General features: G+C 60.2%; 37 protein-coding genes (2 of these 37 cut by a window edge). 24 read left to right on the forward strand and 13 right to left on the reverse strand.

Features of this window, described 5'->3' with window-relative positions; translation table 11 throughout:
• On the reverse strand, positions 1-976 hold the 5' portion of the coding sequence (locus tag AC1DON_RS05945) for a pilus assembly protein TadG-related protein (protein ID WP_476933834.1). The gene continues 254 nt to the left of window position 1, outside the view; the window shows 976 of its 1,230 coding nt (coding positions 1-976); its start codon is at positions 974-976; the stop codon falls past the left edge of the window.
• 230 nt (positions 977-1,206) lie between these two features.
• Here AC1DON_RS05945 and AC1DON_RS05950 point away from each other — a divergent pair, with 230 nt between their 5' ends.
• Entirely contained in the window at positions 1,207-1,863 is a 657-nt protein-coding gene (locus AC1DON_RS05950) for a TetR/AcrR family transcriptional regulator (RefSeq protein WP_476933835.1), read from the forward strand.
• Positions 1,864-1,895: 32 nt separating this feature from the next.
• Here the strand turns inward: AC1DON_RS05950 and AC1DON_RS05955 are convergent, their stop codons facing one another.
• Entirely contained in the window at positions 1,896-2,588 is a 693-nt protein-coding gene (locus AC1DON_RS05955) for a hypothetical protein (RefSeq protein WP_476933836.1), read from the reverse strand.
• A gap of 175 nt (positions 2,589-2,763) precedes the next feature.
• On the opposite strand from AC1DON_RS05955, the gene AC1DON_RS05960 reads away from it, so the two are divergent.
• Positions 2,764-3,027, forward strand: coding sequence for a hypothetical protein (locus tag AC1DON_RS05960; protein ID WP_476933837.1), 264 nt, complete (start codon positions 2,764-2,766; stop codon positions 3,025-3,027).
• 115 nt (positions 3,028-3,142) lie between these two features.
• On the opposite strand, the gene AC1DON_RS05965 is transcribed toward AC1DON_RS05960, so the two are convergent.
• Both AC1DON_RS05965 and AC1DON_RS05970 read right to left on the reverse strand, forming a co-directional pair.
• Positions 3,143-4,408, reverse strand: coding sequence for a DNA cytosine methyltransferase (locus AC1DON_RS05965; protein ID WP_476933838.1), 1,266 nt, complete (start codon positions 4,406-4,408; stop codon positions 3,143-3,145).
• A gap of 175 nt (positions 4,409-4,583) precedes the next feature.
• Positions 4,584-6,713 (reverse strand): ATP-binding protein, encoded by a 2,130-nt coding sequence (locus AC1DON_RS05970; RefSeq protein ID WP_476933839.1) that lies wholly within the window; start codon positions 6,711-6,713, stop codon positions 4,584-4,586.
• Positions 6,714-7,391: 678 nt separating this feature from the next.
• Here AC1DON_RS05970 and AC1DON_RS05975 point away from each other — a divergent pair.
• The 4 genes from AC1DON_RS05975 (at position 7,392) to AC1DON_RS05990 (ending at position 14,858) form a co-directional block, all read left to right on the forward strand.
• Entirely contained in the window at positions 7,392-10,724 is a 3,333-nt protein-coding gene (locus AC1DON_RS05975) for a TonB-dependent receptor (RefSeq protein ID WP_476933840.1), read from the forward strand.
• Between the two features lie 65 nt (positions 10,725-10,789).
• Positions 10,790-12,283, forward strand: a complete 1,494-nt coding sequence (locus tag AC1DON_RS05980; RefSeq protein ID WP_476933841.1) for a tryptophan halogenase family protein — start codon at positions 10,790-10,792, stop codon at positions 12,281-12,283.
• Entirely contained in the window at positions 12,283-13,755 is a 1,473-nt protein-coding gene (locus AC1DON_RS05985) for a tryptophan 7-halogenase (protein WP_476933842.1), read from the forward strand. Before AC1DON_RS05980 ends, AC1DON_RS05985 begins: the two co-directional genes overlap by 1 nt.
• A 68-nt stretch (positions 13,756-13,823) precedes the next feature.
• The gene (locus tag AC1DON_RS05990) at positions 13,824-14,858 is read left to right on the forward strand and encodes a LacI family DNA-binding transcriptional regulator (RefSeq protein ID WP_476933843.1); all 1,035 of its coding nucleotides are present in this window, start codon (positions 13,824-13,826) and stop codon (positions 14,856-14,858) included.
• A 178-nt stretch (positions 14,859-15,036) separates the two neighbouring features.
• Here AC1DON_RS05990 and AC1DON_RS05995 read toward each other — a convergent pair whose 3' ends face one another.
• Complete coding sequence (locus tag AC1DON_RS05995; RefSeq protein WP_476933844.1) at positions 15,037-17,061, reverse strand: glycoside hydrolase family 97 protein; 2,025 nt, start codon at positions 17,059-17,061, stop codon at positions 15,037-15,039.
• A 537-nt stretch (positions 17,062-17,598) separates the two neighbouring features.
• Between AC1DON_RS05995 and AC1DON_RS06000 the strand changes: the two genes are divergently transcribed.
• Together AC1DON_RS06000 and AC1DON_RS06005 are read left to right on the forward strand one after the other, a co-directional pair.
• Positions 17,599-18,606, forward strand: coding sequence for a cupin-like domain-containing protein (locus AC1DON_RS06000; protein ID WP_476933845.1), 1,008 nt, complete (start codon positions 17,599-17,601; stop codon positions 18,604-18,606).
• Positions 18,606-19,277 (forward strand): DUF6445 family protein, encoded by a 672-nt coding sequence (locus tag AC1DON_RS06005; protein WP_476933846.1) that lies wholly within the window; start codon positions 18,606-18,608, stop codon positions 19,275-19,277. The genes AC1DON_RS06000 and AC1DON_RS06005 overlap by 1 nt, the downstream gene beginning before the upstream one ends.
• 50 nt (positions 19,278-19,327) lie before the next feature.
• Here AC1DON_RS06005 and AC1DON_RS06010 read toward each other — a convergent pair whose 3' ends face one another.
• Entirely contained in the window at positions 19,328-19,693 is a 366-nt protein-coding gene (locus AC1DON_RS06010; protein ID WP_476933847.1) for a hypothetical protein, read from the reverse strand.
• 601 nt (positions 19,694-20,294) lie between these two features.
• Here AC1DON_RS06010 and AC1DON_RS06015 point away from each other — a divergent pair.
• Both AC1DON_RS06015 and AC1DON_RS06020 read left to right on the forward strand, forming a co-directional pair.
• Positions 20,295-22,319: an alpha/beta hydrolase family protein gene (locus tag AC1DON_RS06015; RefSeq protein WP_476933848.1), complete on the forward strand. Its 2,025-nt coding sequence runs from the start codon at positions 20,295-20,297 to the stop codon at positions 22,317-22,319.
• A 224-nt stretch (positions 22,320-22,543) separates the two neighbouring features.
• Positions 22,544-25,501: a TonB-dependent receptor domain-containing protein gene (locus AC1DON_RS06020; RefSeq protein ID WP_476933849.1), complete on the forward strand. Its 2,958-nt coding sequence runs from the start codon at positions 22,544-22,546 to the stop codon at positions 25,499-25,501.
• 55 nt (positions 25,502-25,556) lie between these two features.
• Here the strand turns inward: AC1DON_RS06020 and AC1DON_RS06025 are convergent, their stop codons facing one another.
• Positions 25,557-25,886 (reverse strand): hypothetical protein, encoded by a 330-nt coding sequence (locus tag AC1DON_RS06025; RefSeq protein WP_476933850.1) that lies wholly within the window; start codon positions 25,884-25,886, stop codon positions 25,557-25,559.
• Positions 25,887-25,897: 11 nt separating this feature from the next.
• Positions 25,898-26,638: a helix-turn-helix transcriptional regulator gene (locus AC1DON_RS06030; protein ID WP_476933851.1), complete on the reverse strand. Its 741-nt coding sequence runs from the start codon at positions 26,636-26,638 to the stop codon at positions 25,898-25,900.
• Positions 26,639-26,838: 200 nt separating this feature from the next.
• On the opposite strand from AC1DON_RS06030, the gene AC1DON_RS06035 reads away from it, so the two are divergent.
• On the forward strand, positions 26,839-27,609 hold the full coding sequence (locus AC1DON_RS06035) for a response regulator (protein WP_476933852.1): 771 nt from the start codon (positions 26,839-26,841) through the stop codon (positions 27,607-27,609).
• Between the two features lie 38 nt (positions 27,610-27,647).
• Here AC1DON_RS06035 and AC1DON_RS06040 read toward each other — a convergent pair whose 3' ends face one another.
• Positions 27,648-28,595 carry a glucokinase gene (locus AC1DON_RS06040; RefSeq protein ID WP_476933853.1) on the reverse strand — a complete coding sequence of 316 codons (948 nt, stop codon included), beginning with the start codon at positions 28,593-28,595 and terminating at the stop codon, positions 27,648-27,650.
• A gap of 155 nt (positions 28,596-28,750) precedes the next feature.
• Here AC1DON_RS06040 and AC1DON_RS06045 point away from each other — a divergent pair, with 155 nt between their 5' ends.
• Positions 28,751-30,064 carry a hypothetical protein gene (locus AC1DON_RS06045; protein WP_476933854.1) on the forward strand — a complete coding sequence of 438 codons (1,314 nt, stop codon included), beginning with the start codon at positions 28,751-28,753 and terminating at the stop codon, positions 30,062-30,064.
• A gap of 124 nt (positions 30,065-30,188) precedes the next feature.
• Positions 30,189-32,126, forward strand: coding sequence for a TonB-dependent receptor (locus tag AC1DON_RS06050; protein WP_476933855.1), 1,938 nt, complete (start codon positions 30,189-30,191; stop codon positions 32,124-32,126).
• 4 nt (positions 32,127-32,130) lie between these two features.
• Here AC1DON_RS06050 and AC1DON_RS06055 read toward each other — a convergent pair whose 3' ends face one another.
• A complete protein-coding gene (locus tag AC1DON_RS06055) occupies positions 32,131-34,239 on the reverse strand; it encodes a winged helix-turn-helix domain-containing protein (protein ID WP_476933856.1) in 2,109 nt (702 codons plus the stop codon).
• 600 nt (positions 34,240-34,839) lie between these two features.
• Here AC1DON_RS06055 and AC1DON_RS06060 point away from each other — a divergent pair.
• The 11 genes from AC1DON_RS06060 (at position 34,840) to AC1DON_RS06110 (ending at position 54,592) form a co-directional block, all read left to right on the forward strand.
• Entirely contained in the window at positions 34,840-35,301 is a 462-nt protein-coding gene (locus AC1DON_RS06060) for an RNA polymerase sigma factor (protein ID WP_476933857.1), read from the forward strand.
• Positions 35,295-36,275, forward strand: coding sequence for a FecR family protein (locus AC1DON_RS06065; RefSeq protein ID WP_476933858.1), 981 nt, complete (start codon positions 35,295-35,297; stop codon positions 36,273-36,275). The genes AC1DON_RS06060 and AC1DON_RS06065 overlap by 7 nt, the downstream gene beginning before the upstream one ends.
• A gap of 156 nt (positions 36,276-36,431) precedes the next feature.
• Positions 36,432-39,563, forward strand: a complete 3,132-nt coding sequence (locus AC1DON_RS06070) for a TonB-dependent receptor (RefSeq protein WP_476933859.1) — start codon at positions 36,432-36,434, stop codon at positions 39,561-39,563.
• Between the two features lie 500 nt (positions 39,564-40,063).
• Positions 40,064-43,414: a TonB-dependent receptor domain-containing protein gene (locus AC1DON_RS06075; protein WP_476933860.1), complete on the forward strand. Its 3,351-nt coding sequence runs from the start codon at positions 40,064-40,066 to the stop codon at positions 43,412-43,414.
• Positions 43,415-43,570: 156 nt separating this feature from the next.
• Entirely contained in the window at positions 43,571-44,863 is a 1,293-nt protein-coding gene (locus AC1DON_RS06080; RefSeq protein ID WP_476933861.1) for a pectate lyase family protein, read from the forward strand.
• Between the two features lie 15 nt (positions 44,864-44,878).
• The gene (locus AC1DON_RS06085; RefSeq protein ID WP_476933862.1) at positions 44,879-46,516 is read left to right on the forward strand and encodes a family 43 glycosylhydrolase; all 1,638 of its coding nucleotides are present in this window, start codon (positions 44,879-44,881) and stop codon (positions 46,514-46,516) included.
• Position 46,517: 1 nt separating this feature from the next.
• Complete coding sequence (locus AC1DON_RS06090; RefSeq protein ID WP_476933863.1) at positions 46,518-47,492, forward strand: pectinesterase family protein; 975 nt, start codon at positions 46,518-46,520, stop codon at positions 47,490-47,492.
• Positions 47,489-50,557, forward strand: a complete 3,069-nt coding sequence (locus AC1DON_RS06095; protein WP_476933864.1) for a twin-arginine translocation signal domain-containing protein — start codon at positions 47,489-47,491, stop codon at positions 50,555-50,557. Before AC1DON_RS06090 ends, AC1DON_RS06095 begins: the two co-directional genes overlap by 4 nt.
• A 6-nt stretch (positions 50,558-50,563) precedes the next feature.
• Positions 50,564-51,487 (forward strand): rhamnogalacturonan acetylesterase, encoded by a 924-nt coding sequence (locus AC1DON_RS06100; protein ID WP_476933865.1) that lies wholly within the window; start codon positions 50,564-50,566, stop codon positions 51,485-51,487.
• Between the two features lie 73 nt (positions 51,488-51,560).
• Complete coding sequence (gene glpK / locus AC1DON_RS06105) at positions 51,561-53,051, forward strand: glycerol kinase GlpK (RefSeq protein ID WP_476933866.1); 1,491 nt, start codon at positions 51,561-51,563, stop codon at positions 53,049-53,051.
• Complete coding sequence (locus AC1DON_RS06110) at positions 53,048-54,592, forward strand: glycerol-3-phosphate dehydrogenase/oxidase (protein WP_476933867.1); 1,545 nt, start codon at positions 53,048-53,050, stop codon at positions 54,590-54,592. The genes glpK and AC1DON_RS06110 overlap by 4 nt, the downstream gene beginning before the upstream one ends.
• Here AC1DON_RS06110 and AC1DON_RS06115 read toward each other — a convergent pair.
• The 3 genes in view from AC1DON_RS06115 to AC1DON_RS06125 are tightly spaced (at most 2 nt apart) and all read right to left on the reverse strand, a layout consistent with a single transcriptional unit that may run on beyond the window.
• The gene (locus AC1DON_RS06115; protein ID WP_476933868.1) at positions 54,589-56,316 is read right to left on the reverse strand and encodes an ATP-binding protein; all 1,728 of its coding nucleotides are present in this window, start codon (positions 56,314-56,316) and stop codon (positions 54,589-54,591) included. The two genes, AC1DON_RS06110 and AC1DON_RS06115, sit on opposite strands and share 4 nt — an antisense overlap.
• Positions 56,313-56,864, reverse strand: coding sequence for a TOL_0243 family YfiR-like periplasmic protein (locus AC1DON_RS06120; RefSeq protein ID WP_476933869.1), 552 nt, complete (start codon positions 56,862-56,864; stop codon positions 56,313-56,315). The genes AC1DON_RS06115 and AC1DON_RS06120 overlap by 4 nt, the downstream gene beginning before the upstream one ends.
• Before the next feature lie 2 nt (positions 56,865-56,866).
• Positions 56,867-57,671: the end of a TOL_0244 family TonB-dependent receptor gene (locus tag AC1DON_RS06125; RefSeq protein ID WP_476933870.1), read on the reverse strand. Its footprint extends 1,097 nt past the window's final position; the window shows 805 of its 1,902 coding nt (coding positions 1,098-1,902); its start codon lies off the right edge, out of view; its stop codon occupies positions 56,867-56,869.

The raw sequence follows: 57,671 nt of genomic DNA on the forward strand, positions 1-57,671 counted from the left end.
AAAGCATGCCGGAATAGGTCCCGCTGGTGGGCGGAGACAGGTTGAGCGTCGCATTGCCGTTGAAGGCGATCTGCGCATTGTTCTTGAGCACGAAGGTCACGCCTGAGCCGGTCAGCGCCGCATTGCCGTTGGCCTTGAAGGTGCCGCCTTCGATAATGTAGGTGCCTGGCTTGAAGGTGACATTGCCGTTGATGCTCAGCCCGTTGCAGTAGCGGCCGGGTTGCAGCGTATTGCCGTTGGAATTGTTGCAGTTGCCGGTACTGGCCGGCTCCGGGACATTGCGGTAGGGATCGGCGACCGGCGGCAACTGCGTCATCGCCGCCGCGCACGCCGTCAGGTTGACCGTGGCGTTGAGCGCCGCATTGCCCGCCGCCATCAGGCACGGCACGGTCAGGGTCATGGCGCCCTGGGTGTAGATCGACTGGCTGGAGATTGAGTTCGACATGACATTGCAGCCGACCAGCTTGACGGTCGAACTGCCCGAGAAATAGGCGGCCTGGGCGGCGCTGGGATCGAGTGCGATGATGCAGGCATTGGACGCCGTTGTATAGCTGGCCACCGCCCGCGCCTTGACGACGACCGGCGTGCTGTCGAACAGCTGCGAAAAATAGCGGGTCTCAGTCCGCGTCACCAGGATTTCGGCGGAGTGGTCGTTCATATGCGTGCCCGACGTCGGCGGGCTGTTGAGAACCAGGCTGTCGCGGCCGCTCTGGAAGCCGTTCTCATTGGCGACGGTCCGGGCGGCTGCCAGCATGACGGTGCTGTCCTTGCCGGCGCGCTGCTCGATCCCGGCGGCAAAGGCGGCGGTGTCGGCGATCTGCTGAAGCCGCATGTCGTCGTAATACCAGACGCCGACCTCTACGCCGAACGCCGCGCCGGCGACGACCAGCGGCAGGCAAAAGGCGAACAGCGTCGAGACGCTGCCCGAAGCGCTGTGCGCAAAAGATCGAGAAGCTCCGTGTCCGGAACGAAACATGATTGACCCCAGCCCTAGGTGTCCTAACGTCATCCATTAATAAGCCGTTGAAATTTCCCAATCGTGAAAGGACCTTGTTAATAAATAAGGCCGTCCGCTTAACCATGCAGAGCGCATGGCGGCGGAAAGGAAGTGTTATTTTACCGTGCCTTATTCCGTGAGGTCAGCGGTGGACGTTTGCGCGCAACTGGCTTAGTCTCGTTAACAGGAAGATCATCCAGGACCCTCGTTTGCGCTACGATTCGGACCATAAGCAGCGGACCCGCGTCCGCCTCCTGACGGAGGCCGCGATGCTTTTGCGCGAAAACGGCCCGGACGGCCTGTCGGTTGCGACGCTGATGAAGCGCCAGGGCCTGACGCACGGCGGCTTCTATGCCCACTTCGAGTCCAAAGAGGATCTGATCGAGCAGGCCATCGAGGTCATGTTCGACAAGACGTGCGAGCGCTTTGCCATCCGCACGCGCGGCCTGAGCCCGCATCAGGGCCTGCTGGCCTATATCGAACACTATCTGTCGCCGACGCATGTCAACCGCGCAGCGCAAGGCTGTCCGGTGCCCGCGTGCGCAGGCGATGTGGCGCGATTGGGGGCCTCCGCGCGCCGCCGGTTCGAGGCGGGGCTTGGCCGGTTGCAGAATCTGATCGGCGCGCAGTTCGAAATGATGGGCTTCGCGCCCAGTGAGGCCTTTACGCAGGCCGTTGTGCTTTTAAGCGAACTGGCCGGCGCCGTCGTTATGGCCCGCGCGGTCAAATCCTCCGAAGCGCAGAAGCACATCACCGAAAACGCCCGCCAAACGATCATCGCGCGCCTTGAGCGGTCGGTGACAACGAGCGCGGAGGATGTTGAGGCGCGTCATGCGACGACGGAAGCGCCGAGTCGTATGATTTAGAGGCCGCGAGGTGAAGGCCGGCAAAATCGATATTACCAATCCTTTATCGGCAGCATATCGCCACCTTCATCTAGAGCTTCACGAACTCCCCGAATTCTAGCGTCATACTGATCAATGAGGTTTTTTAAATTCACGTGTACGCAAACAATATCTGCTATTAGTTGGCCGCTCGGTACAGCATCATTCTTCACAGCATCATTAATGCTTTCCAAGCTTTCTGATAAGAAACCCACCAAAACTCTCGCATTACATATCGTCGTTAGCACGGCGGCGTGTATATGATCTACTCGAGTTGACATGGCTTCTAAAGTCATCACCGCTAAAGCGGTACGCTGCCTCCAAGTCTTGATTGTAAATTCGTCGAAACCGTCGTCGGAAGTCAGTTCTGCAGCGATAATCTGAGCGTCGAATTGTGCCTGGACTATTACAAATCGCGCTTGCCAGGCAGCTTCTTCTCCTTGACGCCTGCGGCTTCGAACAGCTTCTCTCGCCTCAGATCGAGCTATCCATGCAGCCCCAGCAATTGCCACAATGGAACCTACAGCTTGCGCCCATGCAGCTGCATCCGCAGTCCACCCTTTTTGAAGAACATTTATAACGGCTGCAAATCCAGTGATTGAGATCATAAGGATAATGCTCACCGTCAGGATGACTTTGGCAATCCACTTGGCCCCATTTCTTTGAGCCCATTTGAAGTACGATTTGACTTTTCCACCCTGACTCAATGATCTTCCCTTCTTGCTTAATTAAGCGACGGTCGCAATGTGCGTATGGCTTGCGCCCGAATACAATACAGTAGGCATGTAAGAGTGCAAAACTGCTAGTAATTCATGCCGGAAAACAGAAATTTGCGTGACATACCCTCATTCTAACGCTAGGATTCAGATAAGGAGCACACAAATGCCGATCATCGTTGACATCGCCGACCGCCTTTTCGACTATACAGATGAAGAGAAAGCTGCGGAGGCAATCGCTGAATTTCAAGCCGAGACTGGCTTAAATGATGGTGCCGTCATCGCTCTTTGGGCTGACGAAAGGAATCCTACTCGCGCTGAGCTCGAGCGTCGCATATTTGACGCGGTAGAAGCGAACGGTACCGTGAAGCGCGCCGAGGAAACTATTCCAAACGGGGTGTGTTTGTCGATCGAAGCCACAGCGGCCTGAGGCCTAGAACCAAGTGGAAAATGCAGGTGGGCTTTGGCTGAGATCGCCAGGGCTCACGGAGAGCTATGCGAGCACATGGCCTAGCTTGAGTAACCACATCGCAGAGGTCTTAAATTTAGCTTATAGGCAGTGTCGTTTTATGCGCGACAGGCGACTGAGATGGTGCATTTTCCAAGCGGAACGCAAAGGCTACATTTTTAACTGCCGTTTTTTTTCGAGAAGTCGGCTTTCTCTTTCTGCTGGATGCTTTAGCTAATGGTTCTAAGACAGAATTCGCGAGAAAGCGGACCAGCGGTACCACAACGCCGTCTCCCAGTACCTTGAAAGCACGGCTATATGCTTCCGGTAAAATATAAGACTCGTCCAGCCCCATTAACCGAGCCGCCTCTCGTGGCGTGACCAGTCGGGTCCGCACCTGATCGCCGACGACGTAAATGATCCTCGGTCGCGAGGCTCCACCTTTCGGGGTACGCAAGCAACCTAGTACAGGTCCGAAAGCGATCTCCGTTCGCTGAACGTTTTTGCCATGTTCTTTGCGCATACGTAGATAGAGGCTTCCGATCTGTGGCTTCCCGCTCTTCTTAGCCGCCTCAAGACGTTCAACATGGCTTGGTGCCATCATGCTGAGCAATCTGTCAATTTCTTCTTGTCTGTCCCACAAGGCGTCTTCAAGGACGAGTGCTTCCATGAGTGTATTTTCAGGGAGTAAAGGGGGGGCGGTCATCCGCCACCAAATCCAATTTGCTTTGATTGCCTCGTCCATTGCGTCGTACACGCGCATCAACGTTGGCGTATGTCCAAAAGTCGAGCCATCTGTGCGCGTCAGGGTTCGTGGAATACTAACGTCATCTCTTACCGCAATAACAAAAACCCGAGACCTGGATTGTGGGACGAAATGCCGAGCATCAAGAACGACCGCACCAGCTTTGTAGCCTAGCAGCATGAGTTGCGACATAATAAGCGAAAAATCTTTGCCGCCATTTATCGACAACAAGCCGACCACGTTCTCCAGCACTATCACGGCGGGCTGAGCATTTTTCGCTTTTAGCTGGCGAAGAATGTTCAAAAAAGGCCAAAGAGCACCTGACCTTGTAGCGTTGTCGATCTCACCATTGCCAATACCCAATCCATTACCAGCAACCGATAGGTCCTGGCAGGGGAAAGATGCCCATGCAAGATCAACGCTCTCCGCAAGGTCCTCTACGGAAACGTCCCATATGTCGTTATTGTCGAAGTGATCGTCGCCGAAATTTTCTTCATAGACCGCACCTTTGAGGGGGTCCATATCATTGGCGAAACGGCATTGCCATTTATCGCCCAACCCAAGCCTAGCCATCCCGCCGCCCGCGAAAAATTCATAAAATGAGAATCTACGCGTCATGAGTTCAGCCCCTTGCGATCGCAGCGGTGCCGCTCGCTACGTTTTGCTTATACTTCCTTGCCGCAGATTGCATTAATAGAAGGTTGTTATCCACAGCCCAAGGCCTTGAGACACTTAAGGTGTCGCTTGTAATCGCTAAACTTCGATTCTCGCCGGAACGGCCAAGGCGGCCCCATTAAGTGGTGTCGGCTAATTGTGCGAGGCTGGCGTTGGTGCCCAGCATTTGCGCGTCAAACTGCTGAAAAAGATATTTAAGGCTCTCATCCGTTTCCGAAAGCTTTCGCAATAGGTCCCATGTGTCCGCACCGCCTATATCTTTGATGACCTCTATTCGAGTGTCATCACCGGCCACGTCGGAGATCTCGAGCATACTAGCCAGCAAATCAACGTACACTGCTCTGCATTCGAGAAAAACTTCACTCCACGATTTCAAAACCACGCGGCGGTCATTCGGCGTATAGCTGGCTTTATTTCCGACAAGCATTCCGCTCAAGGTGGCGTCAGAACGCTGTGCCGCGACAAAGTCTAGGTAAGCTACAAGCTGGCGCTCTTGCTCAGTGCCTAGCGGAAGGTCGGGCTTCTTCACTTCGACAATCTTGATAGTTTTTTCATCGGGCGAAGTGAGAAATACAAAATCGGCGCGTTGAGAGGGTTCCATTCCCTTTATTAGCACACCAGGATCGTATCGATTGTCGTCGCCTAACTTATCGGCGGCGGTATCGATCGTTGTTTTCAGCCATTTGTCAGCAGTCAGCAAATCACCTCTAGGCTGCAAGATCCACGGAAACTCGGTCACCAATTTTTGCAAATCGGTTTCTGAGCGCTGATGTACCAATTGGTATAGGACCGAAAGCGCAAATGCGCGTTGCGAAAAAGTCAAAGCTAGTCCCATCTTTTCCGGGATCGAGTGCTGGGAAAGCTCCTCAACCACGTTGGCTAGCTGGTCAGGGGTGGCGTTGGTCTCCAACAGCCGCTTCCACAACTGACCGAGGAAAATTCGTGTCGGTTGATTGATCCAGGCTTTCGATACTGCGATCAGCAATTCTTCCCGTGTTTTTTCAGCTTCCTTTGTTTTACCGATTTCTCGTGTTGCATCAGACACCAAGGCGACGATCTGCTCGTTCTCCGCCTTGGAGTACGTGTTGACCTTTTTATCGGCGCGCAGGCTTGCGGCTTGTTCCGCGACCTTCTTGTCCTGCTTAACTTTTCGGAAGTTTTCATAGGCGGTTATCCACGTACCGACTTTCTTGTTCCCCCAGTCATGAAACTCCGTCATTTTCTCGGAGCTCCAATCGATTGAGGTACGATCAGTAGATATCAGATCTTCCTCTTCCTCATCTATCCAATCGGCTTCAACGATGCCATACAGATATCGCTGAAATACTTCCTTGCCCTTACGATTGAAAAAATAGGGCCGTGTTTGCGCAATTTTGCCATGTGCAAAAATACCAACGCCAGCTTCATCTGCAGGCCATTCAGCTGTTCCCACGAATCCAACCCAGAAGCTTACAGACTTGCCACCAATAATTTCTGTAGTCTGGCCTACTTCGGGAATGCGATATTCGAACGCTGGCAGCGCCGCCTCGGCGGTGATTGCATTTCCATTAATTGTCACCTTGAAATCGGCACGTAAAAGAATAACGGTGAATCTAGAGCCAAGCTCTTTCGCGATTAACTTCTCATCGGGGAGCTGATTAGAGACGATCCTGCTCATACATATCATCGTGCCCGTTTTTGTATCTTCGAAACGTTGGATTTTTCCGATGAAAGCGTTGACTTTCGCACTTAAGAACTTGTCTTCAGTTAAGATAGGGGTCTCTACATCCCCATCCTTTACGTGAAATACGGGTGGGTAGGACCCGGTGGCACCGACAGCTAAAATCTTGTCTAGGTCCAGCGTGAACCAATTCACCTTGCCACTGTTTACGGTAATTACATCAACGGTTCGGGCAATGCCAAACGGTGCCAGCTTTCCCAAGCCCTTCCGTCCCATTGGCATGCGTTGGCCGGCTGAACGTTCTGTAGCTGATTTTCGCTTCGGTTTTCCGACTTCCAGGTAATGCGAGCGAATAGTTTCGTACGACATGCCGGAGCCATTGTCGTTAATGAATATTCGGCCGTTTTGATCGTCGCCTCCCGACGCATCAACTTCTACGTCCACCCACTTTGCGTCAGCATCCCAGCTGTTCGCGACCAATTCGGCAAGAACATTGCCAGCTTTGTTCCGGTATAATTTTATACCAAGATGTTCAATTACGTTGTGAGAGAACCGCAGCGCGGGCTCAGCCTCAGTGGTCGATGTCAAGTTTAGCTCCCCAATGCCAACATCTAGTTGAACTGTAATTCATCCTTTTTTTTCAATCGATACAAGCACAATTTGAGGACAACTCACGTTAGGCGTGTGAATCATTGTTGAAAGCGGCACCGTAACGGCTTCTGTTTTCTTTAAAATCTGGCTTTCGCCGCCGCTTATGCGGCGAGCTCGCGCGGCACCTGAGCGCACAAAAAACGTGATATTTTTGCAAGCCGATGCAAATTTATAAAAATCCGGAAACATTGGATTTTGCGCTTGCCTCATCATCGCATTATATTATGCATGTCATATAACGAATATGATGATCATCATGTCATTATGTGATCCGATAAAAAACATAATCCATCGGGACTTCAGGGAGACTTCATAATGCATTCGTCCGGCGACTGCCGGACACGCGGGGCAGGCTGTTCAGCCTGGCCAGACACGCCTCAGGCCGGCGCACCGCGGAAGGCCTGTAATAATAACAAAGAGACTTCGCAAGCCACAGTCAAGCCAGACGGCCGTCATCCGTCCTGCGCAGGCCGAACGCTCCATAAAATCACGTGTTGGAAGACCAGAAACCGCACCGGTTCGCCACAGGACACAAGGTCCTGCGGGCTTCGGCGCAACGACAATGATGCCACCAACACCAGCCCGGTCATGACCTGGCTGAACATGGAGAAACATATGACAAACACCCGTTTCATCAGGGGAGGGATGCTGAAAAGCAGCGTGTCCCTCATGGCCCTGGCCGCCCTGACGGTTGCCGGAACCGTCCACGCCCAGGACGCCGCACCGACAGAAGATGACGCCGTGGTCGTGGTCGGCGTCCGCAAGGCGCTCAAGACCGCCCAGGACATCAAGAAGAACGCCGACACCCACGTCGATTCGATCACCGCCACCGATATCGGCGCCTTCCCGGACAAGTCGGTCGCCGAAGCTTTGCAGCGCGTGCCGGGCATCACCGTGTCGCGCTTCCAGTCGTCGGACGACTCGACGCACTTCTCGGCCGAACCGGCCCAGGTGCTGATCCGCGGCCTGACCTTCGTGCGCACCGAACTGAACGGCCGCGACGTGTTTACCGCCGACGGCGGACGCGGGCTGAACTTCAACGACGTGTCGCCCGAACTGATGGCCGGCGTCGACAGCTACAAGAACCTGACGGCGGAAATGATCGAAGGCGGCATCGCCGGCTCGGTCAATCTGCGCACCCGCCTGCCGTTCGACTCGAAAGGCCAGGTCATCGGCGTCTCAACCAAGGCCAACTATGGCGACCGTTCGGAAGCGACGACCTACGAGTTTTCCGGCATCTACACCAACCGCTGGCAGACCGAAGCCGGTGAGTGGGGCGTCATGCTCAACTACGCCCAGGGTCACGTCCTGACGCAGACCGAAGGCGTGGTCGGCCAGCGTATCGGCGCCTTCTGCTCGGCCGGTTTCGGCACGGCAGCCGCCGCCAACGTTAATGCCGACGGCTCCGTCGCCTGTACGGCAAACCCTTATGGCGGCACGGGCTGGGTCTACATGCCGCGCCAGGTCAATTTCAGCCAGGTCGAATACGACCGCGACCGTCGCGGTATCGCGGCCGCGCTGCAATGGCAAAACAATGCCAAGACGGTGCAGTTCTCGCTGCAATATAACGACACCTACTACAAGAACGCCTGGAAGGAGCGCTCGACCAATGTCGGCTTCTTTGACCTGTGGGCGGCGCCGGCCTTCTCGCCGCAAACGACCGCCGTCATCGCGCCGGCCGACGGCACACCGGCCTTTGTCTTCGGCGCCGATGGCATGCTTGATTCCGGCACGCTGACCGCGCCGTCGGGCGGCTGGGGTGGTTCGACCGCTGCGGCGATCGACATCGGTTCGGCCGCACCTAGCCTGCCCTTCGTCAACTACTGCGGTGGTGGCGGCTGTACCTCGACGCGGCAGGGCACCGGCATTTCGAACGAGTCGCGCATCTTCGACCACGAAGAAGGCACGCGCGATATCGCTGCCAACCTGAAGTGGGAAATCACCGAAAAGCTGCGCGCCAATTTCGACGTCCAGTATGTGACGGCCGAGACCAACAACTATGACATCCTGGTCGCCGCCAACACGCTGGCCAACGTCAAATACTCGACCAATGGCGACGGTACGCCGGAGATCGACCTGCTGCCGGGGACCAATGTCAACTACGCGGCGGGCGGCCTGTCCAACCCGCACAACTGGTACATCCCCTTCATCCAGGATCACGTCGAAGACAATGACGCGACGCAAGCGTCGCTGCGCGCGGATGCCGAGTACCGCTTCGAAGAGACGGGCTGGCTGAACTCGCTGAAGGTTGGCGTGCGTTACGCCGAACGTGACCAGAAGGTCCGCTATTCGGCCTATAACTGGTCGCCGGTCATCCAGCCGTGGAATGCCTGCAACGGGCCTGCCTTCAACCTGGATAACACGGCGCCGGCGCCTTACACCTGTAATGCCGGCCAGACCTTCCAGGGCTATGGCAAGGACATGTGGGTGTCGGAACCCTTCCGCGACGGCTTCTACAATGGCGACGTCTTCAATCCCGGCGCCCTACCGTGGCTGTCGAACGAAGTCCTGGCGGACCGTTCGCGCCATATCAATGGCCTGTCGGGCGCCAAGACCAACACGCCTTTGAAGTGGACGCCGATCTGCGATCGTGGCGGTCTCAGCGAAGGCTGCTTCAACGACTCCGAAATGCTGGATGTCAGCGAGCAGACGACGGCGGCCTATGCCATGCTGCGCTTCGGCAACTCTGACACGACGCTGTTCGGCAAGCGCGTCAACGGCAATATTGGCCTGCGCTACGTCCAGACCAAGGTCGAAAGCAATGGCGGCGTCGCTTTCAACAATCCGAACTGGTACGCGACGCTGGCGCCGTGTTCGACGCCGACTGGCCCGAACAATCTGCTGAACGTCTCGTGCTACCTGACCGACGCCATCAAGAACTTCAGCGGCGGCCCGGCAGTCAAGAGCAGCTATGGCGCGTCGCATAGCAACTGGCTGCCCAGCTTCAACATCCGCTTCGAAGTTGCCGACGACCAGTATATCCGCTTCGGGGCCTCGCGCGCCCTGTCGCGTCCGGACTTCGGCCAGCTGCGGAACTATGTGGCTATCCAGGCACCGGCGATCAACACCTCGCCGAACTCGCCGTTCATCGTCTGGAACGATCCGAACGGGCCGAAGACCGCCGCGAACGTGAAGGGCTATAACTTCGTGTTCAACGCCGACTCAGGCAACGCCGCGATCGAGCCGGTGACGGCCGACCAGTTCGACCTGAGTTACGAGAACTACTTCAATGCGACGTCTTCGTTCACCCTGGACTTCTTCTACAAGAAGCTGAACGGCGACATCTCGTACGCCGAACTGGCGCGCGCGGTCACGCTCAACGGCGTTACCCAGAACGTGGTCATCCGCGGTCCGGGCAACGGCAATGGCGGCGGTACGCTCAAGGGCTTCGAAGTGGCCTATCAGACCTTCTTCGACTTCCTGCCGTCGCCGTGGAACGGTCTGGGCATCCAGGCCAACTACACCCGCACCAAGCAGTCGGGCATCAACAACTCCAACCTGGCCAACCAGCCCGGTTACGCGGCCGGCGGCACGATTGCCTTCGGTGGCGGCCTCCAGGTCAACGGCGCGGTCTTCGATTCGCACCGCCTGGCCGGTATCTCGGACGAATCCTACAATATCGTCCTGTTGTTCGAACATGGTCCGATCGCTTCGCGCCTGGCCTACAGCCATCGCTCGGACTTCCTGACCAACAATCTCGACTGCTGTATCGGCCTGCCGATGTACCAGAAGGGCAACGGCTTCCTCGACGCATCGTTCCGCTACAAGCTGAACGACAATGTCGAACTGTCGTTCGATGGTTCAAACCTGCTGGATACGACGACCGTCATCCAGCAGCAGGTCATGGGCGACTCGTCAGCGACGCCGGGTGCAGCCGCGGTCAAGATCGACTCGGCCTGGATCCGCAACGACCGCCGTTACCAGATCGGCGTTCGCTTCAAGTATTAAGCGTTAGGTGTATGGGGCGCGCTGTTTTGCAGCGCGCCCTTTTCTTTTTGCAGGGTCATGTTGCAATGAAGATCGTTATTCTTGGTGGCGGAACCGCAGGCTGGATGTGTGCGGCGTCGCTGAGTGCGCTGGTCGCCACGCGCCGGTTTAGCGTCGAACTGGTCGAATCCGACGAGATCGGAACCGTCGGCGTCGGCGAAGCGACCCTGCCGCATATCAAGGCATTCAATGACAGCCTCGGGATCAATGAGGCCGAGTTCATGCGCCGCACCCAGGCCACGTTCAAGCTGGGGATCGAGTTCGCCGGTTGGGGCCGCGAGAGTTATATCCATCCCTTCGGGACCTTCGGCCAGAACTGGGCCGGGATCGGGTTTCAGCATCACTGGCTGCGCGCTAAGCAGGCCGGGGTGCCGGTGGCGCCGCTTGAGGAATATAGTTTTGCCATTGCGGCGGCGCGGGCCGGGCGTTTTGCCTTTCCCGACACCGATCCGTCGTCGGTCAAGTCGACCTTCGCCTATGCCTACCATTTCGACGCGGCGCTCTATGCCGGTTTCATGCGCGATTTTGCGACCAAACGCGGCGTCAAGCGCACCGAAGGCCGCGTCACCGAGGTGCAGCAAAATGCCGAAAGAGGCAATGTCACGGGTTTACGGCTGGCGTCAGGCGCGGTGGTTACTGGCGACATGTTCCTCGACTGCTCGGGCTTTGTCAGCCTGATCGCCGGCAAGACGCTGAACGGCCCGTGGGAGGACTGGACCACATGGTTGCCGTGCGACCGGGCCTTTGCGGTGCCCACGGCAGGGACCGGCGCGATCACGCCCTATACCCGTGCCACTGCGCGCGAAGCCGGATGGCAATGGCGCATTCCTTTGCAGCATCGCACCGGCAACGGCTATGTCTTTTCCAATGCCTTTACGTCCGAAGACCGGGCGCGCGACGTGCTTCTGGCCAATCTCGACGGCACGCCATTGATGGATCCCAGATTGCTGCGCTTTCGCGCCGGTCGCAGGACACGCTCGTGGTCGCATAACGTGGTCGCGGTCGGCCTGGCGTCGGGTTTTCTGGAGCCGCTGGAATCGACCAGCATCTATCTCGTCCAGGCGGCGATCGAAAACCTGAAGCACTATCTGGGCGGCCGGCCCGACGATCCGCGTTCGCAAGGCGCCTTCAACCGCTCGGTCGACACCCTCTACGACAGCATTCGCGACTTTTTGATATTGCACTATCGGGCTACCGCGCGTGAAGAGCCGCTTTGGCAGCATGTGCGCGACATGGCGCTGCCCGACAGCCTGACGGGTCGCATCGAAATGTTCCGTCATCGCGGCTATATCGAAGCTTATCGCAATGGCCTGTTCTCGCCGCCCTCGTGGCTGGCCGTCTATATGGGCCAGGACGTCTTGCCGACGGGCTACGACCGCATGGCCGATGCCCTGCCGATCGATCTGCTGGCCGAAAAGCTGGAAATGCTGCACACCCGTATCCACGATCAGGTTGCAGCATTACCGACGCATGAAGCGACTCTGGCAAGCTTCGCGCCAGCGCGTATGGAGGTAGCGTAATGGTCTCAAAGGTCGTTACCGTCGGCCGTGATGCGCCGCTGTGGCTGTCGGCTCTGGCGCTATATCGTGCGCTGAAACCTGCCGGGGTAACAGTCGAAGTCGTGGCGCTGCCCGACGCGATGCGGGCGGAGGACATCTATACCTCGCTGCCTGCACTCGAGGCGTTCCACCGCCAACTCGGCCTCGATGAACACGCCTTGCTGCGCCAGACACGCGGCAGCTTTAGCCTTGGCCAAAGCTTCCAGGGTTTCGCGGGAGACGATGGCGCCTTCTTCCACCCCTACGGCAGCCACGGCTTCCCGATCACCACGACGGGCGCGTCCTTCCTGCACTATGTCACGCGGGCGCGGCGGCAGGGTCTTGGGGCGGCGTTCGAGGATTTTTCGCTGACGGCCGCCGCCGCCAAGCAGGGTCGCTTTATCGTCCCGGACGATGAGACCTCGGCCTTTGCCCGTAGCGATTACGGCTATCACCTGCCGGCCAGGGCCTATACCGCCGCTCTGGCTGAGGCCGTGCGCGCCGAGGGGATTACGGTCCACCCGGCCCAGCATGTTGCGGCCGAATTGAGCGATGATGGCGCAATTGCTGCGCTAACTACGGGTGCAGCAAAAATCACCGGCGACCTGTTTGTCGACGTCAGCGGCAGCGAGTCCGTCCTGCTGCGCGGTGTGTTGCAAACGCCATTCCAGTCGTGGCGGCAATGGTTCCCCGCCGACCGCGTGCTGACTGCTTCCGGGCCGCGCCTGCGCATTGTGCCGCCGTATGCGCGGATACAGGCGCTCGACAATGGCACCTTAGGCATGATCGCGGCGCAGGATGCCACGCACGTCACCTATGCCTTCGACAGCCAGCGCGAAGGCGATGATCAGGCCGTGCGGACGGCGGCGACCTCGCGACTGGCACTCGGAAATGCCGTCGTCACCAAGCTGAATCCCGGCCGCTCGCAGCCCTGGGTGCGAAATGTCGTGGCAATCGGTGAGGCAGCCTGCGTCTTCGATCCCATCGACAGTGTCTCGCTGCACGCCGTCCAGGTTGGGCTGGTGCACCTGCTGGGCCTGTTTCCGCGCGATAGCCGCCATATGCCCGAACGCACTGAGTATAACCGCCTGATGGGTATGATGACGCTGCGTGCGCGCGACTTCCAGCTGACGCACTATGCCCTCAGTCGGCGTCAGTCGCCCTTCTGGCAAAAGGCGCGCATGGACATGCCGCGGGAACTGTACGAGCGGCTCGAAGCTTTCTCCGTCGCGGGCCAGGTGCCTTTGTTCGACGAGGACAGCTTCGACACCGACAGCTGGAATGCCGTCCTGCTTGGCCACGGCCTGGCGCCGGAGGCCTATGATCCGTCCGCCGACCTGGCCGGCGACCAGGTTTTGATGGATCATTTCCGCCGTATATTCAGCGGCATCCGTCAACAGGTTGAAAGCGCTCCCAGCCATGACGACTATCTCGGCATCTTCTGTTCGCCCTGACATATTTCTCGTGTTATGGTCGGCGAACAGAGCGCATAAGCGCCGGTGCCAAGCAGGGTAGGAACAGCGTGAAACGACCGACGTCATTGGATATTGCTGCGATTACGGGGGTCTCGCAGGCCACTGTTTCGCGGGCCCTCAGCCATTCGCCACTCGTCAATGACGAGACGCGGGAACGCATACTGAGCGTGGCCAAACAGCTGCATTACAAGGTGGATTCGAACGCCCGCAAATTGCGGTCGAAGAAGATCCACACCATGGCCGTGCTGATCTCGGCCGATCTCGACAATCCGCAAAATCCGATCAATCCCTTCTTCCTGCCGATGATCGGCTCGATACTGCAATATGCCGGAGAGAAGGGCTATGACATCATCACATCCTTGCAGCAGCCGTCGGACGACTGGGGCACGGATTACGGCTTTTCGCGCCGCGCCGATGGCATCATCTTCCTCGGCTGCAAGGATTTCGAGAGCTATACGCACAAGTTCGAATATCTGAACGAGGTCGGGGATCCGTGGGTCGTCTGGGGCGTCAACCGGCCCGACTGCGCGCGCCTGTGCATCGGCAGCGACAACGAGGATGGCGGGTTTAAAGCCACAGCGCACCTGGCGCGTCTGGGCCGCAAGCGCATCGCTTATTTCGGCAAGTCGTCGAAAGAGCATCCCGAGTTCCGGGAGCGCTACGAAGGCTATCGCCGCGCGCTCCAGGCGGCGGGTTTGGAGTACGATCCGAAGCTGCATCGCGATTGTTTCCTCGAGCGCGAAGAGGGCATGAACGAGGTCGGCCGTATGATCGAGGAGGGCGTGGAATTCGACGCTGTCTTTGCGTCGTGCGACCTGCTGGCCATGGGCGTGTTGCAGGGTTTGAATCGGCGCGGTTTCCGCGTGCCGCAGGATGTGTCGGTGGTCGGCTTTGACGATCTGTGGGTATGCAGTTCGCTGTCGCCGTCGCTTTCAACCATGCGCCAGGATACCGAAGCGGCCGCGCGTGTGCTGGTCGATGGGTTGAGCAACCTGATCGAGAACGAGGACGTGCGTGACATCCGCCTGCCCGCGCAACTGGTTGTCCGGGAATCGTGCGGTGGGTTGTCCAGGATGAATTGAGCCACTTCGCCCTCCCCATTTATGGGGAGGGGGGACCGCCGGTAGGCGGTGGGCGGGGCTTTCCTAGACGATCAACAAGCGCTAGGTTTGCGACTTCTTCCGCCACCCCGCCCACCATTTGCTGCGCAAATGGTCCCCCCTCCCCGCAAAGCAGGGAGGGCGAAGAGGGTGTTATCTTTTACTTCTTAGCCACAAACCTTATCGCCGTCCCGCCGCCGGGGGCCATTTTGAGTGACAGCGTATCCTTGGCAGTTACCGTCTTGCTCTCGATCACGATATCAAAGCGCGCCGGGCCTTTCGAATCTGCCTTGTCGCCATCGCGATAGATTTGCGCCGTATAGCTCTTGGCCGGATCGAGGAAACTCAGCGGCACATCCACTGAGCGCCACTGATCATCGCTGATCCCGCCGAGATACCAGTCCTCCGAATGGCGATCCTTGCGTGCGATGACGGCATAGTCGCCGACTTCACCGGCCAGCATGCTGCTTTCGCTCCAGTCGACCGGCACGTCCTTGATAAACTGGAAGGGCTTCGGATATTTGGCGTAGTTCTCGGGCAGGTCGGCTGCCATCTGGATCGGCGAATAGAGCACGACGTAGAGCGCCAGCTGCTTGGCCTGGGTCGACAGGATCTCACGCTTGTTGCCTTCCAGGCTCACCACGCCCGGCGTAAAGTCCATCGGCCCCGACAACATGCGCGTGAAGACCAGATTGGCCTCGTGCTCGGGTGCGTTCACCGGATTGCCCCAGGCGTTATATTCCTGGCCGCGGGCGCCTTCGCGCGACACCCAGTTGGGATAGGTGCGGCGCAGGCCGGTATCCTTGATCGGCTCGTGGCTGTTGATGGCGATCTTGTGCTTCGCCGCCACCTCCAGCACCTTGGTATAGTGACGAGAGCCTTCCTGACTATCGGTAAAGCCGTAGTGCGTTCCGCCGCCGGTGCTCGCGAACTGCGCCGCGCCGCCGTCAGTGACATAGCCGGTCTTGACGCTGTCGACGCCGTTTGCGGCATAGAGCTTGTAGGCGTCGTCCATCTGCGATTCATAAAGCGCGATATTGCCGCCGGTCTCGTGGTGGCCGATCAGGTGCACGCCCTTTTTCAGGCCGTAGGCGGAGGCTGCCTTCAGATCGAAATCGGGGTAGGATTCGACGAAAGAGAAGTCCTTGCCGCTGCCGTACCACTGGCCGTCCCAGCCCTTGTTCCAGCCTTCGACCAGCACGCCGCGGAAGCCGTTCTTTGCGGCGAAATCGATATAGGCCTTGGTGTTGGCGGTGGTGGCGCCGTGCTTCGGGCCTTGCGCCCAGGTCGATTTTTCGAGGTGCATCTCCCACCAGATGCCAACGTACTTGGAGGGCTTGAACCACGACACATCGCCAAGCTTGTTCGGCTCATTCAGGTTAAGGATCAGGTCGGAATTGTACAGTGCCGGTGCATTGTCGGTGATGACCAGGGTGCGCCATGGCGACGGAAACGGCGCCAGGCGTTCGACGCTTGGACCGTTCGATGCCGGTGTCAGGTGCGCCTTCAGCGTCTGGCCCTCGGTCCGCCGCAGCCACATCGAGGCGAAGTCGGTCAGGGCCGCTTCGTGGAAGGAAATATAGACGCCCTTGTCTGTCTTGACGGTCAGCGGCGTGTTGGCCTGGCCGACCTCTTTCAAGGGCGTTTGGTTGTAAGAATATTCGAGATTGTTCCACTCGCCGCCGAGGTTCCACCACGCGGTCGCATTGTCGGCGACGGCAAATTCGGTCTGCTCGTCGACGATGCGGACGTTTTTCAGTTGCGCCTGTTCCGGGAACTCATAGCGGAAGCCGACGCCGTCCTCGAACAGGCGGAAGACGACCGTCATGCGGCGATTGTCAAAGGCCTTTTGCACGACATTGACGCGCATCTCGTTATAACGATTGCGGACAAAGCGGCGCTCGCCCCAAGGCTGCTCCCAGGTGTCGTCGTGCGATGACGTCTCCTGGCTGTCGAGCGTGAACTGGCCGTCCAGTTTCGGGCTGTCGGCCAGGATAAAGCCCAGGCGCGACGGCGCGATGATCGCCTGGCCCTTGCGCTCAATGCCGTAGGCCAGCTTGCCCTCCGGGTTGACATAGACCTTCACGCTCAAGGTGCTGTCGGGCGAGGAGGCCTGCGCGATCACATCGTCGGCCACGGCTGGTGACACCAGGCAGATGGTGAGCAGCGCCGTGGTGACGGACAAGGATCGGGCCAGAAGTTGAGAAAGTGATGACAAGCGCATTGTGGCCGTGGCCCCATGTGTGGCGCCGCTCTGGGCGGTCAGATTAGAAGTTGTTCCTAACGTCTACAGTGTTAGCGTTGTCAGAAAAACCCTGAACTTGAGTATGTATACGTATTCAACTGGTCATGCATAGTTTGCATACGTATTCAGTGTTGCATGCAAAGTTTATGGCGCGTAGCTATAGTGCGTGATTGAATGCCCGCATATAGCTCCGTGCCTGGAGCTAAGGTGGACGTTCGGTGAGGGGGCTGCTTGCATTTGCTTCGTCACTTCCCAAGATTCCGGTTGATTGACGCAGCCGGGATGCCTGAATTACAAGCCCTGGCTTTGTAATTTGTTCTTCCCAACACACTTTTATCCCCTTGCCGTGAGGTAAGGGGATTTCTTTTTGCATTGCGGAAAATACGTATGAATACGTATGCAATGGCTCGCCGTTGCTTTGATTTGCCTGTGGTGGTGTTAGAATAAGGCAATAAATTCAAAAAGGCTGGGAAGCGTATGACCCTGGATGACCTGCCAAAGGTGGCAGTGCGTGATGCGATGGATGTTGCGGCCTTCGGGAGTGAGGTCATGGCTGCGGAACAGCCGGTCGTCATCAAGGGACTGATCGATCACTGGCCGGCGCTTGCGGCCGGGCGGCAGTCGGCGCAAGGTCTGATCTCATATCTGAAGGCCATGGATCGCGGCGCGCCTGCGCCGGTCATGGAGGCGCCGTTTGCGACCGGCGGGCAGTATACCTACGCGCCGGGCCTGAGCGAATTCACCTTCTCGAAACGCCAGAGTGGGATCAGCGAAACGCTCGACCGGATTGCGGCTGCCATGGGTCAGGCGGAGGCGCCGTTTATCGCCATCCAGATGCTGCCGCTTGACAGTCACCTGCCGGATTTTGTGCGCAGCAATTCTGCCCCCTTATTGCCGCCACAGGTCCCGCCGCGGCTGTGGATCGGCGGGCCGCTGAAAACCCAGACGCACAATGACCGCGACCATAACCTGGCCTGCGTCATCGCGGGCCGGCGGCGCTTTGTGTTGTTTCCGCCCGAGCAGGTCGCCAACCTCTATGTCGGGCCGCTGGACGCGCCGCCGCCCTTGTCGCTGGTCGATCCGGAGGCGCCTGACTTCGAACGCTTCCCCAAATTCCGTGAAGCATTGGGCGCAGCATCGGTGGCGTGGCTGGAGCCGGGGGATTGCCTGTTCATGCCGAAATACTGGTGGCACCACGTCACGTCACTGGAACCCTTCAATGCCATGGTCAACTACTGGTGGGGCGATACGGCAGTGGGGCTTGAGCGCGCCAGCGACGCCTTCCTGACGGCGCTTCTGGCCTTCAAGGAATTGCCGCCCGGCCAGCGCCGTTACTGGCAGGCCATGTTCGACGCCTATGTTTTTGGCGAGGGTGCGGCCGACCATATTCCGCCTGTCCGGCGCGGCGTGCTGGGGCCACTGCCGCAGGCCGTGCGGGCGCGCCTCAGGCAGGAACTGAAGATGGCTTATCTGAAGGGCGGATGATGCGGTTCACCTTGCATCCGGACATCCGTTTTCAGCTCCGCCACATCGGCGCAGAGCGCCAGCCCCTGATGGTGGTCGATACTGTGCTGTCGGATCCGCAAGCCCTGATCGATGCTGCTTGCGCCGCAGAGTTTTATGTCCCGGAACATACGCGTTACCCCGGCCTGAATGCGCGCCTGCCTGACGACTATTATCACCTGGTCATCACCGCCTTGCGCGGCCCCTTGCAGGCAGCCTTTGGTCTTTCGCCCTCGGTCTATCTCGATTATTTCGGCTATTTCGGTTTGATGACTGTCGCCGCCGCTGATGCTGAGGCGATTCAGAACATCCCGCACCATGACGGCCCTGATGCGCAGCAACTGGCCATGGTGCATTACCTAAGTCGTGATGCGTTCGGCGGCACCGGCTTTTTCCGCCATAAAGCGACGGGCTTTGAGGCAATCGATTCCGTCCGCCGTGATCTTTATGCCGAAACAGCGAAGGCTGAACTCCGGACCGGGGGCGGTATGGCAAACTACGAACGGGTCGCCGAAGCCGAGCCTGTCTTCAATCGCCTGATCGTCTATCGCGGGCATGTGCTGCATTCGGCCCTGCCAGGGCTAGCACCTCTAAGCCGCAATCCCGCCAAAGGGCGTCTGACCGCGAATGGCTTTGTCACGCCACGCACCTGAGGCATGGGTGTGCGCAGCAATTTCGCCAGAGTTCATGAACGCAGCTGCGTTCACTGCGCGCTCGTCAACCGCGCAATGCATGCGGCTTCCAGAGTTTCATGGGCGGAGGCGTCGATGCCGTCAAGCGCATTGACGGCATCGATAAAGGCCGGATCGTTGGAATAGGCGGCGGCGGTCATTGGACGAAAGGCTGCCGCGCGTGTCTGCCAACTGACCATGGGCGGAACCTTGTCGGCGGCTTGCTGCGCCTTGCCGGTGCGCAGCATGGCCAACAGGGTATAGTGGGTTTCGACCGCGCAAGTGTCAGCTTCGGCGCGCGTTCCGGCGGAGGGAAGCTGTCCGGCCTTCAGGGCGTCAAGGTCAAGATCAACCGGCGCCGCGGCGGTCGCGGCAATCAAGGCGAAGACAGCGAACATGATTGTTTCCCCGGGGTTGATAAATTCGCGTACCACGATATGGGACGCAGAGTAAAGCGCGCCAGACAGCGGAATGCGGGCATCCGGACGACCAAGTCGAGTTTGTTCCGGAGTGGAAATCGTCGTTTGTCGGCTGGAAATCGCGTGTGCTTGCATGCCCTTCGCGCCGCACGGCTCCCTTGCAGGCATGACAGATCAGGCGGTGGCAAATCATCAAGTCTCATTATTGGTCGTAGTCTAACACAAACCTCATTGGATATCAGAAAAAGGCATTTAAGTGCCCGGCTGCCATAGCCGGCTGCAGAAGCGCATCTCCGCACCCCATAACGTAGAAGACGTGCTTCAGGTCCGTTGTCTAAATGTACTTGGAATGTACATAATATCGCATGGCCTGGCGCCAGCGCCATAACGCCAATATCGTCGTTATTTACATTTGTTCTATGTAATCAATTTCTTGATTTGCATGTGTACTTATATGCAAAAAGTGATCACATATTAATTTTTCGTAATAAATTTGATTCAGTCTCGACAAAGGTTTCAGAAGAAATAACTTCCCATTCTTTGAGCGTTCCCTTGACGACTCTGGGTGGAGTAAAAAGCGATGGTGCAAGTGGTGAAGGCCAAGACACGCTGGCGGCATCTGCCGGCCGTTTGCGGCAGTGTCCTGATGCTGGCCGTGGCCGGTGGCGTGCACGCGCAGTCCTACACACCTCCGGCCGCACCATTGGCGATCGACGCCATCGCCAAGTACGAACAGATAACCAGCGTTACGATCTCGCCGGATGGCAAGCATATTGCCGGCCTGATTTCGGTCGCGGGCGAAAAGTGGCCGGTTATTTCGATCTGGGATGCGACGGACCTCAGCAAGAAGCCGATCTGGATTCCGTCGAAGACCAATCGCATCACGGGCGTCGGCTTCTTCTCTTCCGACAAGATCATCTTTCAGATGGAGCAGCCGATCACGGGGTCGGACAGCAAGCCGACCTTTACGCGCAAGATCTATTATTCTGACCTGGAAGGCCGCAAGATCGAGGAGCCGTTCCGCATTACCGGGACGATGAACAAGGATGTCCGCGACTCGTTCGAGCGCGGATCGTCGGTCAACATCTTCAATGACGATCTTTACGACAGCACCAAGAAGCTGATGGCGACGGTCGATCCGGTCTCCTTTGTCCAGAAGATTTTCGAGCTTGATCTCGCGACTGGCAAGACGCGTACCGTGGCGCTGGGCAGCGACGAGTTCGAATACCTTGCAGAAGGCGTGGACCTCGCGACCGGAGAGCCGATGATCAAGGCCAAGGTCGATACGGTCAATAACGACTTCTGGTACATGGTCTATATCAAGGATGCTGCCGGACAGTGGGTATATCACGAGCCGCTGAGCTATATGCTGAAGGCGCGCAAGGCCCTGAACATCCTGGGCTATGACGCCGATCCCTCCAAGCTGATCGTGTCGTCGAACGCCAATTCGGACAAGGCCGCGGTCTATAGCTACGACATCGCCAGCAAGACATTTTCCGCTGAGCCGCTGTTCGCCAATGACAAGTATGACGTCACCGGCGTCGTTTATCGTTATGACCGGCCGGCAAAAAAGACGATCATTGGCGGCGTCAGGCTGGGCGGGCCGGCGCCGACCACCATCTATACCGATGAAAAATGGGCGGGGATCCAAAAGTCGGTCAAGGCTGCCTTCCCGGGCAAGCACGTCGATATCTCCGTCAATGGCGATACCTATGACATCGGCGTGGTGACGGTCGAGGCGCCGGATGCGCCGCCGCAATACTACCTCTTCAAGGACGGCAAGCTGCAGGGCCTGGGCGGCGAGCGGCCGTGGATCGATTCCAAGACCCTTGGCAAACCGGAATTCGTGACCTTCGCGGCGCGCGACGGCCTGGAAATTCCCGCCTTCATTACCTATCCGCCGGGCTGGACCAAGGCGCAGGGACCGGTTCCGCTGATCGTCCTGCCGCATGGCGGCCCGTGGGCGCGCGACTACGCGACCTGGGACGGTTCAGGTTGGCCGCAATTCTTCGCCACCCGCGGCATTGCGGTCATCCAGCCGCAATATCGCGGCTCAGAAGGCTGGGGCTCCAAGCTGTGGCTGGCCGGCGACAAGGAGTGGGGCCAGAAGATGTCGGACGATAATGACGATGCGGCAGCCTACATGGTGTCGCATGGTGTCGCAGATCCGAAGCGTCTGGCGATCATGGGCTATTCCTATGGTGGCTTCGCGGCCATCGCGGCCTCGGTCCGGCCCAACAGCCCGTATAAATGTGCCATTGCCGGCGCCGGGGTCTCAAGCCTCCAGCGCATCGGCAATCTGTGGGGCGACAGCCATCTGCAGCGCGACATCCAGGGTGTGACGGTCGCAGGCATGGACCCGATCCGCAATGTCGACAAGGCCAATATTCCGATCATGCTCTACCACGGCGATCATGACCGTCAGGCCGATACCGAACATTCGCGCATGTTCTTCAGCGCCATGAAGGCCGCTGGAAAGGACATCGAATATCACGAAATCAAAGGTATGTGGCACACCCTGCCGTGGCGGACCGAGTGGCACACCGAAACATTGGGGTTGATGGAGGCCTACCTGAAAAGCCCAAAATGCGGACTGCTGAAGTAAGTTCGCTATAAATATTCAATAGGGAGTTCAAGAGTATAAATTACCCCATGTGCAAATTTGCACATGGGGTAATTGTGTTTGTGTAAATAAAATCAACGACTAATTGCGGCAAAATCGCCACACAATTGACGAACTTGTTGCCTTGCTGAAATAATGTGTTTCCGTCTCATATGTGACGATTTAGTGTCGCTCCTCTGTATATTTGAAATGCACCGGAGTACATCATGTCCAAACCGACAGGACTTTCGCGCCAATGGCTTCTGGCCGGCACCATTCTGACTTCGCTGGTGGGGTTTGCGCCCGCCATGGCCCAGGACACGCCGCCAACCGATACCGCTCCTACTGAAGCACCGAATACGACGTCCGCCGAGTCTGCGGACTCCGGCGAATTCGTCATCACTGGTTCGCGCATCAAGGGCAAGGAGTACACCTCCGCCGCGCCCGTGACTGTCATCACCGCCGAGCGCTCGAGCGCTGCCGGCCTGGTCAGCGCCACCGAAATCCTGCAGAACTCGTCGGTCGCCAACGGTTCGGGCCAGGTCAACTCGACCTTCACCGGCTACGTCATGGACGGCGGCGGCGGCATCAACTCGATCTCGCTGCGCGGCCTCGGCGCCCAGCGTTCGCTGGTCCTGCTCAACGGCCGCCGCATGCCGCCCGCCGGCGTCAGCGGCACGGTTGGGGCCGTCGACCTGAACACCATTCCGGACTCAGCGGTCAACCGCTACGAAATCCTGAAGGACGGCGCGTCGTCGATCTACGGTTCGGACGCCGTCGCCGGCGTCGTCAACGTCATCACGCGCAAGAACTTCGAAGGCCTGGAACTCGACGCCACGACCCGCATCTCGCAGCATGGCGGCGGCGACACCTACAACCTGGCGGGTATCTGGGGCAAGTCGTTCGACAAGGGCCACCTGATGATCTCGGCCAGCGCGTACGAGATGGAAGCCCTGACGCAAGGCCAGCGCGCCAATTTCGACTGCCCGCAGGACTATATCTATAACTCTGACGGCACCCGCGCCGATCTGGTCACCACGCGCGCCGGCGAAAGCGGCTTCAAGTGCTGGGGCAATACGGTCGGCGGTGTGGTCATCAACAACACCTATTTCCGCGAAATCCGCCCCGGTTCGACGGCATCGATCGGCGGCGTCCCGGTCAGCGGCTGGTATGGTCCGGTTCCGTTCGCTGATCGTGAAATGGACCCGACCTCCGACGACGACGTCACCGTCATTTCGCCGGTCAAGCGCTTCACCCTGTTCGCGCAAGGTGAGTATCGTCCGGATTGGGCAAACGGGGCAGAACTCTATTCCGAACTGCTGATCAACCGCCGTGAGTCGGAACAGCACGGCGTCCGCTATATCTTCCCGTACTATGGCCCGAATTCGCCCAACAACCCGTTCGGCACCGGTACGCAGTACGACCAGAACAATGGCGCCGCCGGCGGCGCTTATGTCTATCCGTACTTCCTGACGCCGTCGAACGATCGCCAGGAAATCAACGTCTATCGCGGCGTTATCGGCGCCAAGGGTGACTGGCACAACTGGTCATGGGACGCCTACCTGTCGCACTCGCTCAGCGACGGCAAGTATCTGAACGACGTCGTCCCGCAGGACCGCCTGTTCGCCGGTATCGGCTTCGACGAAAACCAGTTCGTCCACGTCCCGGTCTGTCAGGGCGTTCCGGCGGGCTGCGTGCCGCTCAACCTGTTCACCCAGGACGCGCTGTTCAACGGCAAGCTGACTGACGCCGAGCGCAACTACTTCTTCGTCAAGGAAGAGGGCAAGACGACCTATACCCAGACCATCGCCGAAGCGACCATCACCGGCGATCTGTGGCAGTTGCCGGCTGGCCCGCTGGGCGCCGCCTTCGGCATCAGCTACCGCCGCGACGAGATCAAGGACACGCCGGGCGAATTCTCGCGCACCAGCAACTCGTGGGGGTCTTCGAGCGCGGGCATCACCGAGGGTTCGGACAGCGTTGCCGAAGCCTTCTTCGAACTGGAAGCGCCGATTGTTTCCGGCAAGCCCTTCTTCGAAGACCTGAAGATCAACCTGTCGGGCCGCGTCTCCAACTATGATAGCGTGGGCAGCGCGGGGACCTACAAGGTCGGCTTCAACTGGGCGCTGAACAACACCGTCCGTCTGCGCGGTACGCACGGCACCTCGTTCCGGGCGCCGGCGCTGTACGAAATGTACCTCAACGAACAAACCGGTTTCTACAGCCAGCGTCAGGTTGACCCGTGTATCAACTGGGGCGGTACCAGCGAAGGCGGTACGCCGAACAAGAGCCAGACCGTCCGCGACAACTGCGCCGCCGAGGGCATTCCGGACGATTATGATGGTGTCGGCACCGGCCAGGGCGCGTCCGCCCAGATCTTCTATTCGGGCAGCCGCGACCTGAACCCGGAAGAGTCACAGGCCTCGACGCTGGGCTTCATCCTGACGCCGCCCAACACCGGCTTCAAGATCGCCGTCGACTGGTTCCGCATCAATGTCGAAAATCAGATCCTGAGCACGGGTCCTGGTGTTGTCGGCGCCTGCTACGGCCAGGAAACCTATCCAAACAATGGTTTCTGTGACCTGTTCGAGCGTGACGCGTCCTTCAACATCACGCTGATCGACGCCAGCTATCGCAACATCCCGAGCGAACTGACAAGCGGCTTCGATATCACGGCCTCCTATACCCGTGAGTTCAACCTCGGCACGCTAAGCCTGGACCTGCAGTCGACCTATACCAAGGAGTCCAAGACCCAGCTCTTCCCGGGCGACACGATCATCGACTACAACGGCACGATCGCGGATCCAAAGTGGGTCAGCAACCTGCAGACCCAGTTCAAGCATAAGGACTGGCAGTTCACCTACACCCTGAACTATGTCGGCAAGTCGTCGAACATGGGCTATCGCGAAGAAGATGGCGTCGTGACAACCAGCTATGTTGCGAACAAGATCAACATCAACTCGACCGATGCCTGGATCACGCATGACCTGACGGCGCGCTACAATGCCAAGGACTGGACGATCACCGTCGGTGTCGTCAACCTGATGGACGAAGAACCGCCGATCCTCAGCCTGGGTGACAACACCGGCTCGCCGGCGCGCCTGGGCAACTACGCCTTCTCGAGCCAGTATCAGTCGGGCTATCTTGGCCGTCAGGCCTACTTCCGCGTCTCGAAGAGCTTCTAAGGCTCTAGGCATGCTGCGATGAAACGGCGGTCCCTCTGGGCCGCCGTTTTTGCGTTTATAATTCTGTTTCGTCGCCGGGTTCGGAGTCGTCTTCAGGTTTCAACCGCGTGACGTCCGCAATGGCGCTGACCAGGGACTGAAGGTCGGCTCGCTCTTCAGCGCCTTCATTGCCGCTGACCAGCATGGCGATGGGACCGGCCTGACGTACCCTTTCCCGCAGCCGCTCGAACATGAACTCCGCGAGCTCCTTTTCCCCGTTTTCAAACAGCTGCAGTGCCTTGGCGATGGAATCCCGGGCGTCGGCCTCCAGCGCAGTGAGAGGGTTCTCATCGGCTGTGTCTGGCGCTGGCGCTTCGGATGGCTGGGACTGCGAACTGTCGGTCATGGTGGGTAACTCTAGGGAATCAATTGGCGACGCATGGCCTGGACCACGGCCTGGGTACGGTTATTGGCGCCAAGCTTGCGTGTCGCGGACTTCAGGTAGGTGTTGACGGTTTCCACGGAATAGTCTTCCGCCCGGCCGATCTCCTCGCTGGTCAATCCACCGGAGGCGCGTTCAAGACAGCGCAGTTCGCCGCGCGTCAGCTTAAGGGCGGTATTCAACGCACCCAGCACAGGGGCGGAGATTTCGGCATGCAGCGACAGGGCGAAGTGCTTGAGCAGGGCGCACTGGTCTTCCGACAGGGGCGCATCGCTGATGACGGCGACCGAGCCCAGGGGCTTGCCCGCCTGCGCGACGATGAGGATGGTGCGTTCCACGATATCGTGCCGGCGCAGCAGGTCCAGGACGGCGTGGCCCTTGCGTCGCGCCTCCGGTGTGGCAAAGGCCTCGCTGTCGCGACTGACGGGGCGGCCCTGGCGCAGCATGGCGAACAGGGGATCGACCTCGCCAAGCCGCCGGGCATAATATTCGGCGACGTAGTCGGGCGGAAAATCGCTCAGCAGGTGGGTGCCTGTTCCGGGCCCGTGGCCCTGGATGTCGATTCCGGAAATCAATATATTGCGAAATGGAACGATCCGTTTGATCGCTTCGATGAGCGTAAAGCCGTCATGGGCCGGTGTGAGCCGGATGGCGTCAAGTGCTTCGCGTGTTGCTTCGGCGGACTGGCCGGCGGTGATCCTGGTAAAACTTCCCATATGCGCCCACTCCCAGAATTGGGACTACAGTTGTCCTCGAGGGTTAATTTGAGGTTACAGTGTCCCGCGAAGGTTCAACAATATGTCAGGAGCCGATTGAGGACGTTTGAATATTGTTGATAAGAATTGTGCAAGCGTTTGCATTAACGCTGTTTTCATGGCTGTCCGCGAAGATGTAATAGCTTACCGGGAAAACGCTTATGGAAAAAACCGCCCTCATTCTGGAAGACAGTACGACCCAGGCCCTGATCATCGCCCGGATGATCGAGGCACACGGTTGGTCGACCCAACACTTTTCCGAGGTCCGCGAGGCATCCGAAGCCCTGACCCAGATGCAGGTCCATGCCCTGTTCCTGGACGTTTTCGTCAACCAGCACAACACCTTGCTGCACATTGAACGCTTCCGCAAGCTGGCGCCGAACGCCCCTATCGTTCTAATGACGGCGGGCAGCCGCCACGAAGCGATCGACGATACCCTGCGCAGCGCCCGCAAGACTGGTGCGGAACACGTGTTGCGCAAGCCGTTCACCGATGCGCTGCTCGCCAACATCCTCCAATCTCTGTCTCAAGACGTCGAGGCCGGCAGCGTGCGCAAGCACGTGCTGGTCATCGATGATAGCCGCACGATACGCATGATCGCCACCCGGACGCTGGAGAGTGGCGGATATCGCGTATCGCAGGCGGGATCGATGGAAGAGGCGTTTTCAGACGTCGACATCGCCCACGTCGATCTGGTCCTGTGTGACGTCTTCATGCCTGGAATGGGGGGACTGAAGGGCATGCGAATGATCAAGACGACGTGGCCCCGGGTCGGACTGATCTCGATGTCGGGCGGGCTGGAAGACAAGGTCAGCGACCAGGATGCGCTCAACGCCACACGCAAGTTCGGGGTCGATGCCCAGATCAAGAAGCCCTTCGAGGCGCAGGACCTGCTGGACGTCGCCGAAATGGTACTGAGTAGCGCGGCATAAGCGCTCTCCAAAAAAGCGCGGCATAAAAATTTGGATGCTTAGCCGAAGATCGTGCTCAGGCCTAAGATTTCCGGCTCGGTAGCGGTGATGCGATAGACGGGAATGTCTTTCACATAGCTCGAGACGCGGCCCTTGTCGTAGAAGCGGCGTGCGAAAACGTCGTGGTCGAACAGGGTGTCGAGCAAGGTCAGGTAGCTGCCGGCCAGATAGATGCCGCCGCGCGCACCCATGGTCAGCGCGAAGTTCGATGCCACGCTGGCGAAAAGTTCCGTCTGTATGCGGACAGCTTCCAGGGCGCGGGCATCCTTGCTGTAGGCCAGGGCCAGGATTTCCTCGGGCAGGGGGCTGTTGACCTCATCACCGCCCATGAGACACAGGCAGTCCCACAGCTCGACCAGGCCAACCGATGATACGCCGCGTTCGCACGACACATGGTCGTATTTTTTCATCAGCAGTTTCAGGATTTCGATTTCCTGTTCGGTGCGCGGTGCAAAGTCCGAATGGCCACCTTCACAGTGCGTCACGCTCCAGCCGCCGCGCCCGTCCGGTGACAGGAAGGCGCCACCGAGGCCCGAGGTCGGACCGACGATGCCGACAACGTGTTCGGGTTGCCGGTCCAGGCCGCAGACGTGGACGCGTTCATCGTCCTCCAGTACCGGCACGGCCAGGGCCTTGGCGACGAAGTCGTTGACGACGCTCAGGCGCTGGACGCCCAGCAGATCGGCGATCTGGCGGCGGTGCAGGCTAAAGCCGTAATGGACAAGATCGAGCTGGCCATCCACTTCCCAGCCGGAGGTCGAGAAGGCCGCGCCCGAAATATGAGGCTGGCCGTTGTCGGACAGGAAGCTTGAGACAGCGTCCTCGAAGTCCTCGACGCTGCCGCAGGCATAGATTCCGGTCGCCGTCGGACGATGCCCGGCATCGGCCACAGCCAGCTTCAGGTAGGAGCCGTTGCTCAGGTCGCCGAGCAGCACCTTGGTCGTCATGCCAGTCCTCATTATAGCTAACGCACGGCAGTATGGCCGTCATCGGGTTAAGAGGGCGTTTCATTTACCGACGCGCGCAACTGATTTACGACGCATATGTCAAATTAATGATCACTCAACTATAAGCGGTCATGCTGGGACCGTGGAGGGCAGCAATGTCTGTTGAATTGCCTGGCGACACCGCTCTTGCGGGTGTGACGGCGGATCAGAACGGACGGCAGATCCTGACGCTAGAGCGGGACGACGCCGTCACGATCATCGAAAGACTGCGGGAAACCCATGCGGACGCAATGGGGCGAGCCTACCTGCTGCGTGTCGACCTGTTCGCCGAACGGATGGGCGACAGGTGGGACAGCAAGCGCGATCTGATATTCGATCACCTGAAGACGGCGTTTGAACGCAAGTTTCCGGAACCCGACTGGTGTATCCGCCTCGATGATCAAAGCTTCCTGGCGGTCATTCTGACGCTGGGCGAACACAAGGGCGCATTAAGCGCCGCCGAGTTGTGGTACACGGCCGGTCAGTTCTTTATCGGCGACGTCTCGAAAGAGCGACCGGCCCTGTTCGAAGCCATTGCCGACGATGTCAACCGCCTGCGCATCATCCCCATCGACCTGACCAAGTACTTTGACCGCACCGAAGCGCGTCCGTTTCGAGAGGCGGCGAAGCCTTTGGCATCCGGCGCGGACGACGCCGCTTCTTCCGGACCTTACGCTGTCGGCACCGGCACGGCGATCAAGCGGCCGAGCGGAGCAGGCGGAACCCTGATTACGATCGCCGGCCGGAACCTGCGCATCGCCAGTTCGGCCGAACCGGTATTCGAGATGAAGAAGCTTACGATGATCGGCCATCGCCTGGAGCCAGTCGTGACCGATGCCGTTGGCAATCTTTCGCTCGATGCACGCGCGATCGCCTCACTCGACTGGGGGGATCGCGAACAGGTCGACATCGCCAGTATCGAACAGGGGCTGAAGGTGCTGCTGATGCGGTCGCCGGAGCAGCGCAAGCTGGTCATGATCGTGCCCGCCGCCTTTTCGACCTTTTCGAGCGCGCGGGCGCGGACGCGTATTACCACGGCTGTCAGCCATGCCGCTCAGGAGATGGGGCTGAAGGTACTTTATGAGGTCCGTCACCTCAACGGCGTGCCGACCGGCCGTGTCATGGAAATCGCCGGCATGCTGAAACCCTATTGCATGACGGTCGTCGGCCATGCCGGCGCCGACACCAAGGCCATCAACGCCTTGAAGGGCTGCGGCCTGGCCGGTGCCGCCGTCGACTATGACGGCCAAAGGCGCGACGATAGTGCGCTCGAAATCTATCTGTCGCACCTCAGTACGGCGGCGAAATCGGCTACCGGCGCCTGCATGATCCATGGGTTCGACACTCTGCGCCAGATGGCGACGGCGCGTCTCGCAGGCGTGACTCACGCCAGCGTCAAGTCTTCGGGTCTGGTCACCGCGCGCAAGTAACCGGGCGTCATCGCCGAAAAAGCGCGTCCGCATCGTCAAATCATCGCCGAAACCTTACGCAAACGAGCGCGCCGCCTCGGCCGTCTCCGGCAATTCTCACTGCAGCTTTAGCAGGAGATTGCCGATGTTCCGTACCCTGTCCTTTCGCTTGTGTGTGACCGCAAGCGTCCTGGCCCTTTTGTCTTCGCCCGCTCTGGCTCAGGATGGCGCCACCAAGCCCGAAACGGTGACCCGCCAGGCCGCCGATGCCTTCGGCGAGCAGATAGGCGTCGATCGTGTCGGCCTCTATAATGAAGCTCAGGTGCGCGGCTTCGATCTGCAACAGAGCGCGGCCTATCGCATCGATGATCATTACTTTGTCCGCGCTACAGGTCTGTCGGAGTCGATCATGGGCGGCCTGAGCGTCAAGGTCGGGGCGTCGGCCGCTGGCCTGTCCCTGCCGTCGCCATCGGGTGTCGTTGTCTACCGCTTGCGTGAGCCAGGCAGCAAAAATGGTGTGAAGGTCAATGCCGGCTTCCGCGATTTCGCCACTGTCCACACCGAGGCCGAAGCCACCCTGGTCAGCGGTGACGGCCGGCTGGCCATGGTTGGTACGCTGATCGCCGAGCCTTTCAACAATTCCTCCACCGGCCAGGCCGGCGCAGTCTACGACGCAGGGTCGGTTATTTCCTGGCGGCCGGACAGCCGCTCGCATATCCGTCTGTTCGGCGCCTGGCAGACGCGCGATTACGACGGCAATTTCATTGTCATTCCGTCGGGTGACCGCGAACCGCCGCCGCTGCCGCGTACGACGACCTTCGCGCCCGGCTGGTCGCGGGCGACCTATCGCGACACCAATGCCGGCGTGCTTTACGACGGAGATTTCGGCGACTGGCAGGTATGGGCATCGCTGACCTGGTCGGGCTTCGGTGGTGAACGGACCGACGTCGCCGTCCTGCTTGTCGATGGCGACGGCAATGCCGCGCGCACGACCTATTACGGGCCGCCGCAGGACAGTTACGCGACCGCTGCCGAAGTCAAGCTGACGCGGCGCCTGGTCACCGGAGCGCTTCGCCATGAAGTCAGCGTAGCCGTGCGTGCCCGGCGCTCCGAAACGGATCTCGTGGAGATGACGGCCTTTGATGGTGGACAGTTCAATATCCGCGAACGGCCCGCCGACGGCCCCGATCCCGTCCTGCCCGCAAGCGCCGATATCGGTAGTGACGTTGTCGATCAGACGATGCTCAGCCTGACATACAACCTGGCCTGGGCTGACCGGCTGGATCTGCGTCTGGGCGCGCACCAGTCGCAGTACGACAAGACGACACGTCAGCCGGCCGCCCTACAATCGCAGCAGAAGTCGCAGGACAACCGTCTCTACAATGCCTCGGCCGTAGTGCGGGTCAGTCCGCGCTTGCGCGTCTTCACCAGCTACGTCACGGGACTGGAAGAAAGCGGTGTCGCCCCGGCCTCGGCGGTCAATCGCGGCGAGGTCTTGCCACCGGTTGAGGCCAGACAATGGGAAGCCGGGGCGTCGTATGTTTTGCGCCCGAACGTGACCCTGATTGCCGCCTGGTTCGATATCACCAAACCATTCGCGGGCCTAAGAAGCGACGGCCGTTACGACCTGGTCGGCGATGTTCGTCACTCGGGCTACGAAGTGTCGCTGTCGGGGCGCATAACACCGGCGACCAATGTCGTGCTTGGGGCGGTCCTGCTCAGGCCGCGCCTGTCGGGCCAACTGGTCGAGAGCGGCCAGTCTTTGAACGTCCCGCCGGGCGTGTCCTATACCAATACTACGGTCAATGTGGAGCACCAGTTCGACAATGGCTGGAGCGTCGATGGCCAGCTTCTGTTCGAAGGGCGACGGCGGATGACGCCGGCCAGCCGCACCGAAGTGCCGGGCGTGACCTTCCTGACCCTGGGGGCGCGCTACGATTTCCGGATCGCCGATCGTCCCGTCACCGGCCGGTTCCAGGTCGTCAATGCGTTCGATCAGAAAGGCTATTACGCCACGCCATCGTCGGCGCTGGCGCCCATCTGGTCACGGACCTGGCGGTTGGCTTTTAATACAGCGTTTTAGACTGTTACTGGCGGCGCAGGGTCATAAGGGCAATGTTCGCCTCGTTGCCAGACCGGTCAATCATAATGATGCGGCCGGTGCGTCCGTCGACGTCGATTTCTGCGGGCGCTGGCTGTCCCGCAGGCAGGCGCGCGATCTCATGCTCGCTGCCGTCCCAATTGACCTGGACAATGCGGCCGCCAGACACCTGAACGATTCCGGCGGCGATGACGGCATAAGCACCCGGGGGACGTCGCACAGCCGTTTTTACCGCCAGGACCGCGCCATCGCTCGAGTCAAGCCGGTAGAAGTAAGGATCGCCGATTTTCAATCCGACTGCCTGGCTCTGTCCGGTTGCCAGGCTTTCCCACTGGTCGCCGAGCTGTGTTTGAGGGCGGCCAGGCCTATTTGCGGACAACTCCATGATTTGCCAGCCGGTAGCCGAGCGGCCGAGATAGAGAAGCCGGTCGGTCCCCGTCAGGTAGACGGGGTCGGCCTTGTCGCCGGCATCATGCGTCAGTTGCTCCGGAGGCCGGCCATCTGTTGCGATGGCGAAAATCTGTGGCGTGCGTTCGACGATGGCGACAAAGATGATCTTGTCGCCCGATCGCGCCCAGTTGGGCTCATGCAGATAGCTTGAGGCCAAATGAGTCAGTTGCCGCGTACGGCTTTTTTCGAGCAGCCACAGTTCGGCGCTGCCCGATTCATACGAGACGAAGGCAACCTGGCCGAGCGGCCCGATAGCAGGCGACCAGGTGTCTGCAGTGATGGCGGTTTTAGGTTGATTTCCGTCCAGCCAGCTCAAGTCGCTGCGCGGTTGATAGATTTCTGCCGCCAGACGATTGGTCCCGGCACTGCCGATCTTGGTAATGGCGGCGGTGCCGAGGCTGATGCGGCGCGGCTGACCGCCGCTGGTGGGAACCGACCACAGGCCCCAGTCGCCGCCACGGTTCGAAGTATAGAAGATATCGCGGCCGTCGGATGACCACGCGACGCCGTGCGCTTTCCAGCCGTCGTTCGTCAGGGGACGGATGTTTGCCAGGCTATCCGGGTTCCGTCCGCCCCGCGCGCGCAGATCGCCGATCATCAGGTCATCGACGCCCCATGAGGTGGTGCGGCGGAACAGGACCCGCTTGCCGTCGGGCGATACGATCGGGTCCATGTCGCCGTGCGATCTCGCTGGCGGTGTCGTCAGCGCCGTCTTTTCCCGCGTGTCGAGACTGAACTGATAGATTCGCCGCTGGTCGGCATTGCGCGCCGCGTCGGAATAGACAAGGCTGGAGTGGCCGGCCCACGACACCCGGCCGACGCGGCCGGAATCGCACGGCGTCACCACTGTTTCAGCCATGGTGATCAGGTCCAGGGTGACGATGTCGCAGCGGGTGGTGTCCACCCTGACGAATGCCAGCGCCTCGCCGTCGTCGCGCCAGCTCGGCCACCATTCGTTTGCCGGGGACTGGGTGAGGGCGCGCACACCCGAGCCATCCACCGACTTGATATAGAGGTCCCACGCGCCGTCGCGGCCGGGCTTGGCGTAAGCCAGACGGCGGCCATCCGGCGCCATGGCAGGGAAGCTTTCGACGCCGGGTTCGGAGGTCAGGGGACGGACCTCTGCCCCCTGCCAGTTCGATGGTCGCAGCGACAGGTAGGTGCCGCCGGCGACGATCACAGCCAGCGCGGCTGCCGCCACGGCGACTAGAAGATTAGGTTTGCCGGTAAGGCCGTTGCCAGGCGGTGGTGTGGCCCGGACGGTTTCCGGCTGTGTCGTAGCAGGTGGCGTGACTTCGGCCGGTGCCTTCAGGCAATAGCCGACGCGCGGAATGGTATCGATGGCGATGTCGGGATCGGCGGCCAGGGCGCGTCTTATCTGGGCAACGCAGCGATTGAGCGCGCCATCAGTGACGATCCGCCCGTCCCAGCACCGGTCGATCAGGAGATCGCGGCTGACCGTGCGGCCAATATGTTCGTGGAAGACCACCAGAACCTTCATGCAGCGCGGTTCCAGGGCGATGGTGCCGTCGGGTCCGGAGACCTCGAGCGTGCTGGGTTTGACCGTCAGCTTCCCCAACCGCATCGCCGGCAGGTCGGCGAGGCGAATGCCGCTTTCCAACTGAAGGCGAGAGAGCACGTTCATGGCGCTAATCTATGGGATAATCGCCAAGGTGCCAAGCCGCGCAATTGCAGGTTCCCCTTACCAAAAAGAGCCCCCTGCCGATCCATTGTGGCAGGGGGCCATGAGTTGAGACAGATCGCCCTTCACTGCAAAGCGTGTGAATTGCGAGAACGGGTGCGAGGGAGACGGTCCGCACCCACGACCGGACGAAATGCGGCGCATCCGGATACGCCACGTGGATTTGATACAGGCAAAACCCGGCTGGTTCGCGTCACGCCACAGGATTTTTTCGTGATGGAAACATGATGGCGGCTCGGGTGTGCATCGCCGTGTACATACGCAAAACGCTTGCCGGTAGCGGACTGTAAGCGCTTAGGCACTGTTTTGCGCCGGCGCAGGATTAAACATATTTAATCCGTTCTCGGACACTGTATCGATGCCGGTTAACGTGCTGCCTGCCGATGCCCCGGTTGGCCTGGCCGATACAGTCGGGCATCAGGCGGGCGGAGTTTCAGAAATAAAATTTTCAACTGTGTCCGCTGCAGCCTTGAAATTCGTCTTGGTTCTAGGGACAGTCGACGGACCACATGCGTAGTTTGCCAAATGCCTAGTCTGCAAGACATGCTTGAGAAGGCCCGGCGCGCTATCCTTAGGAAGGGCGTTCTGACCCAGGATGCCGACGATCTCATTCAGGAAGCGTTTCTGCGCGTGCAGGCTTACGAGCAAAGAGAAGTTGTCAATTCGCGCGAAGCGATGCTGGTAACAACGGCTGTCAACCTCTCGCGTGACAAGGCGCGGCGGCGTAAAGCTGCGCCGTTTGTCGACATGGCGTCGGATTTCATGCCGGTGCCTGACGATGCGCCCTCCGCCGAGGAGGCCATGCAGGCTAGGGCAAAACTGCGCCGGGCGGCGGAAGGGCTGGACCGTTTACATCCGCGTACGCGGCGCATGCTGCTCACCCGAAGGCTGGATGGGACGAGTTTTGAAGAGATTGCGCTGGCCGAGGGCATGACGCCTGCCGCCGTGCAAAAGCAGATTATCCGGGCGACCCTGGAATTGAAGAAGTGGATGGATGGATGGTGAGCCCTGAGACGACACGGCGCGACGAGATCGACGCCGAAGCGGCCGCCTGGCTGTTCCGGCTTCAGGACGACGACCGCACGGCGCACACCGATGCGGCATTCCAGACCTGGCTGAAGGCTGACCCGGCGCACGAGACTGCATTCCAGCAGATTACCGACGTGTGGGAAATCCTGCCGGGCGCCGCCGCTATTCAGCGTCAGCCCGCCAATGATGTGCCGCGCCGCGGAGCCCGGCCGCAACGCCGTGGCTTTATGATCGGGATCGCCGCCGCTATCGCCGCTGCGGCGGTCGTGTTCGGTGGCGCGTACCTGTTGTCGGCCCGGACCGAGATCTATGAGACCGGCGTCGGCCAGCAGCATGTCGCGACGCTCAAGGATGGGTCGCAACTGGCGCTCAATACCGACAGCAAGGTGCTGGTCACCTATCATAATGACCGCCGTCACCTGGAACTGGTGCGCGGCGAGGCCATGTTCGATGTTGCGCACAATCCGCAGCGGCCCTTCACTGTCCTGGCAGGCCAGGAGCAGGTCAAGGCGCTGGGTACGTCCTTTGTCGTGCGGCGCGAGCCTAATCATCTGTGGGTCACCCTGGTCCGGGGCAAGGTCGAACTCAGCAACCGCGTGGCGTCAGCCGATGGCGGGTCGGACTTCCGGCCTCAGGTCATCCTGGCGCCCGGTGAACGCGCCACCGTCGATGGCGCCGGCAACCTGCTGGTCGACCGGCCATCGGTGTCGGCCATGGTGGCATGGCGCCAGGGCGAGGTTGTCTTCAAGGACACCACCATCCTGGAAGCCGCCAATGAGCTGAACCGCTATGGGCCGGTGAAGATCTCCGTCACAGACCCCGTCGTGGCGCGGACCCGTGTGTCGGGCCTGTTCAAGATCAACCGGCCGGCGGATTTTGCCACAGCCGTAGCGGAACTGAACGGCGTGCGTGTCCGCAGAGGCGCAGGCACGATCGAATTGACGCGCTAATCTTCTAACCGCTTTCTGTCCGGACACCGCTGTGTCATAGCTGTCGGTGAGGGTTTTCGCATCAATAAACGGACAAATACGTGTCGGTTTGATGTGGGGCCGTCTTATGGGGCGGGCGTCATAACAAGAACAGCGCCTGCCATATCGGGCAGGATAATGAAGTTTCGCGCGCAGCTCTTCGGCGGAAGCATTGCCGTGGCCTCGGCCATGATGGTGGCTGCCCCTGCCTGCGCGCAGACGCGTCTTGCCTTTAATATACCCCCAGGGCCGCTGTCGGAATCGCTCCTGAAGGTTGCACAGGCCGGACAAGCCAATATCGTCTTTTCACCCGAAGCCGTTGCCAGTCTTAGAGCGCCGGCTGTTCGCGGTACGCTTTCGGTCAATGAGGCCCTGCAACGTCTTCTGGCCGGCACCGGTCTGACCTACAGTCAGTCAGGCGGGACCTATATCGTCAGGGCGGTCGTTCGGACCACGTCCCGGCCCTTGCCGCGCATCGTGGCGGCAAGGCCAGCCGAGCCATTGGACCCGCCTGTGGCCGATGCGCCTGTTGTCGTCGTCACTGGTTACCGTGGCAGCCTTGAGATGGCGATCCGGCTGAAGCGCAGTTCGGGCGGGATCACCGACACCATCGTGGCCGAAGACATGGCCAAGTTTCCCGATAACAACATGGCCGAGGCCATACAGCGCGTGTCGGGCGTCGCCATCAGCCGCGATCAGGGCGAAGGGCGGTCAGTCTCGGTGCGTGGGTTGGGCGCCGATTTCACCCGCGTCGAAATCAACGGGGTCGAAGCCCAGGCAGCAACCGATGGCTTGAGCCAGGGCACAAATCGCGGGCGCGGTTTCGATTTCAATGTCTTTCCTTCGGAGATTTTCAATCGCGTCGATGTCCAGAAGACGTCGCGGGCGGACCTGCCCGAAGGCTCACTGGGCGCCACGGTCAGCCTGGCCACGCCGCGGCCTTTCGATCGTAAGGGACCTAAGCGCGCCATGGCCGTCCAGGCCAGCTATAACGATATGAACCAAAGGGTCGGTACCCGCGCCACTGCGATGTTCAGCGATTCATTTGCCGGCGATCGCTTCGGGGTTCTGGTGGCGATGGCCTATGCCGCAACGCCGCTGGAAATCCAGGGTGTCAACAGCGGCAACTGGAACCAGGGTACGGCCAATGGCGGCTTCTGCAAGCCGACGACGGCGACGGGCGGCATATGCGATGTACCGGCCGGGGATCTGGCGGCATCATTGGCGGCCTATGATCAGGCCAACCAGCAGACCGTCTACCATCCACAGTTTTACCGCTATACCCACCTGATCGGCGACCAGACCCGCTTAAGCCTGACCGGCAGCGCGCAATGGCGGGCGTCCGACAGGACGCTGGTCACTGCCGACTGGCTGTATTCACGCTTTCGGACTGTGCGCCACGACCACTTCCTTGAGGCAATCGGCTTCAGCCGGGCCGCGTCCCAGGGCGGCAAGCCCGAGATCGTGCCGCGCCGGGTCGAACTGGATGACAATAATACCTTAACCTATGGCGTGTTCGACAATGTCGATGTCCGCTCGGAGCAGGTGTTTGAGGACTTTTCAACCACCTTTCGCCAGGCTTCAGTATCGGTTCGGCACCAGGTCACGCCGCGTCTGACCGTCGAAGGCATTATTGCCGGCTCAACGTCCCGCTTCGATAACGACAAAGAACTCTTTTCCCAGATCGACCGCTACAATGTTGATGGCTATTCCTACGACATCCGCCAAACCGGGCAGGATAATCCAGTCATCAGCTATAATTTCGACCTCACCGCCCCCAACAATTGGTATTTCGGCCCGCGCGTCACAATTCCCGGGGGCTCGGGCAGCGCCAGCCCTGAAATCCGCTTTCGTCCCAACTATACGCGCTATGGCTATGACACGGCGCGGGTGAAGGCGACCTACAATCTGTCCGACCAGGCCAATCTGACGGCGGGTGTCGAAGCCAAGCGCTACAGTTTTCAAAGCATCGTCTACCTCTTCGACCAGGGGCAGGCGAATTTCCCGGCGCCATCGCGCAGCATGTCCGAATTGACTCAAACCTTCTGTGGTCTTGATGTCATAGCCCCGCCGGCGGCGACGGCCCGTTGCTGGCTTGAGCCCGATCTCGATGCCTTTGTCGAGGAATACGACCTGTTCGCCAACAGAGGCCGCACCGCTCTCTCGACCACCAATGTCACGGCACGCGGCTCAAACATGGCGGTGACCGAAAACGACCTGTCGTTGTTTGCCCAGGTGAATTTTCGCCGGCAGCTGTTCAGTATGCCTTGGCACGGCAATGTCGGCGTGCGCGCGGTGCGGACGCGTCAGCAATCGACCTTCTACACCAACCTGACCGATGCTTCCGAGGAGGTCAGCTACGTCCTGACGACGGCGGACCGGCACTATGACGACATCCTGCCGTCACTGAACATGGCGCTGGAGCCGGATCCACAGACCGTGGTCCGCTTCAGTGCGGCCAAGGTCATGGCGCGTCCGCCTCTGTCCAGCCTGGCGGCGGCGACGAATGTGGCCGTGCGCGGCGCCGGGCGTTTCGTAACGACCGGCAATCCGAACCTGCAGCCGTTTCGCGGCACCAGCTACGATCTGTCCTATGAATGGTACCCGGCGCAGGGGGAGTTCGTGGCACTGGGTGTCTTTTACAAGGACATATCGACCTATATCCAGAACGTGACACGGATTGCGCCCTATTCGACTACGGGTCTGCCGGCCGATCTGCTCGACGGGACAGATACGACGCCGGCGGATGAGTTTTCGATTTCGAGCGTCGTCAACACGCCGGGTGGTCCGTTGACCGGCATCGAGCTCAACTACCAGAAACCTCTGCGCTTCCTGCCCGGCCGCTGGTCCGGCCTGGGAGTCCTGTTCAACTACACCTACGTCAAAAGCCGTGTAAAATACCAGACGACGACAGCTGCCGGTTCCGCGGTGGTCGAGGCCGACCTGACGCATCTGTCGCGCAATTCGTACAATGCCTCGATCTATTACGACAAGGGTCCGGTCCAGGCGCGGCTATCGACCAATTACCGCGACAGCTACCTGACGGCGGTCCCGGGGCTTTATAATGCCGACGCCAGCGGCGTTGACGCTGCCACCTACTGGGACTGTGCGTTCAGCTATAAACTGAAGACTGGCCTGGTTCTGACCTTCGAGGGACTGAACCTCACCAACCAGGCCAATGTAACCTGGGATCATAGCGACCGGCATCTGGTCGGTGATTATCGCTTGAGCGGCCGGAAGTTTTATCTCGGGGTGCGCTACACGTACTGATCCTTCAGGGTTCAAAAAAATTCAAAAATCCTGTCCGCAGGCTCCGGGCTGTTCGTCTTCATAGACGGAGCAGGTTTGTGCCTCGTGCACAAACCTGCTCCGCAACTGACAAGACACCCTAAACGGTGCGGAAAGAAGCAGGATGCGCCAAGTTATTACCCCAGGAAAACGGCTGTAGATCAGTCGCAATTTTATTATCTAAAATTTATATGCATCCACTTTTAAATAAAAGTGGAATGTATTGCGGTATCTGTACTTCAATAACATCTATGTTGCAAATAAACAACATGAATTTTGTTTTGCAATGGTAGCAATAATTGCGCTTATATTCCCTATTGAACTTTGTGAGTATTTGTCGATAGCATTGGAGATCATTGGTGTGTTGTGGTTGTGGTCCGCATATTGACACCGGTGTCCAAAAAATCGGGCCTCAAAATCACGTGGCGTCCGGCAACAGGTTCGGGGCGGTAAACGCTTCTTAGGCAAACAGGGAAGTACACATGAAGACGAATAAAATTCGCGGCGTAACCATGCGGGGAATGCTATTGGCGGGCATCTCGATGGCCGCAATGGTTCAGGGGGCGCAGGCCCAGGACGCGCCTGCGGCCGCCAAGGACGACGAAGTGGTTGTCGTGACCGGCTACCGCGCCTCGCTTCAGACCTCGCTGAATACCAAGCGCAAGGCCGATGTCATGATGGACGCCATCACGGCCGAAGACATCGCCGATTTCCCGGACGCCAACCTGGCGGAATCGCTGCAGCGTATTCCGGGCATCTCGATCGACCGCGACAACGGCGAAGGCCGTCAGATCTCGGTACGCGGCCTGGGTGGTGACTTCACCCGCGTGCGCATCAACAATCTCGAAGCCCTGTCGACCGGCGGCGCCAATGACGCGGGCTCGACACCAAACCGTTCGCGCGCCTTCGACTTCAACACCTTCGCTTCGGAACTTTTCAACTCGCTGAAGGTCCGCAAGACCGCTTCGGCCGAAACCGACGAAGGCTCTCTGGGTGCGACCGTCGACCTGCAAACTGGCCGTCCATTCGACTATAAGAACGGCGCCAGCGCCTTCTCCATCCAGGCCGCGCACAACAGCAATGGCGGCACGATCAGCCCACGCATCACCGGCCTGTTCTCGCGTCGCTGGGCCGATGGCAAGCTCGGTTTCCTGGGCTCGATCGCCTACTCGGAAAAGACGTCCGAGAACGACCAGTACCGCCGTGGCGCGGCGTCTTTCGACTATACCTATCGCGGCTCGACCTGGGCAGGCAACGAAATCCCGGGCCGCGCCGGCTTCTCGGCGCCGGCAGGAACGACCTTTGGCACCCTCATCACCAATCCGGCGGTCGTCGCCGCCCAGACCGGGTCGGACCCGGCCGCCTATGCCATAATGAACCCAAGCTGTCCGCCTCCGGCTACTCCGGCGCCGACAGCGACGACAGGTGGCTGTAACAACTCACTGGTGAAATTCCCTGCGCTCGGTTCGATCGAGCAGCAGGATCTCGAAACCAAGCGTCTGGGCATCACGACTTCCTTCCAGGTCCAGTTGGCCCCGCGCACCCGCCTGACCATCGATGGCCTCTATTCGAAGCTGGAAAACAAGTCGACCATCAATCAGGTGTCGTCGGTCGGTCTGAACCGCAACAATACCAACGCGACCTACAACACCGCTACGGCTTCAACCACGATTGCCAACAAGCGCGGCCTCTATCCCAGCCTGTGTACAGCGCAGGGTGAAACCAACTTCCTCCCGGCGGTTGACTGTGGTGCCAGCCTCTACGGCACGACGCCGGCCTTCACTACGGGGTCCAATGGTGCTGCGGCTGTGCTCGGTACCAATATCTTCTCCGTAAATCCGTACAATCTTGATACGTACGATTACTATAACAACCCGAAGTCGGTCGGTTATGTCTCAAGCCCTGACGGCATCGGCTTCCGCGACAAGTTGATTGGTCGCCCGGCCACCGATGTCCTCGCCGCGCACGTCACAGATGGCAACGCGGACTACCTGCAACTGCGTAACGTCGACTGGCGCTCGGCCGCCGACCGTGGCCAGTACACGACCGAGTTCAGCCAGGCTTCGGTCAATCTGACGCACAGCTTCACCGATAGCTTCCGCGGCGACTTCACCGTCGGGTCGTCGAAGTCGTTTAACCACTATCAGGGCCTGCTGGTAGAGTTCAACTCTATGGACACGCCGGAAACCTTTACCTACGACGAGCGCGAAGGCGGCAATATGCCGGTATTTAATCCCGGCTGGAATATTGCGGATGCATCGCGTTGGGGCATCGTCAAGGGCTTCTCCGGTATGCGCAACTATATCCGCGACACCGAGAACACCTATAGCGGCATGAAGGCCGACTTCACCTGGGACTGGAACGAGCACCTGACGTTCAAATTCGGCGCCGTAGCGCGCGAATTCGGCTTCTCGACCAATCAGTACGAGCGCAACACGGACACCTTGAACCCAACTGAAAAGGAAGCGGGTGTCACGGCGGCTTCGCTGGGTAAGGTATTTGAATTTGGTCAGGGCCTTGAAGTCCCGGCCGGCACGCCGACATCGTTCTTCGCGCCTTCCATCGAGGCCTTCTCGGAGACGTTTGGCTTCGACTGTAACTGTGTCAACAAGTACGGCGACTTCACCATTACCCGTAAGCGCAACCGCCAGGCCAGCTTCACGGTTGCGGAAAAAACCGAAGGTATCTACGGCCAGCTCAATTTCAACTACGACGTCTTTGGCCGCAACATGTTCGGCAATTTCGGTGTCCGTCAGGTGAAGACGACCGTCGAGTCGCAAGGCGAAACGAATTCCGGCGCGCCGATCTATGGCACAAACCAGTACGACGACACCCTGCCGTCTTTCAACCTGGCCTGGGAAGTGGCTGACGATTTCATGATTCGCTTAGGCGCATCCAAGGTCATGGCACGTCCGCAACTGGTCAACCTGTCGCCGGCCATTTCGGCCATCACCATCCCGTCCTTGGGCGAAGTTATCGGCGGCACATTGACCGTCGGCAATCCGAAGCTTCAGCCGTTCCGGGCCACCGCCTACGATATCAGTGCTGAATGGTATTTCGCCAAAAACGGCCTGTTGTCGCTGGCGGCCTTCAAGAAGGACATTGAGTCCTATCCTCAGACGGTCCTTTATTCGGCACCTTTGTCGACCTTCCTTGATCCTTCGGCCATCGCCACCTTGCGGCAGCAATTCACCGATCAGGATCAGCTGAACTATATCGATAACGACTACGATATGCAGGCTCGCCAATACCGCGATGCGCCTGGCGGTTCTCTGCAGGGCTGGGAATTCAGCTACCAGCAGGACTTTACCTTCCTGCCCTGGTACTTCAAGAATACCGGTATTCAGTTCAACATGACGCACATTGACTCAGAGCTGAACTACATCCTCGATCCGGGTGTGGTGAATCCGACGACGGGCGTTGTGACCAAGGCGCCGGTTTATGGCACCGGTCCGTGGCTGAACGCTTCGCCGGACTCGATCAACCTGACGGTCTACTATGAGACCGAAAAGTTCAGCGCCCGTGTTTCGGCCGCCCAGCGCGCCGGTTACTACACCACCTACCCGATTGCGTCGGGTGCCTGCGATCCGGGTCTGCAAGCCAACGGCACGCCGTGCGACGGCCCGCTGATGAACGAATTCGGTGGTTCGGAAGAGACGCTCAACGTCGACTTCTCGATGACCTATTCGCCGACCAAGCAGCTGTCTATTTCGCTGGAAGGTCTCAACATGACCAACCAGACGACGAACCGCTACGCTTACAATGTGCCGGTTGTGACGCAGTACGGCTCGACCGGCCGCGTCATCACCCTGGGTGTTCGCTACAAATACTAGTTTTGTAATAACCGGAACCGTTTTCTCCCAGCGGTTCCGGTCACCTTCTCCCTCTACGGTACCTTCGACTCCCCGTTTCAGGTGCCTGTCTTGGCGAGTCAGGAGATCCCTCCTGACTCGCTCTTTTTATATGAATTCTTTTAGTATCCGCTGATTATGACCCGCTCGTTTTGCCGCCGTACCGTCCTTTTCAGTGCTGCCGCATTCGGCGGTATCGCTGGCTTGCCGGCATTTTCCGCCGCTCCCGATCTTTACACGCGCACCCGGGGCGGCCATGGCGGCCGCATCGTCCCTGTCACCAGCCTCGCCGCTGACGGCGACGGATCGCTGAAGGCGGCACTGGAGCAGCCGGGGCCGCGCACGATCGTCTTCGAGATCGGGGGGATCATTGATCTGGCCAAGACTACGCTTAAGATCAGCGAGCCTTTTGTCACCATCGCCGGCGAAACCGCGCCTGGTCCTGGGATTACGATCATCCGTGGCGGTGTGCAGGTCGCTACGCACGACGTCATCGGCCGTCATCTGGCTATACGTCCCGGCACGGCCGGCATGGCGAAAAAGAGCGGCTTCGAGCCCGACGGCCTGACAACCTGGAAAGCGCATGACGTCATCATCGACCATTGCAGCCTGACCTGGGCGGTCGACGAGGCCCTGTCGGCCTCCGGACCGCGTTTTGAAGGCACGGATCTGGCCGAATGGCGGCGCAATACATCGCACCGCATCACCTTCTCCAACAACCTGATCGCGCAATCCCTCAGGGACGCCAGCCACGCCAAGGGACCGCATTCGATGGGCTCGCTGGTCCACGACAATGTCACCGGTGTGCTGATCCACGGCAATCTCTATGCGCACAACAATGAGCGCCATCCGCTGGTCAAGGGCGGTGGCCAGGCTGCCGTCATCAACAATGTCTTCGTCAATCCCGGCCACACCTGCGCGCAATATACGCTGGTGGCAGATCAGTGGACTGAGCGTGAGACCGTCACCGGCCGGATGATCCTGAGGGGCAACGTCATGCGCGGCGGCCGGAATACACGCAAAGGCCTGGCCATGCTGACTTTTGGCGGTTCGGGCGATCTCGATCTGCACGCCGCCGACAATATCGTCACCTATGCTGATGGTTCGGCCGGTGCCGTCATCGGTTACTATCAGGCGCGTGCCGACGGCTATGACGAAGGCGGGACGTATAAACACCAGGCCTTCATCCGCGCCATGCCGCGTGAAGTCCTGTGGCCTGAGGCTTTGAAAGTCCTGCCTGCCGCTGCCACCGAAGCAGATGTCTATAAGAATTGCGGCGCCCGTCCCTGGGCCCGCGACCCCATCGACGCCCGTATCATCGCCGATGCCCGATCGGGCGCTGGACGGTTGATCGATTCTGAAACCGACGCCGGAGGCTATCCCGAACGCCCCACCGTGCGCCGGACCTATAACCCAAGAACACGTCTGTAAAAGAGGAAATGCCGAATGTCAGCGAACCGCCGCGACGCATTGAAAACCTTCAGTCTGGGAGCGCTGTTATTCGGCGCATCCGCCGCCGAGGCTGCATCCAGGCCCTCAGCGGCAGAGACACCTGTGACCTGGGCCAAAGGCGTGGAAGGCCAGCGCAGGGCTGATCTTGGCAATGGTACCTTCCTTAATCCGATCATGGCCGGCGACCATCCCGATCCGTCGATTCTGAAGGACGGTTCCGACTACTACATGACGTTTTCGACCTTCGACGCCTATCCCGGCCTGATCATCTGGCATTCGAAGGACCTGGTGAACTGGCAACCCATCGGCCCGGCGCTTACGCGCAATATCGGCTCGGTCTGGGCGCCGGAACTCTGCAAGCACAAGGGCCGCTACTTCCTCTATATCCCGACCAAGAAGACCTCTGGGCCGGACTCGAAGACAACGTCGTGGGTGATCTGGGCGGATAATATCAAGGGACCGTGGTCGGATCCGATTGATCTCGATCTGCCCGCCCATATCGATCCAGGCCATGCCGTCGGCGAGGACGGATCGCGCTGGCTCTTCCTGTCGGGCGGAGATCGCGTGCGCCTGTCGGATGACGGCTTGGTGCGCGTCAGTGAGCCTGAACACGTCTACGATCCGTGGCGCTACCCTGACGACTGGGACGTCGAAGGCTTCGCGCCAGAAGGCCCCAAGGTCACCCGCCACGGTGACTACTATTATCTGATCCTGGCTGTCGGCGGCACGGCCGGTCCGCCGACCGGTCACATGGTCATTGCTGCGCGGTCAAAGTCGATCAACGGACCGTGGGAACAGCATCCGCGCAACCCTCTGGTCCGCACAACCTCGCTTGAGGAAAAGTGGTGGTCGCGTGGCCACGCAACGCTGGTCGAAGGGCCTGCCAAAGAATCTGGAGAACCCGACTGGTGGGGCGTCTATCACGGCTATGAAAATGGCTTCTGGACGCTGGGCCGCCAGACGCTGCTGGCGCCGGTCACGTGGAGCAAGGACGGTTGGTTCGACTTTGCCGGCGGTGACCTGTCGATGCCAATCAATAAGCCTAAGGGCGGCAAGCCGCATGGCGGCGCCTTGGCTCACGGTATGGCGCTGTCGGACGACTTCTCGACCGACAAGTACGGCATCCAGTGGAATTTTTTCAATCCGGCCGCCGATGAGGCTGACCGCATCCGCCGCGAGGGCGGAGTCCTGCACCTCAAGGCGACGGGCGAGGCACCGTCGTCGTCGTCAGTGCTGACGACTGTCGTCGGCGACCCGGCCTATGAGATCGAGATGGAGATCGAGATCGACGAAGGCGCGCGCGCCGGCCTGCTGCTTTTCTACGATCAGAAGCTCTATGGTGGCCTTGGCTTCGACAAGGACCGCTTCATCACCCACCAGTACGGCATCGAACGCGGCCGTCCGGCCAATCCATATGGCCAGCGCATGCTTATGCGGTTGCGCAATAATCGCCACATCGTCAGCTTCCATACGTCGAGCGACGGTCAGACCTGGAAACGCTTTGATCGCGGCATGGAGGTTTCCGGCTACCATCACAATGTTCGCGGTGGTTTCCTGATGCTTAAGCCCGCCTTCTATGCTGCGGGCACCGGCGAAGCGCGCTTTAAAAACTTCAAGTACAAGGCGCTGTAGGATGATTACCCGTCGTCTGTTCATTGGGGCGGTGGCCGCCGTGGCCGCCGTCGCGTCCCCGCCGTCGTGGGCGCAATCCCGCCCGTCGGTGCGTGTGCCGTCGCAGTACAAGACTGTGACCGAGGCCCTGGCAGCCCTGCCGGATACCGGCGGGACGGTCGAGATCGCGCCTGGCACCTATCGCGAGAAGTGGTCGCTGTCGAAGACCGACGTCCACCTCATCGGCACCGGCAAAAACCCCGAAGATGTCGTGCTGGTCTGGGGTGACAGCGCCAAGATGGCTGGCGGCACCGGCAAGTCGGCGTCCTTCGCCGTCACAGGCGACGGCTTCCGCGCGCATAACCTGACGATGCAGAACGACTATCATCTCAATAATCCGGAACCGTCGCAGGCGGTCGCGCTCTATCTGACGTCCGATCGTGCCGTGCTGACCAAGGTGCGCCTGCTGGGTGCACAGGATACGCTCTACGCCGCCAGCAAGAAGCCGATCCAACCCAGCCGCCAGTATTATCGCGACTGCTATATCGAAGGTCATGTCGACTTCATTTTCGGCAATGGCCTGGCCTTCTTTGACCGCTGCGCCATCCATATCATCGCCCGCGAAGGCGCCTTTATCACCGCCCATAGCCGCACGGCCGCGATCGAAACCACGGCCTACGTCTTCGATCACTGCACGGTGACGACAGCCGGCGACGGTACCTACTATTTCGGCCGCGCCTGGCGTCCCTATGCCCAGGTTGTCTTTCTCAATACGAAGATCGAAGGCCGCATCCATCCGGAAGGCTGGCGCGAATGGACGCCCGGCAAGACGGAAACCTATGCGACGGCACACTTTGCTGAATACGGTTCGACCGGACCGGGCGCTAACGATAAGGCGCGTGTCTTCTGGGCTGACATGCTGACGGCCGAATCCGCAGCCAAGTGGCGGATTGAGGCCGTCTTCCCGGATCGCAGCTGGATCGGAGATGTAAAATGACCGAACTCAGCAGACGCGGATTTTTAGGCGCAGCGGGCGTAGGGGCTGCGGCAATTGCTGCACCCGTCCAGGCGCAGCAATCTGGGCTCACCGTGCCCGACGAAGGCTGGAACCTGTGGATCGACAAACAGGCGTCGTGGAAGGACGATGTCATCCACCTGCCGTCGCAGGCCGATCTCAAGACCCTACCGGTGAATGGGCCGACCGGCGGCTGGGGGGCTTTAAAGCCTGAAGCCACGGTGACGCTTCCTGCGACCGTCGAGCAGCATTTCTGGGGCTGTTTTGGCCTGCGGCCCTATACGGGCGATGAGTACCGCTATGCCGACGACGACGACGTGCCGCAGTATGGCGCCTATACGGGCGTGTCGTGGTGGTGGCGAAACATAGACATTCCCGCCAGCGCAAAGGGCAAACGCGTCCTGCTGCACATCCGTGGGGCACGGCTCAGGGCCGAGGTGTTTCTGAATGAACAGCTGGTCGGCTATTCGATCATGTCGGAGCTGCCGCTCGACTGCGACCTCACCGACGCCATGAAACCAGGCCAGGCCAACCGGCTGGCGATCCGCATCACCAATCCAGGCGGGCGCTACGACTGGCGCGACTCGACGACCATGATGTGGGGCAAGCTGAAATTGTTTGCTTCGCATGGTTTTGGCGGGCTCGATCGCGGCATGAGCTTGAGCGTCCATCCGCTCGACCACCACATTCGCGACGCCTGGGTGCTGAATACGCCGGATGCCAAGGTCGTCACCGGCCATATGGAAGTCGCGCTCAGCACCGCAAAAAAGAGTGCAACAAAAGCCGTATTGCTTGACGATCAGGGCCGTCCACAGGCGGCCGACATTACCGTCGAGCACCAGTCCATCACCAATGGTGTCGCAACCGTACGCTTCCGCGTCTCGGCGCCGGCGGCGAAGCTGTGGGATATGGAGAGCCGCAACCTTTATCGCCTGCGCTTTACCTGGGGCAAGGACACGAAGGACGTCCGTTTCGGCTTCCGCTGGTTCGCCGTCGATGGTCTCGGCACCAACGCCCTGCTACGGCTGAACGGCAAGCGCATCAAGCTCTATTCCGCCATCTCGTGGGGCTATTGGGGCTACAACGGCATGTGGCCGACGCCAGAGTTGTCCCGTCGCGAAGTCGATGCCGCCAAGGCGCTGGGGCTCAACACGCTGCACGCCCACCGCAATGTCGGCAAGCGCGATGTCTTTACCGCGCAGGACGAGCTTGGCCTGTTGCGTGTCATGGAACCCGGCGGCGGCCGCCATGCTATTGCCAGGGATCTGAAGCCCGGCGAGACCCTGTCCGAGGCCGATATCTTCAGCCGCGCCTTCATGGTCGAAAAGTGCGTCGCCATGGCCAAGGCCTTCCGCTCACACCCGTCCCTGGCGCATTATACGCTGCAAAACGAGATCGGTGCCGACGTGGCCAATCCCGACGTGCAGGCGGTTTTGAAGGCGATCCACGATACCGATCCGTCGCGCACCGTCATTCTCAATGACGGCTTTGTTGCGCGCGGCGCAGCGCAAGCCATGTACCTGCCGTACAGCGATCACTACTATCGCTCGGACGTCGAAGAGTGGGGCGGCTGGTGGGTAAACCATCAGGGCGCCGGCGATCAGTGGTACGACAAGTTCTATCAGGGCAAGGACAACTATATCCACTATCAGCCGGGCAAGCCGTTCATCGTCGAATTCGGCGAAATGCAGGGCTGCGCGGTCGCCGACAATCACGTCAAGATGGTCGCCGATATCCTCAGCCGTGGCGGCAAGTCCTACGACTTGGAAGACCACAAGATCATCGTTGCCAACACTTCGGAATATCTCGATAAATGGAACTTCCGCAAAGCCTTCCCGACAACGGAAAGCCTGTTCCTGTCGGTCGGTCGCAAGGCCTACGACGCCTGGCAGCACTATTGCGAGAATATCCGTATCGGCGACAGCGTGGATATCGCGGCCATCTCCGGCTGGGAAACAACGGCGATCGAAAACCATTCCGGCATTGTCGATAACCTGCGCTATTTCAAGGCCAATCCCGACCTGATCAAGTCAAGCCTGCTGCCCGTCCGCCCGGTCGCCAAGACGCGCAAGCTGGCTTTCGCGGCGGGTGAAACGGCCGAGCTTGATATCTGGCTACTCAACGACACCGACCGCCAGCTTACGGGTACGCTGAAGCTCAGCCTGGTGACGCCGGACGGCAAGTCGGTCGAGATCGCCATCTATCCGGTGCCACATCACGTGCCCGATCAGTTCAGCTACCTGCTGGCCGAAAAGGTCATGACGCCGGCCCTGACACAACCGGGTCTGCACAAGATCCAGTTGGAACTGGTAGGGGCGTGGACCTCGCCGTTCACGCGCGAGATATGGGTGACGGATACGAAGCCGGCGTTCAAGAAGGCCCTACGCATCGCTGTCTCGGGCGTCGCCAAATCTTTCCGCGCCCAGTTGGCGCAGGTAGACGGGGTGGCGTTCGAAGACTTCAAGGCGGGCATAAAATATGACGCCATCATTGCTTCGGGTCTTAAAGCCGAAGAGATCGAGCGTCGTCAGATCGCCGAACAGACCGGCCTGGAAGCCCAGCCGAAGAAGGGCGAAAAGCCCATCATCGTCCCGGGTGAACTGCCGGCCGATCTGCTCAAGGCCATCCAATCCGGCACACCGCTGCTGGCTATGGTGCCGGAAGATGGCCTGGCCGACGGCGTGGCGAAGCAACTGGCCGCTCTGCAACTGTTCCGCTATTCCGGACAGGTCGGAAACCTGCGCGCGCCGTGGATGGGCAACTGGAACTATCTGCGCGCCCACGCCCTGTTCGACGGCATCCCGGCGGATCAGGCAACCAGCGTCCTGCACCAGATCCCGGGCGAGCCGTCCAACGGCCTGCTAATCTCGGGCGACGGCATCGAGGTCATCGCCGCCTACAGCCGCGACCACGATCGCTACAATGGCGCGGCGACTTTCACCGTCGAAAAGGCAGGCACTCGGATCATCGTCCATCGCCTGCCCGACATGGTGGCGCCGCTGCAGAAGCGGTACCTGATCAATGCACTCAACTGGCTGACGAGGTAGAGACCTATGACACGATTTCTTAAAGCCGCTGTATGTGTTGGCGCGTTGGCTGCGCTTGCCTCACCCGCCATGGCACAGACGACACCGGCCACGCCGGTCCTGACCGATGCCGAGGCGCGTGCTCAGGTCAGGAAGATCACCGCCAAGAAAGTCATCCTGGTCGGCGACTCGACCGTGGCCGTCCTCGGTGGCTGGGGGCCAAGCTTCTGCAGCCATCACCTCAGTTCCTTCGTCACCTGCGTGAACCTGGCGCGCGGTGGGCGCTCCAGCTTCAACTATCGCGCTGAAGGCTCGTGGGACATCGCCTTGGCTGAAATGAAGTCCGGCGGCTTTGCCCAGACCTGGGTGCTGATCCAGTTCGGCCATAACGACCAGCCGGGAAAGCCAGGCCGTTCGACAGACCTCGTCACAGAATTTCCGCAAAACCTGAAACGTTATATCGAAGACGTGCGCGCCGCCGGTGCGGTTCCGGTTCTGGTCACGCCTTTGACGCGCCGGGGTTTTGAGAATGGCAAGCTTCAGGACGATCTTGCGCCATGGGCCGAAGCGACGCGTAAGGTGGCAACCGAGATGAATGTGCCGCTGGTCGACCTCTATGCGCGCTCGCAGGAGGCCGTGAAGGCAGCCGGGCCTGTCGGCTCCATGGCCTATGCCCAGAAGCCGCCGTCGCAGCAGGTGCTTGAGGCCGGCAAGACCGGCACGACCATCGCGGCGCAGACAGGTGTCGCGCCGATGCCCAATGCGGCGCCGCTGACCGAAGCGCAAATCCGCGATGCCACCGAGCCAATGGGGCAGGCGAAGCTCAGCTTCGACTACACCCACGTCGGCCGCAATGGCGCCGATGTCTTTGCGGCGCTGGTGACGCGCGAGCTGGCCAAGGTGGCGCCGGACCTGCGTCGCGACCTGATCGCCCAAGGACCTGCTCAGTGAGGGCCTACTCAGTGATTTGACTACGGCCGGCAATCTCTCCAAACTCGCTGGAAGCGTTTAGGGAGGTCTTGCTGTGCCGGAATATATCCTTGCCTTCGATCAGGGCACGACCTCCAGCCGCGCCATTGTCTTCGACCGCGACGGCAATATCTGTCGTGTCGCGCAAAAAGAGTTTCGGCAGATATTCCCGCAACCGGGCTGGGTCGAGCACGACGCGCGCGAAATCTGGAGCACACAGATCGGTGTCGCTGGCGAGGCGCTGGCCGGGGCGGGGCTGAAGGCGTCCGACATCGCGGCCATCGGCGTCACCAACCAGCGTGAGACAACGATCATCTGGGACCGTGCCACAGGTAAGCCGATCCACAACGCCATCGTCTGGCAGGACCGGCGCACGGCGGCCGATTGCGAAGCGTTGCGCGCCGCCGGCCACGAGCCGGTGTTTCAGCAGAAGACCGGCCTGCTGCTCGATTCCTATTTCAGCGGCACCAAGGTGCGCTGGCTGCTCGACAATGTCGAAGGGGCGCGTGCCAAAGCCGAGCGCGGCGAACTGGCCTTTGGCACGATCGATAGTTGGCTGGTGTGGAACCTGACCGGTGGCGAGCTGCACATAACCGATGCCTCGAACGCCAGCCGCACACTGATGTACGACATCCATACCGGCAAATGGGATGATGAGTTGCTCCGTATACTGAATGTACCGAAAAGCCTCTTGCCCGAGGTTCGGCCTAACAGCGAAGTCTATGGCCGCACCGCCGAGGGCTTGCTGGGCGTGCGCATACCCATTGCCGGCATGGCGGGTGATCAGCAGGCGGCGACTTTCGGGCAGATCTGCACCCAGCGCGGCATGGCCAAGAACACCTATGGCACCGGCTGTTTCATGCTGATGAACACCGCCGATGAAGCCGTGCCTAGCCGCAACAAACTTCTGACCACGCTGGCCTGGGAGATGTCGGACAAACGCACCTATGCGCTGGAAGGTTCGGTGTTCATTGCTGGCGCCGCTGTGCAGTGGCTGCGCGATGGCCTGGGTATCATTCGGTCGTCGTCCGAAATCGAGCCTCTGGCAAGATCTGTCGAAACCTCTGACGGCGTCTATTTCGTCCCGGCCTTTGTCGGTCTGGGCACGCCGTACTGGGACCCACACGCCCGCGGCACGCTGCTGGGCCTGACGCGCGGGTCGACCAAGGCGCATATTGCCCGCGCCACGTTAGAGGCCGTCGCTTTTCAGTCCGCCGAGGTGCTGGAGGCCATGCAGGCCGACAGCGGCATCGATCTTCAGGAACTACGCGTTGATGGTGGCGGCAGCGCCAATAACCTGACCATGCAGTTCCAGGCGGATATTCTGGGCGTGCCGGTGGTGCGGCCGAAGATTGTTGAGACGACAGCCCTGGGTGCGGCCTATCTCGCCGGACTGGCGGTCGGCTATTGGGACTCGCCCGAAGCCCTGGCCAGTCAGTGGCAGGTCGATCGCAGGTTCGAGCCCAATATGGGCAGTGATGAACGCGCCGAGCGCATGGGCCGCTGGCGTGAGGCCGTGCGCCGCAGCGCAGGTTGGGACCAGTGACCGATCCACGCGCCGAAATCCTCGAGGCGGCGACCGTCGATCGTGTCTGGGACGTCGTAGTTATCGGTGGCGGGGCTTCGGGCCTGGCGACCGCGTTGGAAGCTGCCACGCGCGGCGCGTCTGTTCTGTTGCTGGAGGCGCACGACTACGCCAAGGGCACCAGCAGCCGCTCGACCAAACTGGTCCACGGCGGTGTACGCTATCTGGCGCAGGGCAATGTCCGGCTGGTGAGGGAGTCGCTGCACGAACGCGGCATCCTGAAACGCAATGCGCCGCATCTGGTTCGCGATCTCGGCTTTCTGATCGCGGCCTATCAGGCCTGGCGGTTGCCGTTTTACGCCACCGGCCTGAAGCTTTACGACCTGCTGGCCGGGACCCTGAATCTGCGCTCAAGCCGGATACTCGATCGCAAGGCGGCTTTGGCGCACATGGCGACTCTGAAGCCCGATGGCCTGCTGGGTGGCGTTCTCTATTTCGATGCCCAGTTCGACGACAGCCGGCTGGCCATCACCCTCATGCGCTCACTTGAGGACGCGGGCGGTGTCGCGCTCAATGCTGCACCCGTGACTGCGCTGATCAAGACCGATGGCCGGGTCACCGGTGTGCGGTTTGCCGACGCCGAAACCGGGCAGGGGCATGAGGCGCGCGCCCGCGTCGTCATCAATGCGACCGGCATTTTCGCCGACACGGTCCGTCATCTCGACGATCGAACCGCCAAGCCTTTGCTGTCGCCAAGCCAGGGTGTGCATATCGTCGTCGGCCGGGGCTTCCTGCCGGGCGATGCGGCTTTGATGGTGCCGCGCACCGAAGACGGCCGCGTGCTGTTTGCCGTACCGTGGCACGGCCGAACCCTGATCGGGACGACCGATACGGCGGTGCTGGATATAGAATTGGAGCCCAGGCCTCTGGAAGAAGAGATCGACTTCATCCTGCGCACGGCTTCGGCCTATTTGCGCCCTGCACCTAAGCGCGAGGACGTATTGAGCGTCTTTGCGGGCCTGCGCCCGTTGGTTCGCGACACAACCGCCAAGGACAGTAAAAAGCTGGCGCGCGACCACGTCATCGTCGTGTCGGAGTCAGGCCTGGTGACCCTGACCGGTGGAAAGTGGACGACCTGCCGCCGCATGGGCCAGGACGTGGTCGATCGCGCCGCCGCTGAGGCCGGTCTGACGCTTAAGCCCAGCCGGACAGAAAGCCTGCATCTGCACGGGTGGACGACCACAGCCGATGACGATCACTGGCGCGTCCATGGCTCCGATGCCGGGCAGATACGTGCCCTGCCGGGCGCGGCAGCCCTGCTGCATATCGGGCTTCCGTATGTCGAGGCGGAGGTGCTCTGGGCCGTTCGTCACGAACAGGCGCGGAGCGTGGAGGATGTGCTGGCGCGGCGCCTGCGGATGCTGTTTCTCGACGCCAATGCTGCAATAAATGCTGCGCCGCGCGTTGCGGAATTGATGGCCGCCGAGCTCGGCCATGATGCTGCCTGGCAGGCCGGGCAGGTTGCGGCATTCACCGAGCTGGCATGCGCCTATAAGCTTTAGCGCTCGGCCAGCGCGTCGAGTTCATGTTCAAGCTGGCTGATCGTGAAGGGCTTCGAGATCAGGTTGGTGCCGGAGTCGAGCACGCCGTTGTGCACGATGGCATTTTGCGTATAGCCGGTCATGTACAGCACGCGCACCGACGGTTTGCGCTTCTGCACGGCGTCGGCCAGTTCGCGGCCGCTGCGGCCCGGCATGACGACATCGGTCAGCAGGATATCGACCTTGGCATTGTCCTCGACGATCCTCAGCGCCTGGTCGGCATCGGCGGCGCTCATTACGTCATAGCCCAGCTCGGCGAGTGCGGCGGCAGCGAAGTCGCGCACGCCGACTTCGTCATCGACGACCAGGACGGTCTGGCTGCGGCGGTCGATCTGGTCCTTTTGCGCGGACACGGCAATGGGCGCAGCGGCGGGGATGTCCTTGCTGCGCGGCAGGTAGAGCTTGATTGTCGTGCCGCGGCCGACCTCGCTGTGCAGGCTGATATGGCCGCCCGACTGCTTGACAAAGCCATGGACCTGGCTGAGACCGAGGCCGGTGCCAAGCCCCGTTGGCTTGGTGGTGAAGAAGGGCTCGAAGACGCGCTCAAGTATGTCGGGCGCGATGCCGCTGCCGGTGTCGGTGACGGTAATCAGAACATACTGTCCCGGTGCGACCTCGTCGTGTGCTCCGGCATAATCCTGATCGAGAAAAGCGTTCGAAGTCTCGATCGTCAGCTTGCCGCCGGCGGGCATGGCATCGCGCGCATTGACAGCCAGATTGACGAGAGCGGTTTCCAGCTGGCCGGCATCTATGTGTGCCTGCCACAGGCCAGTGGCGCGCACGGTTTCGATCGAGATTGTTTCGCCTAGCGTCCGGCCCAGCAGTTCCGACATGTCGGCGACTGACCGGCCAACATCGGTTGCCTTGGGGTCGAGCGGCTGGCGGCGCGAAAAGGCGAGCAGGCGCTGGGTCAGGGTCGCGGCGCGCTTTGCTGCGTCCTGGGACCCTGCAACAAAACGCAGCATTTTGGGGTCAGCGTCGGGATAACGGCGGACGAACAGGTCGAGATTGCCAATGATGACGGCTAGCATATTGTTGAAATCGTGAGCTATTCCGCCAGTGAGACGCCCGACGGCTTCCATCTTCTGGCTCTGGCGCAGCGCGGCCTCGGCGCGTTCGCGCTCGATCATTTCGGCCTTGAGGCGGTCATTGCCGCGCGCCAGGGCCCGTGTGTCGATCGCCATGACGGCCAGCATCAGCGACGCCATCAGCACCAGCAAGCCGGCGCCGCTATACCGCGCGATACGGGCGCCCACAGTCTCGCTCCGGACGCGGAAGTAGACGGTGCCCAGCGGCACGCCGTTTTCGGCGACGGGCTCGCGCACGGCAATCACATCCTGGGGAGCCTGGGCGTCAAGCTGCGCAAGCTGGCTCGGGATGTCCTCGTCGCCGTAATGCGCCACCAGCCGTCCGGCCTCGTCGAAGACCGCAACGACCTCGATATCGGGATTGGCGCGCAGGGCCGTCGTATAGCGGCCAACCTCATTGATCTCGTCAAAGGCCAGGGCGGCGGTCACCGAGTCGGCCAGGACACGCGCCTGGACGGTCGCGGCCTGGCGGATCTGGGTCTGGTGGCGGCTTTCGGTATAGACGGCGAGCGCGATACTGGTCAGGATCAGCAGAAGAAGGCTGACACCCACAATAACGCCGCGGCGGCGCGCGAGATAGGACGGGGCCATGCTCATGACCATCCCTTCGCGGTTTTCACCGACAGGGCAAGACTGAGAAGCTTGGAGCTGATCGTCAGCCCACTGGCTTCCGCAGCGGCCTGATCGATGCGGAAGCGAACCTTGCCCTGATGAAGGGTGAAGTCGACCATGCCGCCGGCGTGGCCACTGTCGGTGACGGTCAGGACAGGATGCCCTTCGGCGGCGCGGAGCGTCGCGGCGACCTGTTGCTGTGACCCGCCCGCATAAACAACGCTACAGGTCTCCGCCTTATCCAGGACCGCCATACGTACCACGGCAAGGGGCCGACCGTCATACGCCTGTCCCGCAACGGCATTATCGAGCAAAAGGCCGAAGGGATCCGGACCGACCACGCAAATGGAGAATGGTTTGCTGGTATCGCTTGCTGGCCATTCCACAAACGGCGCAAGCTTGTAAAGATAGGTCGCCTTGACGGCAGTAGCCAGCTGCGATGGCTGAGTTGGCGCCGGGATCGCTACCGACGGGGCTGAAGCCGCCATCAGGCATATCGCTGCTTTACGCAACCATGTGCGGCGGCGCGCCATTGTCAAAAACCATAACGCAGCGAAGCAAATAACGATCGGCCGACATAACGCGGTGCGGTAGTTGATGGATCGTAGGCTTCCAGATGGCGCGGATTGAGCAGGTTTGCGCCGTTGATCGACAGGTCTAGATTATCGCGAATACGCCAGCCCAGGCGAAGGTTGAGTTCTGTGTAGCCGGGCACCGGCGCGGAGTCGATCTCGCCGACGGTTCGCAACCACGCATCCAGTTCGACCGCGTCCGTTATATTCCATTCCGACCGGATCTGCGCCTGGTAGGACGGGTCCTGGCCAAAGAAGGTTCCATAGAGATCGAAGGTATAGCCCGGCTTCAGCTCGAAATCCTTGTGCAGCAGGTTGAAACCTGCGCTGATCCGCCAGCCCGGCGCCACCTCGTACCGGGTCCAGCCTTCCAGGCCATAGGTCGTCCCCCTGGCGCCGTTTTCAATCACCAACGGCAGGACAGTGACAGGCGTGATGCCGGCTGTGCGCAGGTCGTCGTACAGATTATAGAAGGCCGACAGCGAGTAGGACATGCGCTCCAGCGGCTGGGACCGCCAGCCGGTTTCAAAGGCAGTCAAGGTTTCGGAGCCGTAATCTGGCGAGGGAACAAGCACCCCGGTGGCCTGGAGCTCACGTTCGATACGATTGGGTGTGCGCACTGCGCGCGACACGGCAGCCCAGGCCATATTATGTTTGTTCGGGTGCCAGGCGACACGGACATTGGGCAGCCAGTCAAAGCCGGAATAGGAATTGTACTCGGCTTTCAGTCCTAATGTCAGCTTCAGGTTGGACTTCAGCGCGATCTCA

The sequence above is a fragment of the Asticcacaulis sp. P4_H10 genome (genome assembly GCF_056400965.1).

Coding starts and splice junctions, on each gene's coding strand:
- AC1DON_RS06025 (WP_476933850.1), bottom strand. CDS start 25,886: ATGACCGACAGTTCGCAGTCCCAGCCATCCGAAGCGCCAGCGCCAGAC.
- AC1DON_RS06070 (WP_476933859.1), top strand. CDS start 36,432: ATGAAGTTTCGCGCGCAGCTCTTCGGCGGAAGCATTGCCGTGGCCTCG.
- AC1DON_RS06010 (WP_476933847.1), bottom strand. CDS start 19,693: ATGTTCGCTGTCTTCGCCTTGATTGCCGCGACCGCCGCGGCGCCGGTT.
- AC1DON_RS05965 (WP_476933838.1), bottom strand. CDS start 4,408: ATGACGCGTAGATTCTCATTTTATGAATTTTTCGCGGGCGGCGGGATG.
- AC1DON_RS06085 (WP_476933862.1), top strand. CDS start 44,879: ATGTCAGCGAACCGCCGCGACGCATTGAAAACCTTCAGTCTGGGAGCG.
- AC1DON_RS05980 (WP_476933841.1), top strand. CDS start 10,790: ATGAAGATCGTTATTCTTGGTGGCGGAACCGCAGGCTGGATGTGTGCG.
- AC1DON_RS05985 (WP_476933842.1), top strand. CDS start 12,283: ATGGTCTCAAAGGTCGTTACCGTCGGCCGTGATGCGCCGCTGTGGCTG.
- AC1DON_RS06040 (WP_476933853.1), bottom strand. CDS start 28,595: ATGACGACCAAGGTGCTGCTCGGCGACCTGAGCAACGGCTCCTACCTG.
- AC1DON_RS06075 (WP_476933860.1), top strand. CDS start 40,064: ATGAAGACGAATAAAATTCGCGGCGTAACCATGCGGGGAATGCTATTG.
- AC1DON_RS06090 (WP_476933863.1), top strand. CDS start 46,518: ATGATTACCCGTCGTCTGTTCATTGGGGCGGTGGCCGCCGTGGCCGCC.
- AC1DON_RS06035 (WP_476933852.1), top strand. CDS start 26,839: ATGGAAAAAACCGCCCTCATTCTGGAAGACAGTACGACCCAGGCCCTG.
- AC1DON_RS06050 (WP_476933855.1), top strand. CDS start 30,189: ATGTTCCGTACCCTGTCCTTTCGCTTGTGTGTGACCGCAAGCGTCCTG.
- AC1DON_RS06045 (WP_476933854.1), top strand. CDS start 28,751: ATGTCTGTTGAATTGCCTGGCGACACCGCTCTTGCGGGTGTGACGGCG.
- AC1DON_RS06000 (WP_476933845.1), top strand. CDS start 17,599: ATGACCCTGGATGACCTGCCAAAGGTGGCAGTGCGTGATGCGATGGAT.
- AC1DON_RS06030 (WP_476933851.1), bottom strand. CDS start 26,638: ATGGGAAGTTTTACCAGGATCACCGCCGGCCAGTCCGCCGAAGCAACA.
- AC1DON_RS06005 (WP_476933846.1), top strand. CDS start 18,606: ATGCGGTTCACCTTGCATCCGGACATCCGTTTTCAGCTCCGCCACATC.
- AC1DON_RS06100 (WP_476933865.1), top strand. CDS start 50,564: ATGACACGATTTCTTAAAGCCGCTGTATGTGTTGGCGCGTTGGCTGCG.
- AC1DON_RS06060 (WP_476933857.1), top strand. CDS start 34,840: ATGCTTGAGAAGGCCCGGCGCGCTATCCTTAGGAAGGGCGTTCTGACC.
- AC1DON_RS06015 (WP_476933848.1), top strand. CDS start 20,295: ATGGTGCAAGTGGTGAAGGCCAAGACACGCTGGCGGCATCTGCCGGCC.
- AC1DON_RS06065 (WP_476933858.1), top strand. CDS start 35,295: ATGGTGAGCCCTGAGACGACACGGCGCGACGAGATCGACGCCGAAGCG.
- AC1DON_RS06115 (WP_476933868.1), bottom strand. CDS start 56,316: ATGAGCATGGCCCCGTCCTATCTCGCGCGCCGCCGCGGCGTTATTGTG.
- AC1DON_RS05975 (WP_476933840.1), top strand. CDS start 7,392: ATGACAAACACCCGTTTCATCAGGGGAGGGATGCTGAAAAGCAGCGTG.
- AC1DON_RS06020 (WP_476933849.1), top strand. CDS start 22,544: ATGTCCAAACCGACAGGACTTTCGCGCCAATGGCTTCTGGCCGGCACC.
- AC1DON_RS06080 (WP_476933861.1), top strand. CDS start 43,571: ATGACCCGCTCGTTTTGCCGCCGTACCGTCCTTTTCAGTGCTGCCGCA.
- AC1DON_RS06120 (WP_476933869.1), bottom strand. CDS start 56,864: ATGGCGCGCCGCCGCACATGGTTGCGTAAAGCAGCGATATGCCTGATG.
- AC1DON_RS05960 (WP_476933837.1), top strand. CDS start 2,764: ATGCCGATCATCGTTGACATCGCCGACCGCCTTTTCGACTATACAGAT.
- AC1DON_RS06055 (WP_476933856.1), bottom strand. CDS start 34,239: ATGAACGTGCTCTCTCGCCTTCAGTTGGAAAGCGGCATTCGCCTCGCC.
- AC1DON_RS06095 (WP_476933864.1), top strand. CDS start 47,489: ATGACCGAACTCAGCAGACGCGGATTTTTAGGCGCAGCGGGCGTAGGG.